The organism is Paraburkholderia sp. Ac-20336, assembly GCF_017105025.1.
Taxonomy (GTDB): Bacteria; Pseudomonadota; Gammaproteobacteria; order Burkholderiales; family Burkholderiaceae; genus Paraburkholderia.
In genome coordinates this window covers 1-45,872 of sequence record NZ_JAAGPS010000053.1, presented here as the reverse complement: position 1 = coordinate 45,872, position 45,872 = coordinate 1, and the positions used below count along the sequence as shown (strand labels likewise).

The following is a 45,872-nucleotide window of genomic DNA, read 5'->3' as shown; positions in this document are numbered from 1 at the left end:
TTCGGTATTCGTCGCGCCTGCGTTGCTACCGGGCGCGGCGGCCGCCGCGGCGCATGCGCCCGACGGCAGTGCCAGCGTCATGCCCGCGCAGCCGAGCAGCCATACCGCGCATCGCGCCGCGCGGCCTGCCTCGACCGGGAAAGCGCGCGCCGCCGCGAAGCGCCGCATGCGTGTGATAAGCGTGACTGTCACGGCCGGGTTCTCCACGGCGCGATGCGCAGCAACAGCAGCATGCCGGGCACGGCCAGCGCGGTGCACACGAGGAAGTAGTCGAACCAGCCGATCTTCGCGACGACGTAGCCGCTCGCCGCCGACGCCAGCGTGCGCGGCACCGAGGCGAGGCTCGTGAACAGCGCGAACTGTGTCGCCGTGTAGCGCGGATCGGTGGTGCTCGCGATGTAGGCGGTGAACGCGGCCATCGTCAGGCCGGTCGCGAAGGTCTCGAAACCGTAGACGAGCGCGAGCGCGACCGAGCGCGGATCGAGCTGCACCGACCAGTCGATGCCGACGAACGCGAGCAGCTTCGTCGTGCCCTGGCTGATTGCGACCGCGATGTCGTAAATCGCGGCGAGACCGGGCGAAGCCGGGCCGAGATGCGCGAGCCATGCGAAGCCGAGCGTCGATACGATCTGCAGCAAACCGAAAATCCACAAGCCGCGGCCAATGCCGATTTTCATCAGCCAGATGCCGCCGACGATACCGCCCGCGAGACTCGCGCCGAATGCCGTGGTCTTCGCGATCACGCCGATCTGCGTGCGCGAAAAACCGATGTCGAGGAAAAACGACGTGGACAGCGTGGTCGCCATCGTATCGCCGAGCTTGTACAGAAAGATGAAACCGAGCACGAAGAGCGCGCCGCGCCAGCCGTCGCGCTGAATGAATTCCCTGAACGGTTCGACGATCGCCTCGCGCAGATTCTTCGGCGGCTTGCCGTGCACCTCGGGCTCGCGCACCAGCAGCGTCATCAGAACGCCCGGCAGCATGAACGCGGCCGTCACGATGAACACGGTGCTCCACGGCAAATGATCGGACAGAATCAGCGCGAGCGAGCCGGGCACGAGCGCCGCGATCTTGTACGCGTTCACGTGCACCGCATTGCCGAGGCCCTGCTGCGTGTCGCTGAGCAATTCACGCCGGTACGCGTCGATCACGATGTCCGAACTCGCGCCGAAGAACGCGACCAGCGCGGTCAGCGCCGCGACGGTCCAGATCGATTCGCGCGGCGACACGAAGCCGAGCGTCGCCATGGCGCCCGCCACGAGCAACTGCGCGACGAGCATCCAGCCGCGCCGCCTGCCCGGACGCCAGCCCGGCAGACGCGGCACGTAGCGGTCCATCAGCGGCGCCCAGACGAACTTCCATGTGTAGGGAAACTGGATCAGCGCAAAGAGGCCGATTTCCTTCAGATTGACGCCTTCGGAGCGCAGCCACGCCTGCACGAGATAGACGAGCGTAAACAGCGGCAGTCCCGACGTGAAGCCGAGAAAGACGCAGATCAGCATGCGCGTATTCAAAAACGCGCGCCAGCCGGGATGTTCTTCGTGAGCGGTAAGTGCGGGCGCCTCGTGCGGCGGGTTCGACATGTGGATAACTAAGCTTAGCTTTTCGTGACGCGATAGACCGCAAGACTACCACGCCAGTTCACGCCCCAACGTACCACCTGCCCGTCGTGCAGCACGACGCGATCGAGAATTTCGATGCCGACCTCGGGCGCGAGCGCTTCGAAGTCCTTGATGGTCAGCACGCGCACGTTCGGCGTGTTGTGCCATTGATAAGGCAGCGACTTCGATACCGGCATGCGCCCGTTCAGCACCGACAGCCGATGCGCCCAGTAGCCGAAATTCGGAAACGAGACGATGCATTCCTTGCCGACGCGCACGGTCTCGCGCAGGATCGCGGCGGTCTGATGAATCGTTTGCAGCGTCTGCGACAGGATCGCGAAATCGAAGCTGCCGTCTTCGAAGAGGCGCAGGCCGTCTTCGAGATTCTGCTGGATCACGTTGATGCCGTTCTGCGTCGCCGCGAGCACGCCCGCGTCGTTGATCTCGATGCCGTAGCCCTGCACGTCGAGTTCCTCGTTCAGCAGCGACAGCAGCGAGCCGTCGCCGCAGCCGAGGTCGAGCACGCTCGCGCGCGGCTCGACCCAGCGGGCGATCGCGCGGAAGTCCGGGCGCGACGCCAGGTAATCAAGGGCTCGCTGGTTCATGCGTTCACCTCGTTGGCAATGCGTTCGTAATAGGCGCGCAGCAGGTTGTGATAGCGCGCGTCGTCGAGCAGGAAGGCGTCGTGACCGTGCGGCGCGTCGATCTCCGCGTAGGTGACCGTGCGCTTGTGGTCGAGCAGCGCCTTCACGAGTTCGCGCGAGCGCGCCGGCGCGAAACGCCAGTCAGTCGAGAAGCTCGCGATCAGATACTTGGCCGTGGTGTGCGCGAGCGCGGCGGTCAGGTCGCCGGCGAAGGCCTTGGCCGGATCGAAGTAGTCGAGCGCGCGCGTGATCAGCAGGTAGGTGTTCGCGTCGAAGTAGTCGGCGAACTTGTCGCCCTGGTAGCGCAGATACGACTCCACTTCGAATTCGACGTCGAAGTTGAAGTTGTAGTCGTCGAGCGCGCCTTCCGCGCGGCGCAGCGAGCGGCCGAATTTCTCGGCCATGTCGTCGTCCGAGAGATACGTGATGTGGCCGATCATGCGCGCGACGCGTAAGCCCCGCTTCGGCTTCACGCCGTGCGCGTAGTAGTCGCCGCCGTGGAAGTCGGGGTCCGACAGGATCGCCGAGCGCGCGACCTCGTTGAACGCGATGTTCTGCGCGGAGAGCTTCGGCGTCGACGCGACCACGATGCAATGCGCGACGCGCTCCGGATACATCATGCTCCACGCGAGCGCCTGCATGCCGCCGAGGCTGCCGCCCATCACGGCGGCAAAGCGCGTGATGCCGAACGTGTCGGCGACGCGCGCCTGGGCGTTGACCCAGTCTTCCACCGTGACGACCGGAAACGTCGCGCCATACGGCTTGCCGGTGGCGGGGTCGAGGCTCATCGGCCCGGTCGAACCGAAGCACGAGCCGAGGTTGTTCACGCCGATCACGAAGAATTTGTCGGTATCGAGCGGCTTGCCGGGGCCGACCATGTTGTCCCACCAGCCGACGTCTTTCGGATTGTCGGCGTAGACGCCCGCCACGTGATGCGATGCGTTGAGCGCGTGGCACACGAGCACCGCATTGCTGCGCGCGGCATTGAGCGTGCCGTAGGTCTCGACCATCAGGTCGTAGCCGGCGAGCGAGCTACCGTTGCGCAATGGCAGCGGCTCGGTGAAATGCATTTTTTGGGGAGCGACGATGCCGATGGATTCCATTCATTCCGCCATTGGGTCAACAGGGCGGCTAAACGGCGTCGGCGATGCACGGAGGAGAAGGCTGTGTGCGCAGCTGACGACCTCTTTAGCCGCATTTATAGTGAACCGCGGGCCGTTGGCCAGTGGTTCGCGCGCCCGCAATCGAGTCAGCAAATCGGCGCGTGGAAAGGTGTGAAGCAAGGGGTAAAGCCGGGTGCAGCGTGTTCGGGATGCCTTGGCGCGGTCCGTTGTGCATCGACGGGCCGCGGCGGCATCAGGCGCAAAGTATAGCGGAAAATTCCGCACGGCAGCGGCGCGGGCAGACCGCGCGGACGACTGAAAGAACTACTGAAGAATCAGCAACAGTTGTGCCTCTGCGTGTTCGGCGGGCGGGCGCGCGAAACCGCTGCGCACATAGCGGTGCCAGCGGCCGATCACGTAGCTCAGGAGCAGGCTCGCGCGGATCGTGGGATCGTAGCCGGCGGGCAGCGTGGCGTGTGTCGTGGCGTCCGGCTCGGCGGGTTGATCCGCGTGAGCGTTCGCACTGGCGAGTTCTTCCGTTTGCGCGAGCCGCAGGCACTGCTTCAGCGAGGCCTCGACGCGTTCGAGCATCTGGTTCACGCGCTCGGTCAGCCGCTCGTGTTCGCCGACCAGCGCCTCGCAGGTCAGCACGCGCGTCATGCCGGGATTCTTCGCGGGGAAATTGAGCAGCATCAGCGCGATCGAACGCGCTTGCAGCACGCCGTTGCTTTCGTGGCTGGTGATCTGATTGATGAGCCCGAAGAGCGTCTGCTCGATGAACTCGATCAGTCCTTCGAACATTTGCGCCTTGCTCGCGAAGTGCCGGTACAGCGCCGCTTCCGACACGCCGATCCGGGCGGCGAGCGCCGCCGTGGTGATCTTCTCGCCCTTCGGCGCTTCGAGCATGCCCGCGAGCGTTTGCAGGATATGCACGCGGCGCTCGCCCGGTTTCGGGCGTGGTGCGCGTGTGGCGGTGGGCGCGGCCGCGGCCGCCGCGGGGGAGCGTTCGGCTAAGGCTTCGTGAGGCTTGTCGATCGGCTGCATGGCTGTCCCCCGGCTGCTGTGGTGGCGGCTTCGTGGCTACTGTCCCGGCTTGCGTCCCTTCCATCGAACCGAGCGGGTGCCCAGTCGTAGCGATTTTAACGAACGAATGCTGCGATCGACATAATGCGGCCGGCCGGTGCCCGGCAGGCGCGTCGGCACGCCGTCCGCGTGCGGGCGGCGCGGCAGGTGGCCGGTGATCCACACCGTGCGGATGCCGAGCCGCCGGTAGTTCTTCAGGTGCGAGCGCGTGTCTTCGACGAGGATCGCGTCTTTCAGCGACACGTGCGCGTCGCGCATTGCGCGGCGCAGCATCGCGTGATCGGGCTTCGCGCGCCACTGGCGGCGGTCGCGCATGTGTTCGATCGCGATCACGCGTTCGAACAGCCGTTCGATGCGCAGTTCGGCCAGCACCGCGCGCGCGTATGCTTCGGGCGCGTTGGTCAGCACGATCTTGCGGCCCGGCAGCGCCGCGACGAGGCGCGCGACGCCGCGTTCGTGGCGGATCATCGAGCCGAGATCGGGGAAAGTGTGCACGACCTTCAGGAAGTCGTGCGCGTCGAGCGGATGGTGGCGTGTGAGGCCGAGCAGCGCGGCGCCGTAGCGCTGCGTGTAGCCGGTGCGCAGACGGTTCGCCTCGTCGATGTCCACGTGCAGCGCGTCGATGATGTACTGCGTCATCCCGTGATTGATCGCCGGGAAAATGGCGTGCGATGCGCGGTGCAGCGTGTTGTCGAGGTCGAACAGCCAGACGGGCTTGCCGCCCGCGATGTCGGGACGGCGGCGCCGTGAAGTGGGGGTGCGCATGGTGGAGACCTTCAGGCGCTGATGGGCGCTTCATGCCGCCAAGGCGGCCGGCCGGTTTGCCGCGGGGAAGCAGGGGAGCCCGGATGCAAGCACGGTGGCGGCACGAGGCGGGCGGTGTTACTCGTGTTGCCGTCCGCCGGTCGTGCCGGCGGGACGAACCGAATGGTTTGCGCGGGCGCCTGTAACGCCGTTGCGGCCACCGCGACCGCTGTTGCGGCATGACCGGCGCGATCCACACAACCGGCCAGCCGCGCCGTCCGGCACACGCGCCGCGTGTGGCCGGTGCTCGGCGCCGGAATCAATGCGAGCGGATCATCGTGCCGAACGGCTGTTCGGTCAGGATTTCCAGCAGCACCGAATGCTCGATGCGGCCGTCGATGATGTGCACCGAGCGCACGCCGCTCTTCGCCGCGTCGAGTGCGGACGAGATTTTCGGCAGCATGCCGCCGGAGATCGTACCGTCTTCGAACAGGCCGTCGATTTCGCGCGCCGACAGATCGGTCAGCAGATTGCCTTCCTTGTCCATCACGCCGGGGATGTTGGTCATCATTACGAGCTTTTCGGCGTTCAGCACGACCGCCAGCTTGCCCGCGACGAGGTCCGCGTTGATGTTGTACGACAGGCCGTCTTCGCCGGTGCCGATTGGCGAGATGACCGGAATGAACGCGTCGTCCTGCAATGCCTTCACCACGGCCGGGTTGATCGACTCGACCTCGCCCACCTGGCCGATGTCCACGTACTGGCCCGGATTGTCGCGATCCGGCATCAGCATCTTGCGCGCGTGGATCAGGCCGCCGTCCTTGCCGGTCAGGCCAACCGCGTGGCCGCCGAAGTGGTTGATCAGCATCACGATGTCCTGCTGCACCTCGCCGCCGAGCACCCATTCGACGACTTCCATCGTCTCTTCGTCGGTGACGCGCATGCCCTGGATGAACGTGCCCTGTTTGCCGATTTTCTTCAGTGCCTGGTCGATTTGCGGACCGCCGCCGTGCACGATGACCGGATTGATGCCGACCAGCTTCAGCAGAATCACGTCGCGCGCGAAGCCCTGCTTCAGGCGTTCCTCGGTCATGGCGTTGCCGCCGTATTTGATGACCACGGTCTTGCCGTGGTACTGGCGGATGTAGGGCAGCGCCTCGGCCAGAATTTCGGCCTTCAGGGTGGGCGCAATCTGCGAGAGGTCGGGAAGCTCGGACATGGCGGCAGGCTCGGGCAGGAAACAGTTAAAACAGCGCGAATTGTACAGGACTGGCGCGCTGCAACAGGGTTTTCCGCAACGGCGCGAGCGACGGGCAGGGCGCGATTGGCGTACCGCACCAGGACCACTTTCGCGGACGAAGCGAGGAGCAAGCTTAACGCGCCTGCATGACGGCTGTGAATCAGCCGGATGGCCGATGCACCGGCGCTGCCGATCGTGGCATCATTTCCCGAGCGATGCCTTTGGCGGCGTCCTTCCGCAATCCTCTTCCGGTCTGCAATGAACGCATCTTCTTCCGTCCGTTCCGGGCACAGCGCGCGCTGTTCGCGCTGCGGTAGCGCATTCGACTGCGGCATGCATGCGCAGCCGTTCGATTGCTGGTGCCGCGAGTTGCAACCGCTGCCGGCCGAACGGCTCGATCCGGCGAGCCGCTGTCTGTGCCCGGAATGTCTGGTCGCGGAGATCGCGCGCGCGAGGCAAGGAGAGTCCGGGACCGAGCAACGCCGATGATGCACCGAATCACCAACACCGGCCGGGTCAATCTCGGTCATCTGTTCTGGCTGCGCAGCCTCGCGATCATCGGTCAGCTGGTGACTATCGCGTTCGTGCAGATCTTCATCGGCGTGAATCTGCCGTTGCCGGCGATGCTGCTCGTCATCACGCTCGAAGTTCTGTTCAACGCGCTCACGTGGTGGCGCGTTGCGCAGCAGCGGCCCGAGTCCAGCATGGAGCTGTTCGGGCAAATATGGGTCGATCTCGGCGCGCTGTCCGCGCTGCTGTTTCTCTCGGGCGGCACGACGAATCCGTTCGTTTCGCTCTATCTCCCTTCGCTCGCGATCGCCGCGGCCGTGCTGCCCTGGCGTCTGATGGCCTGGCTCGCGGCATTCGCGGTCGCCTGCTATGCGGTGCTCGGTTTCGATTCCGTGCCGCTCAATCTCGACAATCCCGCGAACCTGTTCGAGTACTACCGCGCCGGCATGTGGGTCAACTTCATGGTGAGCGTCGGGCTGATCGCATGGTTCGTCGCCCGCATGTCGCGCGCGCTGCGGCTACGTGACGCAGCGCTCGGAGAAGCGCAGCAGCGCTTGCTTCACGACGAACGCGCGGTCGCGCTCGGCGTGCAGGCGGCTACCGTGGCTCACGAAATCGGCACGCCTCTGTCTACAATCGCCATGTTGTCCGAAGAATTGCGCGACGCGGCGCGCACCGACGCGGGACTCGCGCCCTACAGCGCCGATCTTGAACTGCTCGAGCAGCAGATGACGCTCTGCACGTCCGCGCTCGCGCGCCTGCGCAGCCGCGCAACGACCACGACGAACCGCCAGCCGGTCGGCGAATGGCTCGAATCGTTTGCCGAGCAGTGGCGCCTGCGTCATCCGCACGTGAGGTTCGAGCGGATCGGCGCTCCGCCCGCGGACGCGAGCATCGACGATACGGTCGCCGTCGGCCAGATCCTGACGATCCTGCTCGACAACGCCGCGCGCGCGAGCCGCGATCACGTCACGCTGTCCTGCGCGCTCGCGGCGCGCGGCGATCAGATCGAGTTCGACGTGTGCGACGCGGGCCCGGGCATTCCGGCCGCGTTGCGCGGCTCGCTCGGCGCGATGCCGGTGGAGAGCACGCAGGGCGGACACGGCGTGGGGCTGTACCTGGCCTTCTCGGCGGCGGCGCGTCTGCGGGGCTCGATCGAGCTGACCGACGTCAAGGCGGCCAAACCGCGCGGCACGCGCGCGGTGCTACGGCTGCCGCTGGCCGGGCGCAAATTTTCCGGCGCGAGCCCACGAGGCGCCGCGCCATCCAATACGGAGAAACAGGCATGAGCGAAAAGAATTTTCTGGTGATCGACGACGACGAAGTGTTCTCCGGCATCCTTGCGCGCGGTTTGACGCGGCGCGGCTACACCGTGAGCGAAGCGCACAACGCGGACGAAGCGATCAGGCTGGCGAATCAGCAGAAGTTCAGCGAGATCACGGTCGACCTGCATCTCGGCGACGATTCCGGTCTCACGCTCGTGGCGCCCTTGCGCGATCTGCAACCCGATGCGCGCATGCTCGTGCTGACCGGCTATGCAAGCATCGCGACCGCGGTGCAGGCCGTGAAGGACGGCGCGGACAACTACCTCGCGAAGCCCGCCAATGTCGAGACGATTCTGTCGGCGCTGCAAAGCGAGGCGAGCGCGGTGCAGGCCGAAGAAGCGATCGAGAATCCACAGCCGCTGTCGGTTGCGCGGCTCGAATGGGAGCATATCCAGCGCGTGCTCGCGGAAAACGGCGGCAATATTTCGGCTACGGCGCGTGCTTTGAACATGCATCGGCGGACTTTGCAGCGCAAGCTCGCGAAGCGGCCGGTCAGGCAGTAGGCGGTACGGTAGGGCGAGGCGCGTGCGCTCGGCGTGGCGGGCGCGGTTCGGGGCGCTGCCGCCATGTAATGACGGTGAGCGGCATAAAACAAAACGGGCTGCCTCGTTGAAGGCCGCCCGTTTTTTCATGCATCGGCTTCGAGCGCGATTACGCGATCACAGCACGTAGCGCGACAGATCTTCGTCTTCCGCGACTTCGTTCAGCGCGCGATCGACATACGCCGCGTCGATCTGCACCGTGCGGCCCGAATGATTGCCGGCCGAGAACGACACTTCCTCGAGCAGTTTTTCGATGACCGTATAGAGACGCCGCGCGCCGATGTTCTCGGTCTTTTCGTTCACCGAGTACGCGATTTCGGCGAGACGGCGAATGCCGTCGTTGGCGAATTCGAGGTGCACGTCTTCGGTGGCGAGCAGTGCCTGGTATTGCTTGACGAGGCTCGCATCCGTCGAGACGAGAATCGACTCGAAGTCGTTGACCGACAGCGAATCGAGTTCGACGCGGATCGGGAAGCGCCCTTGCAGCTCGGGGATCAGATCGCTCGGTTTGGCGAGATGGAACGCGCCGCTCGCAATGAACAGGATGTGATCGGTCTTCACCATGCCGTACTTGGTGTTGATCGTCGTGCCTTCGACGAGCGGCAGCAGATCGCGCTGCACGCCCTGACGCGACACCTCGCCGCCGCTGCCTTCGTTGCGCGACGCGATCTTGTCGATCTCGTCGAGAAACACGATGCCGTTCTGCTCGACGTTCTGCACCGCCTTGGTCTTCACTTCCTCGTCGTTCAGCATCTTGCCGGCTTCTTCGTCGGTGAGCACCTTCAGCGCTTCCTTGACCTTCATCTTGCGGCGCGTCTTCTTGCCGCCGCCGATGTTGGCGAACATCGAGCGGATCTGCTCGGTCATGTCTTCCATGCCCGGCGGCCCCATGATGTCCATGCCGACTTGCGGCTGCTCGACGTCGAGCTCGATTTCCTTGTCGTCGAGCGTGCCTTCGCGCAGGCGCTTGCGGAACGTCTGACGCGTGGCGCCGCCTTCGTCGGCGGTGTCGGTCGCGCCCGAACCCGAGCCGAAGCCGACCGCGCGCGCGCTCGGCAGCAGGATGTCGAGAATGCGGTCTTCGGCGAGGTCGCCGGCCTTGGTGCGCACCTTGCGCATTTCGGTTTCGCGGGTCTGCTTGACCGAGATTTCGATCAGGTCGCGCACGATGCTGTCGACGTCGCGGCCCACGTAGCCGACTTCGGTGAACTTGGTCGCTTCGATCTTGATGAACGGCGCGTCGGCGAGCTTGGCGAGGCGCCGCGCGATTTCGGTCTTGCCGACGCCGGTCGGTCCGATCATCAGGATGTTCTTCGGCGTGATTTCCTGGCGCAGCGGCTCTTCGACCTGCTGACGGCGCCAGCGGTTGCGCAGCGCGACAGCCACGGCTTTTTTCGCGCGGCCTTGGCCGATGATGTGTTTGTCGAGTTCGGAGACGATCTCGGCAGGGGTCATGGTGCTCATCGTGGGTCCTTACTCGATCGTCTCAATGACGCGGTTGTGGTTCGTGTAGATGCACATGTCGCCGGCGATTTCGAGCGACTTTTCCACGATGTCGCGCGGCGAGAGTTCGGTGTTGTCGGCGAGCGCCTTCGCGGCTGCCTGCGCATACGCGCCGCCCGAGCCGATCGCGCAGATGCCGCCTTCGGGGTCGAGCACGTCGCCATTGCCGGTGATGACGAGCGTGGTGGTGGCGTCCGCGGTAATCAGCATGGCTTCGAGGCGGCGCAGCATGCGGTCGGTGCGCCAGTCTTTGGCCAGCTCGACGGCCGCGCGCGTGAGATTGCCCTGATGCTTTTCCAGCTTCGCTTCGAAGCGATCGAGCAGCGAGAAGGCGTCGGCCGTGCCGCCGGCGAAGCCGACCAGCACCTTGCCGTTGTAGATGCGCCGGACCTTCTTCGCGCCGCCTTTCATGACGATGTTGCCGAGGGTCACCTGGCCGTCGCCGCCGAGCGCGACCTTGTTGCCGCGGCGCACGGAAACGATCGTCGTGCCGTGAAATTGCTCCATATGCGTTCCTCTTTGCAAAACGGGTAGGACGCGATAGCGCGGCGCGCTACCGCATGAATCCTGTCAGCGGACGGCGCGCCGGCCGGCGCGCTCGTGAGCGCATGTCCGGTCTATTTTAGGGCGTGCGCGCCCATATCAAGATCGGCCAAAAGGCATAGGACGAAAAACAGGAAGCGTGGCGCGAGGGGGGCGCGAACGGCGGGCCGGGCACGGCGGCGGCTCGCGGCGGGAAGGTGGTGGCACCGGAAGGACCGCACCGAATGGACGACAAAAAAGACGACACCAAAAGAAAAGGCGCACGGCTTACCGTGCGCCTCTCGACGAAGCAGCGTTGTGGGGCGCGCGGCCGCAGCCCGCGCCGCCGGCGTTCAGTCGCCGAACAGCTTCTGGCGCAGTTCGCGGCGCTCCTGGGCTTCGAGCGACAGCGTGGCCGTGGGCCGCGCGAGCAGACGCGGAATGCCGATCGGCTCGCCGGTTTCTTCGCACCAGCCGTAATCGCCCGCCTCGATGCGCGCGATCGATTGCTGCACCTTCTTCAGCAGCTTGCGCTCGCGGTCGCGCGTGCGCAGTTCGAGCGCATGCTCTTCCTCGATCGTCGCGCGGTCGGCCGGGTCCGGCACGATGACCGTTTCGCGCAGATTTTCGGTCGTCTGGCCGGCATTGCGGAGAATGTCCGCCTGCAACTGTTCGAGCCTGTTCTTGAAGAAGGCGAGCTGATCCTCATTCATGTAATCCTTGTCGCTCATCTTCAGGATTTCGGCTTCGGTCAAGAGTCGTTTCGTCGTCATCTGGCTTACTTCTTCAATGTGGGGCAAAACTCTTACATAGTGCCCGCACTCTCGTATTGCCCGCACAGGCATTGCGCGGACGCACAGCGCCGGGTGGCCACGAACGTTGGGCTGTCGTGACGCCGAAGCGCCTCGCGACCACGCGCCGGGCGTTGCTAGCTACGCCGCTGCGGGGCCGAACTCCTCTGGAAACCGATTCTCACATGCTCCCGAGGCATCGCTTGCCGGCAAGCGCGTGCCCTTTCGGGCCATGCTCGCCGACGTTTTCGGCGTGTCTCCGGACAAGATTTTCCGGCGCCATTTCAGGCCCGCCGCGGGATACGCGCGACCGGGCAATTCGTTGTCATTCTCCAGTGGGCCCGTATTGTAACTGAATCACAATACGGCACCGCAACTGGCGGAAATCTGTCTGCGGCGCATTGATATCCTGAAAATATAACGCGCACAAGGCCAAAAAGCGATGGTCGTGCGCTGTTTGATACAACAGGGTTTTCACGCGCTTTTCATACTATTGGCTTTCGACTGGCTTGGGCACCGCCGAGCCGCGCTTTTAGCAGAGGATTGCGGCCCGGTGCCGCGATGCGCGGCGAGCGCCCCGGCACACCGTGGCCATGACACGCACTGCCTGCCGCACGGCGCGCGCGGCAGGCCATGTACCTTCCCGGGCCCGCCAGGGAGCGGGGCGGCCGCTCAGGCGAGACAGGCGTCGAGCCCGTCGGTGATGAGGTCGCGCGGCAGTTCGATGCCGATGAACACCATCTTGTTGGTCTTCTTCTCGGCGGGCTGCCATTTCGCGGCGAGGTCGCTGCCCATCATCTGGTGCACGCCCTGGAACACGACCTTGCGATCGACGCCCTTCATATACAGCACGCCCTTGTAGCGCAGCAGATGCTCGCCGTAGATCTGCAGGATGCCGCCGAGGAAGTCTTCGAGCTTGTTCGCATCGAACGGGCGGTCGCTGCGGTACACGAACGACTTGATCTTGTCGTCGTGGTGCGCGTGGTGGTGATGCCCGTGATCGTGGCCTTCGTGGTCGCAATGGCCGTGCTCGTGATCGCAGTTCGCGTGGTCGGCGTGCGTGTGGCCGTGCTCGTCGTGCGCATGCGCGTGGCTGTGCGCGTGCTCGTCTTCGGTGAGGAAGTCCGGATCGATTTCGAGCTTCGAATTGAGGTTGAAGCCGCGCAGATCGAAGATTTCCTTGATGTCCGCCTCGCCGAAATTGACGACCTTGATCGCCGCCTTCGGGTTCATGTGCAGCAGACGGTGGCGCAGATCGGCCACGTGCTGTTCGTCGACGAGATCGGCCTTCGTGACGAACAGGCGGTCGGCGAAACCGACCTGGCGCTGCACCACTTCGTGTTCGTCGAGCTGATGGTTCGCGTGCTTCGCGTCGACCAGCGTGATGATCGCGTCGAGCAGGAATTCGCCCGCGATCTGGTCGTCCATGAAGAAGGTTTGCGCGACCGGGCCCGGATTCGCGAGGCCGGTGGTTTCGATCACGACGCGGTCGAAGTCCACTTCGCCGGACTGCTTCTTCGCGGCCAGATCGCCCAGCACGCGCGAGAGGTCGCCGCGAATCGTGCAGCAGATGCAGCCGTTGCTCATCTGGATGATCTGCTCGTTGCTGTCCTGCACGAGGATGTCGTTGTCGATGTTCTCTTCGCCGAACTCGTTCTCGATGACGGCGATCTTCATGCCGTGCTTTTCGTTCAGGATGCGCTTGAGCAGAGTGGTTTTGCCGCTGCCGAGAAAGCCGGTCAGGATGGTGACGGGGATCATGTAGGTCGCCTGTAAGTCGTAAAACGGTGCGTACTCGAACGCTAGCCTGAGCTAGCCGGATGCGTGGGCCGGGCGCGGCGGCCGCATGGCGCGCAGCCCGTCTGGCCGGTTATTGAAACATATTTGCCGGGCGGGCGCAGGTCGGGGCCGTTTGCGCCCACGACGGCCAACCCGCGCCGATGCTGCCGCCGGCGCCTGCAATCCGCCCGTAAATAGGGGCGATCAGGCGATTTGCAACAGCAGACCCTTCAGGTATTCGCCCTCGGGGAAGGCCGTGAGCAGCGGATGGTCGACGCCCGCGCCGAGCCGCTTGAGAATGCGCGCGTCGACGCGGGCGTCGGCGGCCGCGCCGGAGACGATCTTCTGGAACAGCTCGGGGTCGATCGCGCCGGAGCACGAGTAGGTGAACAGCAGGCCGCCCGGGCGCAGCAGCTTCAGGCCGGTCAGGTTGATGTCCTTGTAGGCGCGCGAGGCGCGATCCACGTGCTCGCGCGACGGCGCGAATTTCGGCGGATCGAGCACGATCAGATCGAAGCGCTCGCCTTCGTCGTGGAGGCGACGCAGCGTCTTGAACGCGTCGGCGTCGAGCCATGTGGCGCGTGCGGCGTCGAAGCCGTTGGCGGCGACGTTCTGCTGCGCGAGCGCCAGCGCCTCGCCCGACGAATCGACCGACACCACGCGCTTGGCTCCCCCCTTCAATGCCGCGAGCGAAAAGCCGCCGGTGTAGCAGAAGCAGTTCAGCACGTCGCGGTCCTGCGCGAGCTGCTGCACGAGCAGGCGGTTGTCGCGCTGATCGACGTAGAAGCCGGTCTTATGGCCGTTGCGCACGTCGACGTGATAGCGCACGCCGTTTTCGCTCGCGATCAGCCGGTCCGACGGCGGTTCGCCCGCGAGCACGCCGGTGATCTGTTCGAGCCCTTCCTTCTGGCGGATCGAGACGTCCGAGCGTTCGTAGACGTTCGGGCAGCCGGTCGCGCCGACCAGCGCCGCGACGATCGCCTCTTTCCACGCCTCGACGCCCGCCGCCATGAACTGGCAGACGAGCTGGCTGCGCTGGCCCGCATCCTCGGCGACGTAGTGATCGACGATCAGACCGGGCAGGCCGTCCGCTTCGCCGAAAATCAGCCGTACCGCGCCGGTGTCGCGCACCATCGCGCGACGATGCGCGAGCGCGCGCTGCACGCGGCGCTTGAAGAACGCGTGATCGATCGGCTCGGCTTCGTCGAAGCTCCAGACGCGCGCGCGGATCTGCGAGTGCGGGCTGTACGCGGCGCGTGCGAGAAAGCGGCCGTCGCGCGCGCGCACGAGCACGGTCGCACCCGGCTCGGGGTGGCCGTCGACGTGATCGATCGCGTTGGCATAGACCCACGGGTGGCGGCGCAGCAGCGATTTTTCTTTCGACGGTTTGAGCGTAACGGTATTCATCGGATGTCAGCGGGAACAAGGGGCCGCGGGGCAGGCCCGGCGCGGCGCATGAAGCGGGGGTGAGGGCCGCGTGCCGTGGCGGGCGGCGGCGGTCGTGTTGTCGGTGGCGCGATCCGTTGCGTGATCAGTTACGTTTTCTGGCGCGCGGATGCGCGCTGTCGTAGACGTGGGCGAGATGCTGGAAATCGAGCCCCGTATAAACCTGCGTTGCGGTGATGCTCGCGTGGCCGAGCAGTTCCTGCACCGCGCGCAGATCGCCGCTCGACTGCAATACGTGCGTCGCGAACGAATGCCGCAGCACGTGCGGATGCACGTTGGCGGGAATGCCGGCCGCGAGCGCCGCGCGCTTCACGCGCTCGCGCACGACGTTCGGCGAGAGCCGGTTGCCGCGTGCCGACAGAAAGAGCGGATGCGGATCGTGCTTCACCATCTGCCCGCGCACCGCGAGCCATGCGTTCAGCGCCGCCACCGCCTTGCCGCCGACCGGCACGACGCGGCGCCGGTTGCCCTTGCCGAGCACTTCGACTTCGGCCGAATCGAGCTTGAGCCAGCCGGCGGAGCGGTAGCCTTCGGTGTCGGCGAAACGGACGTCGAGGCCGACCAGTTCGGCGAGCCGCAGGCCGGACGAGTAGAACAGTTCGAGTATCGCGTGATCGCGCAGGCCCTCGGGCGAGTCGGCCGGCGGGTTGTCCATCAGACGCGCGGTGTCGTCGACGGACAGCGCCTTCGGTAGCGTTTTGGCCTGCTTCGGCGCGCGCACGGCCGCGACCGGATTGGCCGGCAGATCGACGCGGCCGGCGAGCCAGCGATAAAACGCGCGCCATGCCGACAGCCGGTGACCGATCGAGCGCGCCGTCAGGCCGCCCGCGTGTGCACGCGCGACGGCGCCGCGAATGTCGACCGCCGTGAGGCTTTCGAGCGGCCGGCCGTTGGCGAGCCGCTTCAGTTCCTCGAGTTCGTGCGTGTAGCCGCGCAGCGTATGCGCCGAGAGCCGCCGCTCGTGCTCGAGATGCGACAGGTAGGCGGCGATCGGGTCGGCGGCGGTCACGGTGGGTTGCGGCGGCGAGTGCGCGAGCGGCGCGGAATCAGCGCGGCAGCAGCCGGCTCAGCGCGGCGCTCGCGAGCGCGCCGATCTGCGTGAGGAAATCGGTCGCCATGCCGTCGTGGAAACGGCGCGCGTCGGCCGAACCCATCACGAGCAGGCCGAACGTGGGGGCAGTCTCGGCGCTTTCGGGGTCGCGTAACGCGAGCAGGGCGACCGATTCGGTCGCGTGGGCCGCTTCATCGGGTATGGCGCCGTTTTCGTCGGCCGCGCCGGTTGCTCCGTTCGCGCCACTCGCGGCGCCGTTCGCCGCCGGCACGAGCCATTGCGCGGCCTCGAAGCCGGTGTTCGCGCCGCAGTACGGCGTCGTCAGGCTGCTCGCGAAAATGCGCACTTCCTCGCTGACGTGGCGCGCGAAGTCGGCTTGCCCGTACGGCTCGGCGATGTCCCACACGCGCAGCGCCGCTTGCGGCACGTCGAAGATGTCGCGCAGACCGTTGGCGATCGTGCGCGGCAGTGCGTACGGATCGCGCTCCGCCATCACGCGGATGGTCCAGCGGTTGAACTTCGACGCGATGCTGTCGTTTTCGTGACCGTAGCGCAGCAGTTCGGCGAGGCGCCGTTCGAGATGCTTGTTCTTGTCGCGCAGCATCTCCATTTGCCGCTCCTGCAGCGAGACCGCGGCTTTGCCATGCGGATTCGCGAGCCGGATGGTCGCGAGCGTTTCCGCGTGTTCGACGAAGAATTCGGGGTTGGCGAGCAGGTATTCGGCGACTTCGCGATCGTTCATGGTTTCGGCTAAAGGACGACGGGACGGCCGCCGTGGGCGGCGCGCCGGTCAATGAGTTCAGGCAGCCGGCGCAACGGTGGTCCGTGTGCCGGATGAATCGTGCTGCGAATCGTTTTGCGACGTGGCGGACGGTGCGGCGGACGGTTCGTGGGCGAGGTCGGCGGCGAACGTATTGGCCAATTCGTCGGCCAGCTCGTCGGCCAATTCGATCTCGCCTTCGAAGACGGTCGCCGCGGGGCCGGCCATCAGCAACGGCGCGCCTTCCTGCGCGCCGTCCCAGGTGATCGTCAGATCGCCGCCGTGCGTATGCACGAGCACCGGCGAGTCGAGCAGCCCGCGCCGGATGCCGGCAGCGACGGCCGCGCACGCGCCCGTGCCGCACGCGAGCGTTTCGCCCGCGCCGCGCTCGTAGACGCGCAGGCGGATCTCGCTGCGGCTGACGATCTGCATGAAACCCGCGTTCACGCGCTGCGGGAAGCGGGCGTGCCGCTCGATCACCGGACCTTCGACGAGCACCGGGAACGCTTCGGCATCGTCAACGATCTGCACCGCGTGCGGATTGCCCATCGAGACGGCCGAAATCCAGCGCGTCGTGCCGTTCACGTCGAGCGGCCAGAGCGTGTCCGCGCCTTCGCGGCGGCCTTGCAGACCCTTGGCTGCGAACGGCACGAGCGCGGGATCGAATACGGGCGCGCCCATGTCGACGATCACCTCGCCGTTGTCCTGCATCGTCAGCGTGAGCGTGCCTTTCTGGACCTGCACGCGCACGCTGCGCTCGTCGGTGAGGCCGCGGTCGCGCACGAACTTGACGAAACAGCGCGCGCCGTTGCCGCAGTGCTCGACCTCGCCGCCGTCGCAATTGAAGATACGGTATCTGAAATCGACGCCTTCGACGGTCGGCTTCTCCACCAGCAGCAACTGGTCGGCGCCGACGCCGAAATGGCGGTTCGCGAGCGCGCGCACCTGCGCCGTGGTGAGGTTGACTGGCTGGGTGTAGCCGTCGAGCACGACGAAGTCGTTGCCCGCGCCATGCATTTTGGTGAATTTAAGCTTCACGTTTTCCGTGTATCCGTTGCTGCAGAGGGCTTCGTGGGTTCGAGCGAAGCCGGAATCCGGGACGGGCTGACGGCCTCGCCGTCGATGCGTTCGAGCCGTGTCAGACCAATAGTGGATGATACACGCAGTGCTCATGGCGCCGGTATCGACATCGCTCGGGGATGCGTCGCCGGGCGGCGATGTTGAACAGGTCGCCAGTGGCGAAAGTACTCCCCGCAACAATCGGGCGCTCGAATTACGCGAGAGATCCTGCTTTGAAAAAACACCTACCAACCAAAGCCGATAGATGTTTTTTCGGCCACGCTAGGTGCGGGGCCGCTTGTTGAATTCGACTCGTTTGAAATAGAGTCGGCTTCGCCCACGGCAGTCGCGGACGCGTGATTGGCAAACGAAAGAAAGCGCGCGTTGCCAGGGACATCAGCTGCTTCGTTCAGAGCAACGCAGAACGGCGCGTGAAGCGCCGTCCGGGAAGAATGTGGGTTTGTGAGCTACCCTCGGCGCTTATGTTTGCCGCGGAGCCGATGCGCTGCCAATACGATCGATATTGCGAATGCGAGGGAAATCAGGAACGTTACATCAAGATAGAGGTCTTCCAGATTCTCGTCGCCATAGACGCGAAAGAATGAACCGAATTGCACCAGCGCATCGGTTGCCCAGTCGGAAAACTGGATATGCCCGAAGCACCACATAAAGCCTGATGTGAGGGCAAGCGTTAAGGCGGTATAGAGACAAACCTTAAAGACAGTTGTCATTGAACGTCAACGGTTCCATAGGCGAAGCCCTTGCCACCGGGTACGGCGATCCGCGATGTTGCCAGCAGCCGCGCGCGAAGTCGCTCGAAGCCGACTGGATCGTCCAGAGTAATGCAGCCTTCGCTCAAATTTTGAGGGCCTCGGGGATGCAGTCGAAAGTTGCCCCTTGCAATGCCGTTTACGAATGTCCTGTCATCGATCTCTCCATCGTCTTTATAGAGTCCGAACCATTTGCTTCGGTCAGTTCCGTATAGATGCTGCAGAAAGAAATCGCGAAGATGTGTGAAGATGCCGCCCGATCCGCGATCAACTATGTAATAGCGGCCGGGCGGCAGCAGCCCGACGTTGGGAACTGCGATATAAGCGGGATTGTCCTTGCCGGCCTTATCGCCCGAAAAGACCGAGAAGTTTCCTACACCCGCGCAAGACAACGTCGACATCGTTTTTCCATTAAGACGGAACGTGCAGTTGATGGGTATATTTTTCTGGTTAGCGAGTTGTTAAATGGCCTATGAAGAGAACCACCCTAGCACTTGAGTGGTCCATTTATTGTCGAAAAATTGTCCGCGCGTCCTCCCGAACCGTGAGTCGTCGAATTTGCTGATGGTGTTCCAGGCAAGGCCAGGCGTGCTGCGGATAGGCGAACTATGCCGGGCGGGATCAACTTGCCGGAGTGTTGCGGATCGTTGCGAACTGCATTGGTGCGTCAAGCCGATTCGGCTGGCGGGCTGCGGCGGGAGCGGGCGGGACGGCACCTGTGCGATGAGTGAGGCAATGCCCGGCCGTGAAACGAAAAGCCGGCCTTTACAAGCCGGCTTTTCGTCTGGATATCTGGGTTCGCTTGCAAATCTGCGATATCACTCGCCCATCCGCCCCCACCCCTCAATACACCCCCGGCACCCCCGGCGGCCGCGTCTTGAACCGCTTGTGCACCCAGTAATACTGCTCGGGGATCAGCGGAATCTGCTCTTCCAGAAATTCGTTCATGCGGCGCGCGTCGATGTCGTCGTCGCCGCTCGGGTAGTTCTCCCAGGGCTTGAACACCTTGAGCCGATAACCCTTGTAGTTCGGCAGCACCTCGCCGATGAACGGCACGACCTGCGCGTGCCCCACCTTCGCGAGACGGCCGACCGCGGTCAGCGTGCAGGTCGGCACGCCGAAGAACGGCACGAACGTCGAATTGCGCGCGCCGTAGTCCATGTCCGCGCCGAGCATGACCGGCTTGCGCTCGCGCAGCCAGCGCAGCACGATGCGCGCGCTGTCGGCGCGGCTCGCCATGTCCGCGCCGAAACGCGCGCGCGCCGCCTTGGCGACCGCCTCGAGTTCCTGGTTCGACATCGGCTGATAGAGCGAGCCGCATTGGCGCCTGAGCGAATAGTTCAGGAAGATCGACCCGGCCTCGATACCGACGAAGTGAAAGCCGAGAAACAGCGTGGGCGGCAGATCCGGGTCCGTCAGATCGATTGCGCTATCGAGCTGGATCAGCTTTTCGAGCTTCTTCGCCGAGCCGAACCACTGCACGCTGCGTTCGAGATAGCTGCGGATCGCATGACGGAAATGCTTCTGCGCGACATCCTCGCGGCGCTCGTCGCTCCAGTCGGGGAAACACAGCTTGAGGTTCGTATGGACGATGCGCTTGCGGCGGCTCGGGAGCTGATAGAGCAGCCAGCCGAGGCCGTCGCCGAGACGGGCGACGAAACCATACGGCAGCAGCGCAAAGAGTTTGAGCAGCCCGATCGCGAGCTTCGCGCCGTAGCGGCTCAGCATGCCGCCTCCAGGCGCGCGGCGGCGCACGTGGCCGGAGGCGACGAATTCGGGACAGCGGAGAAATGGACGTGATGCCGCACTCGTGGACACTCTGTGACAATTATGGGAAGTCGCTATAATAAGGGCTTCGCCGAGTTAATAGACAACTTGCGGGGCGAAGCCGGCAGGTGCGATCCATGGGTTTCCATGCGATATCCGCGCCCAACGGTCAGGTAATCCGCTAAAGCGTCGCCGCTTCAGGCTCCCGAAGCTGGCTACGTGAAACTCAACCGTAACCACACAACAGGAGTCCGCAACGTGGCAAACGACTATCTCTTCACTTCCGAATCCGTTTCCGAAGGCCATCCCGACAAAGTCGCGGACCAGATCTCGGATGCCATCCTCGACGCCATCCTCACGCAAGACAAATACTCGCGCGTCGCAGCCGAAACGCTCTGCAATACGGGTCTCGTCGTGCTGGCCGGTGAAATCACCACGACCGCGAACGTCGACTACATCCAGGTCGCGCGCAACACGATCAAGCGCATCGGCTACGACAACACCGACTACGGCATCGACTACCGCGGTTGCGCGGTGCTCGTCGCGTACGACAAGCAATCGCCGGACATCGCCCAGGGCGTGGACCGCGCGCACGACAACAACCTCGATCAGGGCGCGGGCGACCAGGGCCTGATGTTCGGTTACGCGTGCGAGGAAACGCCGGAACTGATGCCGCTGCCGATCCACCTGTCGCACCGTCTCGTCGAGCGTCAGGCGAATCTGCGCCGCGACGGCCGTCTGCCCTGGCTGCGCCCCGATGCGAAGTCGCAGGTCACGGTGCGCTACGTCGACGGCAAGCCGCATTCGATCGACACGGTCGTGCTGTCCACCCAGCATTCGCCGGACATCAGTCTCGAAACGCTGCGCGAAGCGGTGATCGAGGAAGTCATCAAGCCGACGCTGCCGGCCGAACTCATCAAGGGCGACATCAAGTTCCTCGTGAACCCGACCGGTCGCTTCGTGATCGGCGGTCCGCAGGGCGATTGCGGTCTGACGGGCCGCAAGATCATCGTCGATACGTACGGCGGCGCAGCGCCCCACGGCGGCGGCGCGTTCTCGGGCAAGGACCCGTCGAAGGTCGACCGCTCGGCGGCTTACGCCGGCCGTTATGTCGCGAAGAACATCGTGGCCGCGGGTCTCGCGTCGCGCTGCCTGATCCAGGTGTCGTACGCGATCGGCGTGGCTCAGCCCACTTCGGTGATGGTCAACACGTTCGGCACGGGCCGCGTGTCGGATGCCACGATCACCGAACTCGTGCGTCAGCATTTCGATCTGCGTCCGAAGGGCATCATCCAGATGCTCGATCTGCTGCGCCCGATCTACGAGAAGAGCGCGGCCTACGGTCACTTCGGCCGCGAAGAGCCGGAATTCACGTGGGAAGCGACCGACAAGGCGCTGGCACTCGCCGAAGCTGCCGGCACCGAGCCGGTTGCCGCACTCGCCGAATAAGCGCGAGTCGACCGCATCAAGCTAAAAAACCCCGCCGGCGCGAGCCGGGCGGGGTTTTTCTTTATCGGACGTAGGTGATGTACCGGATGCGCTTGCCGCTGCGTTTGCCGCCGCGTTTTCCGTGTTACCGGCTCGCAAACGCAAACCACCCGCTGCTGCTCGTCGACAGCCGCCGCGGCCGGCGGCTCGTATGAACCTGCACGGCAGCCGGCGCGCGTTTCGCGGCGGTGAGACGCTGCGGCGTCGGCTTGCGCAGCAGCGTGCGCAGCGAGAAACGGCGCGCGCCGCTTTGCTGGCGCAGCGCCGAGAAGAACGTATGGAACCAGGTGCGGATGCCATCGACGGCCCTGGCGTCGCGCCATTGTTCGCCGAGCGCGCGCGTGCGGGCGGCATGGTGACGCAGCGCCCGCATCAGATGGCGGCGCGCAGGACGCGCCGCTTTCAGCGCGGCGCGAGTGAGACGGGTGCTCAGAAGAGTATGCATGGCTTCACAAGTAGGCAAAGTACCGCACGCCGAGACGCGCACCGGGATGTGCACGCGACGCAGCCCCCAACGTGCCGATGACGGGGTTGCGGTGAACGGCGTGAAAGCCGGAAATTTGGTGGGAAAACGCGAAGAAACCGGCGGCATGGGTCGCAATGGCCCGCGCGCGGCGCAGAAGTGCGTAAGCAGCGATCAACATGACACAGTAGGCTACACGCGATTCGTGACGTCAGAAAGTCCGTTTTTACCCTGCGGTTGCGGGTTTGCCCTGGATCGACGCGTCGCCCGAATCGTTGCGCGAGGCGTGCCGTTGTCCGCGAAAAAAGCCTGCTCGAAACGCTTGGCAAAAACGTCCGGCAAAAACGTCCCTCCGAAAGAACGCAGGCCGATCGCGCCCGTTTTACAATCAAAGATCAGTTAGCCGACAGTCATGGAACACCATGTCACTCCATTCGAAAAAAGAGCAGATTCACACGTTGCGGGAGCAGGGTTTTGTCGTGGTGCCGGGCCTGGTGGCGCCCGAGCGTTGTGAGGAACTGAAGCGGATCGCGCAGCAGCAGTTGCACGAAGCCGCGGCGCCGATCGAGTTCGAAGCGGATCTGCAGTATCCGGGCGCGCCGTCGTCGAAAGATGCCCTGGGCGGACATACGGTGCGACGTCTGCTCGACGCGTACGGGCGTCATCCGGCTTTCGCGCAATGGGCCACCGCGCCGGAAATTCGCGGCTGGATGGAGCTGTACTTCGGCGAGGAGCCGCGGCTGTCGCGCGCGCATCACAATTGCATGATGACCAAGCATCCCGCATACGGCAGCCTGACCGGCTGGCATCGCGACGTGCGCTACTGGTCGTTCGAGCGCGACGATCTCGTGTCGGTATGGCTCGCGGTCGGCCCCGAGACCGTCGACAACGGCGCACTGTGGTTCGTGCCGAAATCGCACGGCGCGGCGTTGACGTCGGACCGTTTCGACGAAGCCAGATTTTTCCGCGCCGATCTCGAAGAGAATCAGGCCGCGATTCGCACCGCGGTGTCGCCCGAGCTGAAGGCCGGCGACGTGGTGTTCTTCCACTGCAATACGCTGCATTCGGCCGGCAAGAATCTCAGCGATCAGGTGAAGTTTTCGCTGGTGTACACCTATCACGGCGTGAGCAACGTGCCGCTGCCCGGCACGCGTTCGGCCGCCAAGCCCGAGATCGCGTTCTAGGCTCGTGAACGACGACGGCGCCTGTCGCTCGCGTTCGCATTCGATCATCATGCGAATGCGAGCGACAGGCGCCGCATGTTCGGCAAGGCCTTTCCTTATTGCCTATTGCGCGCCCTGGCCGCACACCTTCGTTGCGACCTCGCGCATGCCCTCAACGCTTGCGCCCCGACAACGCCACGCCCGTCAGTCCCGCCAGCGTCGCCACCACGCCCGCGACGATCAGCACGATCGCCTTGTTGGTCGGCGAACCGGTAAAGAAGCGCGATACGTCGCTGCTCACCGAGTTGAACGCTTGCCCGCCGAAATACAGCAACACGATGCCGCCGACAATCAGCGCGATCGAAATCGCCTTCGTCATCTGCTTCTCCCATCAGCCTGATCCGGCCAGAGTGTAGGTGAGCCGTTCGCGATCGTCCATCCCGCATACTGGGTCCCTGCAAGGATGAAGTCGATTGGCTACCATAGCGGTCTCGCCGTACCACGACGACACCACCACAACAATCCTTCGAGCAGTACGCCTCTCGCATCGCGCGAATCCTCAAGCCCGCAATCGCCGGGCGATCTCATCGACAAGGACACTAGCAATGGCTTACGAAGCAGCTTCAGAACGCTATTCGGACATGCAATACCGCGTCTGCGGCAAATCGGGTCTCAAACTGCCGGCACTGTCGCTCGGCCTGTGGCACAACTTCGGCGACACCACGCCGATCTCCACGCAGCGCGACATCCTGCGCACGGCCTTCGATCTCGGCATCACCCACTTCGACCTCGCGAACAACTACGGCCCGCCGTACGGCAGCGCGGAAACCAACTTCGGCCGCCTCTTCAAGGACGATTTCAAACCGTATCGCGACGAGCTGCTGATTTCGTCGAAGGCCGGCTGGGACATGTGGCCGGGTCCGTACGGCCAGGGCGGCGGCTCGCGTAAGTACGTGCTCGCGAGTCTCGATCAGAGCCTCAAGCGCATGGGCCTCGATTACGTCGACATCTTCTATTCGCACCGCTTCGATGCGAATACGCCGCTCGAGGAAACTGCGGGTGCATTGGCGAGCGCGGTGCAGCAGGGCAAGGCGCTGTATATCGGCATCTCGTCGTACTCGTCCGCGAAGACGCGCGAAATGACGAAGCTGCTCGCCGAATACAAGGTGCCGCTGCTGATCCATCAGCCGTCGTACAACATGCTGAACCGCTGGATCGAGCGCGACCTGCTCGATACGCTCGAAGCGGTCGGCGCGGGCACGATCGTGTTCACGCCGCTCGCGCAAGGTTTGCTGACCAGCAAGTACCTGGACGGCGTGCCGTCCGACGCGCGCGTCAACAAGGCGGGCGGCGGTTCGCTGAAGCAGGAGCATCTGAGCGAGCAGAACCTCGAACACGTGCGCAAGCTCAACGACATCGCGCAACGTCGCGGCCAGAGCCTCGCGCAGATGGCGCTCGCGTGGGCCTTGCGCGATCAGCGCGTGACCTCGGTGCTGATCGGCGCGAGCCGGGCGGAGCAGGTGCGCGAGAACGTCGGCGCGCTGAAGAACCTCGCGTTCTCCGCCGACGAACTCGCCGAGATCGACCGCTACGCGACCGAAGGCGGGATCAACCTGTGGGAAAAGCCGTCGACGGATCAGGCAATCTGATCGCGTAACGGACACGCGACGGACGCGCCGGCGACAAGTGAGTCAGCCGGCCGTCCACCGTGTTAGCAGAGACGAAAAAAACCGCCGACGCTTCACGCGAAGGCGGTTTTTTATATGGCTTGCGCTAGACGAGCGCGGGCAGCCCTTCGACCAGCGCCACCGCGCACACGACGCCGATCAGCGCGCCCAGCACGCGCAGCGCGTTGTGCCGCACTTCGGTCTTGCAGGGCAGCGCACCGACGAACAACGCGCCCGCCAGCGCCATCGGAATGACCAGAATGAAATCGCTGATCGTAAAGTACGTCGTCATATTCGTCTCCTCGCATGCAAGAGTGGCTATGCATTTCCGGCGCGGACTGCGGGCTGAAACTCTGCCGCGTCCGAACTCGTTTCGAGTATAGGAGACCGTTGGACGGCCATCACGGCGCGAGATGGCGTCCAGGGGGCTCAACGGTGCTTATTCGCAAACCGCTGAACCCCGTCCGACAGGGCTTGCGGCGATTGATGCGGCGCAGCAAGCATGGTCGGAAACTATGAAGTGTTCGTTTACGTACGCCTTACGTTCAGGCGCGATTCGATGCGCGCTGGTTCGATACGGCATCGTTCACCGGCTACTCGCGGCGGCGCAGCCGCATCGCGGCAAGCAGTCCGATGACGAGCAGCGTTCCCACCAGCCCGGCCACCCCATTCCAGCCATGACTGGCCCACACGCGGCCGCCGTACGAGCCGACCACGCTCGAACCGATGTAGTACGCGAGCAGGTACAGCGCGGCGGCCTGGCCTTTTGCCTCTTTCGCGAGCCGGCCGACCCAGCCGCTCGCCACCGCGTGGCCGGCGAAGAAGCCGAATGTCAGGCAGGCGATGCCGGTGGCGATCGCCGCGAGCGGATGCAGCATCGTCAGCGCGAGACCGAACGCCATCAGCAGCAGGCTCGCCATCAGCACGCGCGCGCGGCCGAACGTATCGGCCATGCGCCCCGACCACGGCGAGGCGACCACGCCGGTCAGATACACGACGAAAATCGCGCCGATCTCTGTCTGGTTCAGGCGATACGGCGGCGCGAGCAGCCGGTAGCCGATGTAGTTGTACAGCGTGACGAAGCTGCCCATCAGTACGAAGCCGAGCAGGAACAGCAACGGCAGCCCGGGCCGCGTGAACTGCTTGAGCAGCGCGGTGCGGTGATGGGCGAAGCCGAGTCCGCGACGCGGCACGAAGTGGCGCGACGGCGGCAGCAGCGCGCGGAACGCGAGCATCGACAGCAGGCCGAGCACGCCGATCGTACCGATCGCGACGCGCCACGAGAACAGATCGGCGACCACGCCGGTAATCACGCGCCCGGCCATGCCGCCGATCGCCGTGCCGCCGACGTAAAGCCCCATCGCGAGACCGAGGCCGTCGGGATGCACTTCCTCGGCGAGATAGGCCATCGCGACGGCCGGTACGCCGCCGAGCGCGAGCCCTTCGAGAAAGCGCAGCGCGAGCAGCTGATGCCAGTGCGGCGCGATCGACACGCCGATGGTCAGCACCGCCGATACCGTGAGCGATGTCGTCATCAGCTTGTGGCGGCTCCAGCCTTCGGAGACGAAGCCCGCGACGAAGATCGAGAGCGCGAGCGCGGCGGTGGAGAGCGACAGCGACAGGCTGCTCTGCGCGGGCGTCACGCCGAACGCATCGGAAAACGACGGCAGCAGCGGCTGCACGCAGTAGAGCAGCGAGAACGTCGCGTAACCGGCGAACAGCAGTGCGATAGCGGCGCGCCAGTAGGCGCGCGTGCCCCGTTCGAGATAGGGGATGTCCGCCGCCGCCGGGGCGGCGGCCGGGGAGGGAACGGCAGAAGCAGTCCGCTGGGATTCCGGCGGGAGGGTCACGACAAGACTCCTTGGGGCACGCAAAAAAGCACAAAAGCGTTAAGAATACGCGGAAAAGCGGATTCGGGACGTTGGCGTGGGCAAAGCGGCGCCGCGCGCAGCCAGCAGGATGGGCGGTTGGCGGTGCCGCGAAAGCGACTGCCGCGACCCGACTGCGCGGCCCTTGTCGCCAATACCGCTAGCCGCGCTAACCGCTTTTTGCCACCGCGCCGGCCGGCGTTGGCGTCGAGGCCGGCGGATGCACGATCTCGTCCTCGCCCGGCAGCGCCGACACATCCCAGCCACCGCCGAGCGCCTTCACGAGCGCGACGCTCGCGGCCATCCGCCGGCGCGCGATTGCTACCGCGTTGCGTTCGTTGGTGAGCGCGGTCGTCTGCGCGACGACCACATCGAGATAGGTGATCGCGCCGTTCCTGTAGCGGTCCGACACGACCGCGAGCGAGCGCTGCGCGGCGGCCACCGCGTCGTCCTGCGCCGCGGCTTCCTGTTCGAGCACGCGCAGCGCGGCCAGGTTGTCCTCGACCTGGCCGAACGCGTCGAGCACCGTCTGCCGGTATTGCGCGACGCTTTCGTCGTAATGCGCGCGCGCCTGTTCCTTGACGGCCGCGCGTCCGCCGAAGTCGAGCAGCGTGCCCGCGAGCGTCGGCCCGAGCGACCAGAGCCGGCTCGGCGCGAGCAGCCACTGGCTGTAGTTGGTCGCTTCGAGGCCGCCCGTCACGGAGAGGATCAGGTTCGGGAAAAACGCCGCCGTCGCGACGCCGATCTGCGCGTTCATGGCGGCGACGTGCCGCTCCGCCGCCGCGATGTCGGGCCGCCGTTCGAGCAGATCCGACGGCACGCCGCTCGCCGCGACGACCGGCGCGGCCACGAGCGGCGCAACGGACAGCGTGAAGGTCGAGGGCGGTTGGCCGATCAGGATCGCGATCGCGTGTTCGAGTTGCGCGCGCTGCACACCGAGGTCGAGCGCCTGCGCCTGGGTGGTCTTCAACTGCGCTTGCGCCTGCGCGACGTCGGCGTCGGTGGCGATGCCGCCCGCGTAGCGATGCTGCGTCAACTCCAGCGCTTCCTCGTAGGCCTTGATCGTGTCGTCGAGTAGCCGGCGTTCCTGATCGAGTCCGCGCAGCTCGAAGTAGTCGGTGGCGAGTTCGGCCTGCATCGACAGCAGCGCGGCGTCGACGTCGGCGGCACTCGCCTGCGCGGCGGCCTTCGCGCCTTCGACGCTGCGCGAGATGCGGCCCCACAGGTCCGGCTCCCACGAGGCGTCGGCCTGCACGATGTAGTCGTTCAGCGTGAGGCCGGCGGTCGATTTATGCAGCACGTTCTCCGAGGTTCGCGTGCGCGAAAAGCCGGCGCCCGCCGTGACCACCGGGAAAAAATTCGAGCGATATTGCGCGACGGTCGCGCGGGCCGCGCGAAAACGCGCTTCGGCGGCCTGCACGTCCTGGTTCTCGCTCGCGACCCGCTGTTCGAGCGCATCGAGCGACGGGTCCGCGTAGATGTGCCACCACGCGCCGCGCGTGAGCGTGTCGGCCGGTTGCGCGGGCTTCCAGCCGGTGCCTTCGAGTTCGCGCCAGGTCGCGGGCGTGACGGCGGCCGGCTTCACGTAGTCGGGGCCGACGGTGCAGGCGCTCAGTGCACAGACGAGTGTCAGTGCCGATGTCAGTGTGAATGTCAGCGCAAGTACCGGGGCACGGCGCGGAACCGGCCTCTTCATGATTGCGTCCTCGCGGCCCGCTTCGCGCGGCCCTGCACGGCTGGCGCGCTGGCCGCCGCGCCGGTTGTGCCGGCCGTCCCTGCCGTATCGCTTGCACCGTTCGCCCCTTCCGCCGCATTCGCCGCCGGCTTGCGCGACACGATCCGCACCGGCGCGCCATCGACGATCGAATCCTGCGGATTCAGAATCACCAGTTCGTTGCCCTGCAAACCCGAGGCGATCGCGACGCGCGTGCCGAAGTCCGTGCCGAGCGACACCGGCAGCAGCTTTACCTTGTGCTGCGCGTCGACGGTCGCGACCTTCACGCCGTCGGGCCGGAACAGCAGCGCATTGCCCGGCAGCGTGAACGGCGCCGCGCCCGCGCCGAGCGCGAAATGCACCTGCGCATACGCACCCGGCAACAGTTCGCCACCGCGATTGTCGACGTCGACCTCGACGAGCATCGTGCGCTGCTGTGCATCGACCGCGCCCGCCGTGCGCGCGACCGTGCCCGGATAATGCCGCGACGGCGTTTCGGTCAGCGTCAGATAGGCGCTTTGCTGTGCGCGCACCTGCTGCGCGTAGGCCTGCGGCACGTTCACGTAGACACGCAGACGGTCCGCCTGCGCGACATGAAACAGCTCCTTCGCGGGACCGCCCGCGCTGCCCGCGTCGATCAACGCGCCGACGTCGACGTTGCGCGCGGTCACGGTGCCGTCGAACGGCGCATAGACCTTCTGGAACGACTGCGTTTTTTCGAGCCGCGCGACGTTGAAGTGCGCGGCATCGAGCGTGGCTTTTTTCGCGAGCATGTCGCCGACTTTCTCGTCGGTCTCCTGCTTCGAGACCGACTTGTTCTTCAGCATGTCGCTCCAGCGGTCGGCCGTGCTTTTCGCGAGCGCGTAGTTCGCCTGGGCGTTCGCGAGATCGGCACGGGCGGCGCGCAACTGGTCGTCGACTTCGGGGGTGTCGATTTCCGCGAGCAACTGGCCGCTTTTCACATGCGCGCCGATATCGGCGTACCACTTCTTCAGATAGCCGTTGGTGCGCGCGTAGATCGGCGTATCGAGAAAGGCCTGCACGTTGCCGGGCAGCACGAGATCGAGCCCCGCCGACGACTTCTGCGGCAGCACGACTTCGACGCTCGTCTGGCTCGCGTGCTCGGCATCGCGTTCGAGCGCCGCGTGCGCATCGCGGCGCGACCAGATGCCTTGCGCGGCGAGCGCGAGTACCGCGACCGCCGCCCCGATCGCGAGCCAGCGCGTGCGCCGCGCTTTGGCGGGATCGTGCGCCGCGCCGTGCTCTGCACCCGAGCCCGATCCCGAGCCGTTCGGACGTTGTGCTTCCATCAAACTTCCCCTCTGGAAATGCATGGGCAGTCGACGCTGCCTTTCGTATGGCCGCGGCCTGCGCCTGCATCGGTGCCTGCATCTATGCCTGTAAAGCGCAGGCGGCGCAGGTCGCGGCCGGCGTTTGTCGCGGGCGTCGCGCGCTTCGTCTTCATGGCTTCTGCACCACGTGTTCGGCCGCGCGCTGATGCCGCGCCTCGAGCCGCCGATAGATCATCGAGAACACGACCGGCACGAAGATCAGCGTCGCGATCGTGCCGACCGTGAGGCCGCCGATCACCGCGCGCCCGAGCGGCGCATTCTGCTCGCCGCCCTCGCCGAGACCGATCGCCATCGGCACCATGCCGATCACCATCGCGAGCGCGGTCATCAGCACCGGACGGAAGCGCGTGAAGCCCGCTTCGATGGCGGCGCGCGTCGCGTCGCCGTGCAGCAGCAACTGCTCGCGCGCGAAGCTGATGACGAGAATCGAGTTGGCGGTCGCGATGCCGATACACATGATCGCGCCCGTGAGCGCCGGAATCGACAGCGTGGTGTGCGTGAGGAACAGCATCCACACGATGCCCGCGAGCGCGCCCGGCAGGGCGGTGATGATGATGAACGGATCGAGCCACGACTGGAAATTGACGACGATCAGCAGATACACGAGCAGCACCGCGAACAGCAGACCGGCGAGCAGACCCGAGAACGAATCGTTCATCGTCTGCACCTGGCCGCGCAGTTCGATGGTCGAGGTTTTCGGCAGCTCGGCTTTCGATGCGTCGATGATCTTGCGGATGTCGTCGGACACGCCGCCGAGATCGCGGCCGTCGGCGGTGCCGTAGATATCGATCGTGGTCTGCGCGTTGTAGTGCGTGAGCACCGCGTTGCCGGCTTCGCGCCGCATCGTCGCGAGCGAGCCGAGAATGTTGCTGCGGCCGTTCGCGTTCAACGGAATGTTCGCGAGCGCTTGCAGCGAATCGATCGTGTATTGCGGCGCTTCCGTGATGACGTTGTAGCTCACGCCGTTGCGCGGATTGAGCCAGAACGTCGGCGTGGTCTGCTGGCTGCCCGACAGCGTGATGAGCAGATCGCTCGCGATATCGCGCTGCGAGAAGCCTGCCTGCTGCGCGCGCGTGCGATCGACGTCGATGAAGATACGCGGCAGATCGGCGGGCTGCTGGATGCGGGCGTCGGCAAGGCCCGGCACCGTGCGCAGACGGTTCAGCAGCGTCGCGGCGAATACGCGATTCGCGGCCACCTCACGGCCGACGATCTGGATGTCGATCGGCGACGGCATGCCGAAGTTCAGCGTCTGACTGACGATGTCGGCCGGCAGGAACGCGAACTGCACGCCGGGGAATTCGTCGCTGAGCGAGCGCCGCAGCGTGCGCACGTAGCCGGCGCTCGGATGATGCTCGGGATTCAGCGTGATGAGCACGTCCGCATCCGAGGTGCCGATGGTGCCCGTGTTGCTGTACGAGAGGTTGATGCCCGACACCGGCAGGCCGATGTTGTCGATGATCGAATGCAGTTCGCCGGCCGGAATCAGTTGGCGGATGCGCGTGTCGACGCGGTCGGTCAGCACCGCGGTTTCCTCGACGCGCATGCCGGTTTTCGCGCGCATGTGCAGCGCGATCGTGCCGGCATCGACGGCGGGGAAAAAGTCGCGGCCGATAAACGGCAGCAACAACATCGACGCGCCACAGCAGATGAGAAACAGCGTCACGAACCCGCCCGGCCGTGCCACGCGCGCGACGAGAAACACGCGATAACGCTCGCGCAAATGCGCGAAGCCGCGCTCGAACGCATAGTGCACGCGCATGAACGGATTGCGCGTGGACTTCGGCGCGTGATGCAGATCCGCCGGCTTGTGGTGATAGCGCAGCAGATATTTCGCGAGCGTCGGCACGAGCGTACGCGAGAAGAAATACGAGGCGAGCATCGCGAACACGACGGCTTCGGCGAGCGGAATGAACAGATAGTGCGCGACGCCCGTGAGCAGAAACATCGGCACGAACACGATGCAGATCGACAGCGTCGAGACGAGCGTCGGAATCGCGATCTGATGTGCGCCGTCGAGAATCGCCTGTTCGAGCGTCTTGCCCTGTTCGAGCTGATGGCTGATGTTCTCGATCGCCACGGTCGCATCGTCGACGAGAATCCCGACCGCGAGCGCGAGCCCGCCGAGCGTCATGATGTTGATCGTCTGCCCGAGCGCGGAGAGCGCGATGATCGAGGTGATCATCGAGAGCGGAATCGATACGGCGATAATCAGCGTCGCGCGCCAGTTGCCGAGGAACAGCAGGATCATCAGACCCGTCAGGCACGCGGCGATCAGCGCCTCGCGCAGCACGCCCTGCACCGAGGCGCGCACGAACAGCGACTGGTCGGCGACGGGGTCGATATTGAGCGACGGCGGCACGAGATTGCGCAGCGTCGGCATCATCGTCTTGATGCGATCGACGATGTCGAGCGTGGACGTGTTGCCGCTCTTGTTGATCGTGAGCAGCGCGGCGCGCTGGCCGTTCACGCGCACGATGTTGGTTTGCGGCTGGAACCCGTCGCGCACGTGCGCGACGTCGCGGATATACACGGTGCCGTTCGCGGTGCTGCGAATCGGAATGTTGTTCAGGCCCGCGAGCGAATCGGGACTGCCGTTCATTTCCACCGAGTACTCGGTCGAGCCGATCTTCGCGGTGCCCGACGGCAGGATCAGATTCTGCGCGGTGACGGCGGTGACGACGTCCATCGGCGAAAGATTGCGCTCCTGCAGCTTGCGCGAATCGATATCGACCATGATCTGCCGCTGCTTGCCGCCATACGGCAGCGGCGCGGATGCGCCGGGCACGGTGGCGAGCTGCGTCTTCAGGAAGTTGTTGCCGAAGTCGTATAGCTCCTGCTCGGTCAGCGACGCCGACGACAACGCGAGCCGCAGGATCGGCACCGTCGACGCGTTATAGCGCAGGATGTTCGGCGGCGTGATGCCGGGCGGCAGCGAGCGCAGTTGCGTTTGCGAGAGCGCGGTGACCTGGGCGAGCGCTTCGTCGATGTTCGCGCCCGGCTGGAAAAAAATCTTCACGACCGTGATGCCGTTCAGCGAGGTCGATTCCGTGTGCTCGATATCGTTGACCGCGACCGACAGGCCGCGCTCGTAGTTCAGCGCGATGCGCCGCTCCATCTCGTCGGCGGGCAGGCCGTTGTACGACCAGATCACCGAGAGCACCGGAATGTCGATGTTCGGGAAGATGTCGGTGGGCGTGCGCAGGATCGTCAGCGGTCCGACGATCAGCAACAGCAGCGCTAGCACGACGAACGTATAGGGGCGCCGCAGCGCGAGACGAACGATCCACATGACTAGTGCAGACGAATGACGTAGGACATGGCGGGATGGGCCGCGACGGCGCACACGCGGCGCAGCGGCGCACCGCCGCGCGCGCGGAACGTGCCGCGTGTGCAGCGGGTGCCGTGAAAGCGAGCGTTCGCCGGTGCCGCGCTCGTGTCGGCCGGATCATGAAGGCAATGCACGTTTTTGTGGTCTCCGCCCCGCAGGGTTTATGATGATCTTCGTTACGAGGTCTTACGCCGAGATCATCGGCTGTGCGCAGTGTAATTGGAATAGGGCGAAACGACGGGTGAAAAGCCGTCTGATCGCGCTTCCCAAAGCCCCGCAAAACGGGAACAATGACCCGAACCTTTCACGCGTAAAGCGCGCGGCAGATCAGGTGCGCTCGCAACGTCAGCGGCGAAGCGGCGCTTTTTATCATCACCTCGACCGGCGTGCAGCCATCAAGCCGGCATCGGGAAGCGGGGAAATATCATGCAAGTCGGTTCCATCGTCCGATCGGTACATATCGCCGTGCCGCAAGGCGCGCGCGGAATCGTCATGCGCATTCTTGGCGACATGGCGATGGTCGCGTGGTATGCCGGCGAACCCGGCGCATCGCGGCAACTGAACACCGAACCCTTTTTTCTCGAAGACCTCATCGACACCGGAGAACTCGTGCGCCCCGCCGGCGCGCAGATGCATTGAACGCAGTAGCTCGTGGCCGTGCGCGGTCGCTCGCGAGTGGGTCGCAGTTTCGAGTGACATGCGTGTGTCAGCCGTCGTGATGCTGTAAGGCGCGATTGATGCGCGCGCTACATTGTGAGGCCGTGCCCTCGTCTTTACGCGCGGCGCGGCGCACAATGCGGGCATGAACGACATCATTCCCGACATTCCCGAGGCCGGCGCCGATGGCGCCGTGCCGTTCGCCCGTCTCACGCCCGAGACTGTGCTCGACGCGCTCGACGGCGTGCTCGCCACGGCAGGCGTGCGTACCGACGGCCGCCTGCTGCCGCTCAACAGCTACGAAAACCGCGTGTACCAGGTGGGCGTCGAAGACGGGCCGCCCGTGGTCGCGAAGTTTTATCGTCCCGAGCGCTGGAGCGATGCCGCGATCCTCGAAGAACACGCGTTCGTTGCCGAACTCGCCGCGCGCGAGATTCCGGCCGTGACCGCGCGCGTGCTCGACGGCCGCACGCTGCATGCGTTCGACGGCTTCCGCTTCTCGGTCTTCGAGCGGCGCGGCGGCCGCGCGCCCGATCTCGACCGGCGCGATACGCTCGAATGGCTAGGTCGTTTCATCGGCCGCATTCATGCGATCGGGCAGACGCGCAACTACGCCGAGCGTCCCGCGCTCGACATCGAAACCTTCGGCTACGAGCCGCGCGATTTCCTGCTCGCGCATCGTTTCGTGCCCGACGACGTGCGCACCGCGTGGGAAACCGTCGTCAACCTCGCGCTCGAAGGCGTCGCGCGCGCGTTCGAGCGTGCCGGCGAGATTCGTACGCTGCGTCTGCACGGCGACTGTCATCCGAGCAACGTGTTGTGGACCGACGCGGGCCCGCATTTCGTCGATTTCGACGACAGCCGCATGGGTCCCGCGATTCAGGACCTGTGGCTGCTGCTGCCGGGCGAGCGCGTCGAGGCATCACGCGCGCTGGCCGATCTGCTCGCCGGTTACGAGGATTTCTGCGAATTCGAGCCGCGCGAGCTCTATCTGATCGAAGCGTTGCGCACGCTGCGGCTGATTCACTATCAGGCATGGCTCGCGCGTCGCTGGAACGACCCCGCGTTCCCGGCGGCGTTTCCGTGGTTCAACACGCAGCGCTACTGGGAAGATCGCATTCTCGAGATGCGCGAGCAGATCGGCGCGATGCAGGAAGGGCCGCTCTGGCCGGTCTGACGTTTTCGCTTTCGCGCACGCGCAGGGCGTTGGCTATCCGCCGCGTGCTACACGCTGCACGCGGCCCCGCCCGAGGCTGAGATTTCGCGCGCGGCTTTCGCGCCTTCCACTTGCAGCAGTGTCGGCAGCGAGACGCCGTTTTTCGCCGCCGTCACCTCGGCAAGAATCGAGACCGCGATCTCGGGCGGCGTCCTGCTGCCGATATAAATGCCCACCGGCCCATGCAGACGCGCCAGTTCGGTCTCGTTCAGATCGAACTCCCTCAAGCGCTCGCGCCGCGCCTGGTTGTTCCTGCGCGAGCCCAATGCGCCGACGTAAAACGCCGGCGTTTTCAACGCTTCCATCAGCGCGAGATCGTCGAGCTTCGGATCGTGCGTGAGCGCGATCACCGCGCAGCGCTCGTCGAGCTTCATGTCGATCACGGTATCGTCGGGCATCGTGCGCACGATCTTCGTGCCGGGCAGGTCCCATTCCTCGGTGTACTCCTCGCGCGGATCGCACACGGTCACCTGATAATCGAGCCCCACCGCGATATTGCACAGATAGCGCGACAACTGTCCCGCGCCGATCACGAGCATGCGGTAGCGCGGGCCGTGAATCGTCAGCAGACGCTCGCCGTCGAAATGCACGCCGTCGGTGGCGAGGGCGTCGTCGAGCCGCGCGTGTCCGCTCGCCATGTCGACCTCGCGCGCGACGAGCCGCCCGCTTTCCACCGCATGACAAAGTTCGGCGATGCCGCTTTGCCGCGTCAACGGTTCTAGCACGAGCTGGATCGTGCCGCCGCACGGCAGCCCGAAACGATGCGCTTCCTCGGCCGTGATACCGTACTTGACCGCTTCCGGATGCGTCTGCTCGATGCCTCGTTGCCGCACACGATCGATCAGATCGTCTTCGATGCAACCACCCGATACCGAGCCCACCACGAGTCCGTCATCGCGCACCGCGAGCATCGCGCCCTCGGGACGCGGCGACGAGCCCCACGTCTTCACCACCGTCACCAGTAGCGCGCGATGTCCTTCGTCCAGCCAGCGGGCGCTGGACTTCAGAACTTCGAGATCCACGCTGTCCATGATTTCTTTCCTTTCGTTGTTTCGCCGCTGGACTCGCCGTCCGCGGCTTCCTGCGATGGCGTCGATGCGTTGGCGTCGGTATCGGTTGCAGCCGATGCGCTGCCGTCCGCCGCGGCTTCGCTATTTTCGCCCGAAAGCTGGGCACTGAAGCGCTTGAAGAATTCCCCGGCGATCTTGCGCGCCGCGCCGTCGACCAGCCGCGAGCCGATCTGCGCGAGCTTGCCGCCGACCTGTGCGTTCGCGGTGTACGAGAGCTTCGTCGCGGTGTCGCTCTCGGCTTCGAGCGAGACGTGCGCGTTGCCTTTGGCGAAACCGGCTGCGCCGCCCTGGCCTTCGAAGACGATCGTGTAGCTGGTCGGCGCGTCGATCTCGGTCAGTTGCATGCGCCCCTTGAAACGCGCCCTGACCGGACCGACCGACGCGCTCAGCGCCACCAGGTACGCGTTTTCGCCGTCGGGGTCGATGCTTTCGCAGCCCGGGATGCAGGCGCGCAGAATCTCGGTGTCGTTCAGCGCGTCCCAGGTTTGCTGCTGTCCGACCGGCAGCGTGTGAGTTTCGGTCAATTCCATGAGCTTGCTCCTGCGAATGTCGTCGCGGCGAACGTGCGGCGAGGCGCGCGCGTGAGTTGCGCGAGATCGTGGCCGAACGCGGCGAGGCTGTCCAGATTATGAACCGGGCGATGCGCGTCGACATACGGCAGGATCGCCTGTACGCCGCGCGCTTTCGGCGTGAAGCCGCTGAAACGCAGCAGCGGATTGAGCCAGACGATGCGATGCGCGAAACGCGCAAGTCGCGCCATTTCGGTGTCGAGCACGTCGATCGCTTCGTGATCGAGGCCATCGGTGACGAGCAGCACGGTCGCACGGCCTGTCAGCACGCGGCGCGCCCAGCGTCGGTTGAATTCGGCGAGCGCCGCGCCGATGCGCGTGCCGCCCGACCAGTCGAGCACCTGATCGCTGAGCGTCGCGATGGCCACGTCGGGGTCGCGTTCGCGCAAGGCGCGCGTCGCGTTGGTGAGCCGCGTGCCGAACAGAAACACCTGCAAGCGTTCGCGCGATTGCAGCAGCGCATGGCAGAAGTACAGCACCGCGCGCGAATAGCTGCTCATCGAACCGGAGATGTCGAGCAGCAGCACCAGCGGCGGCTTGCGTTCGACGATCGCGCGATATTTCCACACGGTCCAGTCGCCGCCCGCGCGCACCGCCTGCCGCGCGCTCGCGCGCAGGTCCGCATGCGTGCCGTGCGAGGCGGCCTTCAGACGGCGCGTCGGCTCGGTCGCGAGCGGCAGGCGCTGAGCGCGAATCAGATGGCGGAGGCCGCGCCATTCGTCGGCGGTGAGCGTGTCGAAATCGCGATGACGCAGGCGTTCCTCGGCGCTGAACGTGAGATGCGCGCGCAACTCGTGCTGCCCGGTTTCCTGTGGCGCGTTGACGTTCGGAGATGGCGGCATGCGTACCGCGAGCGCATCGGCAAGACGGTTGTTGCGTGTCGGCGGCGGCAGACCGTCGCGAACTGTCGGCAGCAGCAGCGCGCGCAGCTTGCCTTCCCAATCGGGATCGCGCCAGAACAGATCGAAGGCGGCGTTGAAGAGTTCGCGTTCGTCGGGTGCGGTGACGAGCACGGCGGCAAGCGCGGCGCGCACGTCGTCGCGGCGGCCGAGGTCGATCCAGTGCAAGGCCGCGAGCGCATCGACCGCTTGCGCCGGCGACATCGGCAAGCCCGCGCCGCGCAGCACGCGCACGAAATGGACGACGTTGCGCGCGAGCATCGGCGCGCTGTCGGCCGGTGCAAAGCGCGGCTGCGTGTCATCGCGTGAGTCGGGGCCGGTTTGATGCGCCATGCCGACGATCCTCAAGCCGACAGACACTGCGCGATCTGCGCGGCGTCCACGCGCGCGAGATCGTCCTGGTACTTGAGCAGCACGCCGAGCGTGTTCTGTACCGATTGCGGATCGAGTTCCGTCACCGAGAGCGCTTCGAGCGCGCGGCACCAGTCGATCGTTTCGGCGATACTAGGCGCCTTGAACAGGTCCATGCCGCGCAGCCGGTGCACGAAATCGACCGCGCGCCGCTGCAATTCCGCCGACGTTTGCGGCGCGCGCGCGGCGACGATCTCGAGTTCGCGCTCGCGATCGGGATAGCCGATCCATTGATAGAGGCAGCGGCGCTTCAAGGCGTCGTGAACCTCGCGCGTGCGATTCGACGTCATGATGACGAGCGGCGGCTGCGCCGCGCGCACGGTGCCGTATTCGGGAATCGATACCTGGAAGTCCGACAGCAGTTCGAGCAGAAACGCCTCGAACGGCTCGTCGGCGCGGTCGATTTCATCGATCAGCAGCACGCGCCGCGCGTCGGGGTGATGTTCGTCGGGCATCAGCGCCTGCAGGAGCGGCCGCTTGAGCAGGAATTCGCCGCGATACAGCGTGTCGTTGCCGGGGCGCTCGCCGGTGGCTTCGGCGAGCCGCAGCGCCATGATCTGGCGCGGGTAGTCCCATTCGTAGAGTGCGCTCGCGGTGTCGAGCCCTTCATAGCATTGCAGCCGCAAGAGCGTGGTGCCGAGCAGGCCCGCGGCGGCCTTCGCGAGTTCGGTCTTGCCGACGCCGGGCTCGCCCTCGACGAATAGCGGCCGCTCCATGCGCAGCGAGAGATACAGCGCGGTCGCGAGTTCGCGGCTCGCGAAATAGCGTTGGGCGGCGAGTTGGGTGAGGGTGTCGTCGATTGAAGCCGGCTGCATGGTGGTCCTGAATCTGTGCGAACTTGCCTCACGTGCAACGTGAGCGAAGCCGGCTTGCCTGCGCGGTTGAAGTCAACTAGCGCGCGGCAAGCCGGCCACGATTGGTCAAGATCGCTAACTATTCGCCTTCGTGACCGCGCGCGCGGCGAGCACCGGAATCAGATGCGCGCGATAGGCCGCGCTCGCGTGCATGTCCTCGTTCAGCGCGTCGGGCGACACGCTGACCGCGCGCGCGGCATCGGGCGCGAAGTTCGCCGACAGCGCGCTTTCGAGCGCCGGCACCCGAAACACCGACGACGCCGCGCCCGTCACCGCAACGCGCACGCCGCTCGCGAACTTCGCGACGAACACGCCGACGAGCGCGAAGTGCGACGCGGGGTTGTTGAATTTCTCGTAGGCCGCGCGCTCGGGCACCGGAAACTCGACCGCGACGATCAGCTCGTCGGGCGCGAGCGCGGTCTCGTACATGCCGACGAAAAAGTCGCCTGACGCAATGCGCCGCCGGTCGGTGACGAGGGTCGCGTCGAGCGCGAGCGCCGCCGACGGATAGCATGCGGCCGGGTCGTTGTTGGCGAGCGAACCGCCGATCGTGCCGAGCGCGCGCACCTGGCGGTCGCCGATATGTCCCGCGAGATCGGCGAGCGCGGGCAACACGCGCCGCACGTCCGCGTGATCGGCCACGTCCGAGTGGCAGACGGCCGCGCCGATCGTCACCGTTTGCGCGTTGACCGCAATCGTCTTGAGCGCGGGAATGCGCGTCACGTCGATCAGTTGCGACGGCTGCGCGAGCCGCAGGCGCATGGTCGGCAACAGGCTCTGGCCGCCGGCGAGGAATTTCGCGTCGCCGTCGGCGGCGAGGGCTGCGGCGGCCGCTTGCGAATCCGTCGCGCGTTGATACTCGAATGAATACATGTCGAATGCTCCGCTCAGGATCGATGGTCAGGGTTGCTTGGCCGCTTGAATCGCGGACCACACGCGATGCGGCGTGGCCGGCATCTGTATGTCGGTCACGCCGAGCGGCGCCAGCGCATCGATGATTGCGTTGATCACCGCCGGCGGCGAGCCGATCGCCCCCGCTTCGCCGCAGCCTTTGACGCCGAGCGGATTGTGCGTGCACGGCGTGCCCTTCGCGGTTTCGACCGTGAAGTCGGGCAGATCGGACGCATGCGGCATCGCGTAATCCATGTACGAGCCCGACAGCAACTGGCCGCTCTCGTTGTCGTACACGCAGCGTTCGAGCATCGCCTGGCCGATGCCTTGCGCGAGCCCGCCATGCACCTGACCCTCGACGATCATCGGGTTGACCACGTTGCCGAAATCGTCGACGGCGGTGAACTGCTCGATGCGGCTCACGCCCGTATCCGGATCGACTTCGATCTCGCAGATATACGCGCCCGACGGATACGTGAAATTGGTCGGATCGTAGAACGCGCTTTCTTCGAGGCCCGGTTCGAGCACGTCGAGCGGATAGTTGTGCGGCACGTAAGCGGCGAGCGAGATTTCCGCGAACGCCTTGGTGCGGTCGGTGCCGGCGACGCTGAACACGCCGTTTTTGAACTCGATGTCTTCGGCCGACGCTTCGAGCAGATGCGCGGCGATTTTCTTCGCCTTCGCCTCGATCTTATCGAGTGCCTTCGAGATTGCCGAGCCGCCGACCGCGAGCGAGCGCGAGCCGTACGTGCCCATGCCGAACGCGATGCGGCCGGTGTCGCCGTGCACGATCTCGACGCTTTCGAGCGGGATGCCGAGGCGGTCCGCGACCACCTGCGCGAAGGTCGTCTCATGCCCCTGGCCGTGACTATGCGAGCCCGTGAACACGGTGACCGAACCGGTCGGATGCACGCGAATCTGCCCGACTTCGAACAGACCCGCGCGTGCGCCGAGCGCGCCCGCGATGTTCGACGGCGCGAGCCCGCATGCCTCGATGTAGCACGAGTAGCCGAGGCCGCGCCGCTTGCCGTTCTTTTCCGAGGCCTGGCGGCGCGCGGCGAAGCCCTTCACGTCCGCGAGTTCGAGCGCGCGCGAGAGCAGCGTGTCGTAGTCGCCGGTGTCGTAGGTGAGGCCAACCGGCGTCGCGTACGGGAACGCGGTGATGAAATTGCGGCGGCGGATTTCGGCGGGATCGAGCTTCATCTCGCGCGCGGCGGCTTCGACCAGACGCTCGACGACGAACGTCGCTTCCGGGCGGCCCGCGCCGCGATAGGCATCGACGGGGACCGTGTTGGTGAAGACCGCCTTCACTTCGGCGTAGATCGCCGGTGTCGCGTATTGCCCGGCGAGCAGTGTCGCGTAGAGGATCGTCGGCACGCTCGAGGCGAACGTCGACAGATACGCGCCCATGTTCGCGATCGTATGCACGCGCATCGCGAGGAATTTGCCGTCGGCGTCCATCGCGAGTTCGGCGTGGGTCACGTGATCGCGGCCGTGCGCGTCGGAGAGGAAGGCCTCGGAGCGCTCGGCGGTCCATTTGATCGGCCGGTGAATTTTCTTCGACGCCCAGGTGAGCGCGACGTCTTCGGCGTAGAGGAATATCTTCGAGCCGAAGCCGCCGCCGACGTCCGGTGCGATCACGCGTAGCTTCGATTCCGGCAGCGACAGCACGAACGCGGCCATCAGGAGCCGCTCGACGTGCGGATTCTGATTCGCGACATAGAGCGTGTAGCTGTCGTCCTGCGCCGAATAGTTCGCGTTGACCGCGCGCGGTTCGATCGCATTCGGCACGAGCCGGTTGTTGACGATGTCGAGCGTGGTCACGTGCGCGGCTTTCGCGAACGCGGCGTCGGTCGCGGCCTGGTCGCCGTGGCCCCAGTTGTAGCAGACGTTGTCGGGCACTTCGTCGTGTACTGCTGCCTGACCGGGGTCGGCCGCATGCGCGGTATCGACGACGGCCGGCAGCACGTCGTAATCGACGTCGATCAGTTCGGCCGCATCTTTCGCGGCCTTGATCGATTCGGCGATCACGAGCGCGACCTGGTCGCCGACGTGCCGCGCCTTCGTATGCGCGATCACCGGATGCGGCGGCTCATTCATCGGTTTGCCGTCGATGCTGTGGATCAGCCAGCCGCACGGCAGGCCGCCAACGTTTTCAGCGGCGAGGTCCGCGCCGGTGAAGATCGCGACCACGCCCGGCGACTGCTTCGCGGCGCTCGTGTCGACGCGGGTGATCTTCGCGTGCGCATGCGGCGAGCGCAGGAATACCGCGTAGGTCTGCTGCGGCAGCACGATGTCGTCGGTGTACTGGCCTTTGCCGGTCAGGAAGCGATAGTCTTCCTTGCGCTCGACGGCCGCGCCGATCAGGCTGTGAGTATCGGGTGCGTTCATCGTCGGCTCCTCAGGCTGGGGTCGCAGCGGCGGTGCCCGCGCTCGCGCCGGTGTTCGTGGCGGTGGCCGCTGCGGCGGACTTCATGCCCGCGGCGCCTTCGAGCACGGCCTTGACGATGTTGTGATAGCCCGTACAGCGGCACAGATTGCCGTCGAGCTGCGCGCGCACGTCGTCGCCGGTGAGGTCGGGTTGGCGCTCGACCAGCGACACCGCGCTCATCACCATGCCCGGCGTACAGAAGCCGCATTGCAGACCGTGGCAATGCTTGAAGGCGGCCTGCATCGGATGCATGGCGCCGTTTTGCGCGAGCCCTTCGATGGTGGTGATTTGCGCGCCGTCCGCCTGCACGGCGAGGATGTTGCAGGACTTGATCGCGCGGCCGTTCAGGTGCACGGTGCAGGCGCCGCACTGGGCCGTATCGCAGCCGATGTGCGTGCCGGTCAGGCGTAGTTGCTCGCGCAGGAACTGGGCAAGCAGAGTGCCGGGGTCGATTGAGGCGCTAACGGGTGCGCCGTTAACCGTCAGACTGATGCTGATCGCCATGAAGCTGTCTCCTATGTCGATCGGAGTTAGCGCTTTAGCGCTTACTCCGATCCCATGCGTTTACCGCGGTCGATCGGAGTTGGCGCTTGAGCGCTTACTCCGATCCCATGCGTTTACCGCAGTCGATCGGAGTTGGCGCTTTAGCACCTACCCCGATCTCATGCGTTCACCGCACTCGATCGGCGTGAGCACTTCGGCGCTTGCCCCGATCTCGTGGGGATGAGACCGGACCTGTGATTTTTCTTGCCCTGCTTTCCTTCGACTGCGTGCTGGCTGCGATGCGCGAGGTCCGATGAGGGTGCTGCGGGTTTTTATAGGTCTGCCGAAAAGTAAAACACAAATCGCGCGAGCGCGCTATGAGGGGAAGTGTGTTCGGCGCGGCGGCGCATCTGGGCGCGCGGGGAAGAGCGAGGCGCTTGCGCAATCGGCGGCCGAAAAAGAAGCGCCCCGCATGCAGGGCATGGCGGGGCGCATGAATAGGGGCAAGCGGAAGGCGTCGCGAACAACCCAACCCGGCCGCCGCCGCAAGCATTCAGCCCACTCGCGCGGCTCGGCCAAAGCGGAGCGTTACTTCGCCAGTTTCGAATGACGGCGCGAGTAGCCGAAGTAAATCGCCATGCCGATCAGCAGCCAGATCACGAACGCGATCCACGTGACGCCTTGCAGATTGATCATCAGAAACAGGCACGAGGCGACCGCGAGCACCGGCACGACCGGCACGCCTGGGCAACGGAACGCGCGCGGCAGCTCGGGGTGGGTCTTGCGCAGCACGAGCACCGCGATCGACACCATCGAGAAGGCGGCCAGCGTGCCGATATTGATGAGTTCGGCGAGCACGTTGAGCGGCACGAGCGCGCCGATCAGGCCGAAGAAGAGGCCGACGAGCCACGTCGTGAAGAACGGCGTCGCAAAACGCGGATGCAACTTCGAGAGCTTCGCGGGCAGCAGGCCGTCGCGCGACATCGCGAAGATCACGCGCGTCTGTCCGTAGCCCATCACGAGGATCACGGTCAGCATGCCGAGCACGGCGCCGAGATCGATGAAGCCGGCAACCCAGTTCTGCCCCGCCAGTTGCAGCGCATACGAGACCGGGTGCGTGATGCCCATGAATTTCGCCGACGGCACGATGCCGGTGACGACCGCCGCGACCGCGACATACAGCACCGCGCAGACGCCGAGCGACGCAATGATGCCGATCGGCAGATCGCGCTTAGGATTCTTCACTTCCTCGGCCGCCGACGATACCGAGTCGAAGCCGATGAATGCGAAGAACATCACCGCGGCCGCGCCGAACACGCCGCTCCAGCCGTTCGGCATGAACGGATGCCAGTTGGCCGGCGTGACGTGAAACACGCCGACGCCGATCACGAGTAGCACGACGACTACCTTGATCGCGACCATGATGTTGTTGATCCGCGCGGATTCGCGCACGCCGAGCGACAGCAGCGTGGTGATCGCCATCATCACGAGGAATGCGGGCAGGTTGAACAGCGTGTCGTGTCCGGGGACGGCGCCGGGGGCCGCGGTCAGCGCCATCGGCAGCGACACGCCGAAACCGGACAGCAGCGACTGCAGATAACCCGACCAGCCGACCGAGACCGCCGAGGTCGCGAGCCCGTATTCGAGCATCAGGTCCCAGCCGATGATCCACGCGGCGAGTTCGCCGAGCGTCGCGTACGAGTAGGTGTAGATCGAGCCGGCGACCGGAATCGTCGAGGCGAATTCGGCGTAGGCGAGCGCGGCGAAGCCGCAGGCGATCGCTGCGATCACGAACGAGAGCATCAGTGCGGGGCCGGCCTGCACGGCGCCTGTGCCGGTCAGCACGAAGATGCCGGTGCCGATGATGGCGCCGACACCGAGGAACGTGAGGTCGAGTGCGCCGAGCGCCTTCTTCAGGCCGGCGTTTTGAGCGCTCGCCGTGAGCATGTGCTCGACGCTCTTTTTGCGAAACAGGGACATTGGCGTGGGTCTCCAGTAGTGCACGCGTGTTGCGCGCCGAATGTCGGGAAAAACCCGGCATTCTAGCGGATCGGTGCCAGATCCCTGTTCGGATGCGCCGTGACGTGGGGCGGGGGCGGGCGGAAACTCCCGCGAGGGCAGGACTTCGAGGAGAGGTTTGCGCGCGGAGCGCAAGCGGGGATAAAGCTTTTACCGAATCGACGACGAATGGGGCGGGAGTCTCTCCCCAGGCAGGCTACGCGGCGTGCCGCATTTTCGTGGCGGATCGTTGCGCGGTTGCACGCATATGCGCTTACGCGTGCGGCAGGCGTTCAGCCCGCCATCGCCGGATTCAGGTCGACCAGACGGTTGCTCATCACGTAGAACGTCAGTTCGGCGTTGTTGCGCAGCTTCATTTTCTCGAGCAGCCGCGTGCGGTACACGCTGACCGTCTTCACCGACAGCGACAGCGCCGCCGCAATGTCGGTGAGCCGTTTGCCCGATGCGAGCATGCACAGCGTCTGGTATTCGCGGTCGGACAGTTTTTCGTGCGGCAACTGCTCGCCGTCGAACGACACGTAATCGGCGAGCGCCTCGGCCATTGCCGGGCTCACGTATTTGCGGCCCGCGGCGACCTGCTGGATCGCGCCGATCATCTGCGCGACGTCGACCGTTTTCGACAGATAGCCGGACGCGCCGGCCTTCAGCGCGCGCACCGCGTACTGGTCCTCGCGGTACATCGAGAACATCAGGACCGCCACGCGCGGCGCCTTGCGCTTCAGGCGCTTGAGTACTTCGACGCCGTTCATGTCGGGCAGCGAAATGTCGAGCAGCACGACGTCGAAGCTCTGCTGGCCGAGCGCGTCGAGCGCTTCCGCGCCCGTTTTCGCCTCGGCGACTTCGCGCGCGACGCCTCGGTCGAGCAGCAACTGGCGAACACCCTGGCGGACCACGGCGTGATCGTCGGCGAGCAGGATGCGCAGGCTCATGATGGCGCGCTCACGATTGCAGCGCGCGCCGGCCGGCGCGGGATGCGGGGGCGAGCAGCGCGTCCCAGGCGAAGCTCGCCTGCACGAGAGTGCCGCGCGGGGCTTTGCTGCCAGCCTTGCCGGGGCTGAGGGGGCTGACGTCGGCGTGGCCGGCGCT

44 protein-coding genes are annotated in these 45,872 nt (G+C 65.4%); 10 read left to right on the top strand and 34 right to left on the bottom strand.

Features of this window, described 5'->3' with window-relative positions:
• The 7 genes from GXB81_RS16855 to argB form a co-directional block, all read right to left on the bottom strand.
• Nucleotides 1-192 (bottom strand): hypothetical protein (locus GXB81_RS16855; protein ID WP_205989820.1); only part of this gene is annotated, 192 nt, incomplete at its 3' end.
• Nucleotides 189-1,583: an AmpG family muropeptide MFS transporter gene (locus GXB81_RS16850; RefSeq protein WP_205989819.1), complete on the bottom strand. Its 1,395-nt coding sequence runs from the start codon at nt 1,581-1,583 to the stop codon at nt 189-191. The genes GXB81_RS16850 and GXB81_RS16855, both read right to left, overlap by 4 nt.
• 14 nt (nt 1,584-1,597) lie before the next feature.
• Nucleotides 1,598-2,206, bottom strand: coding sequence for a methionine biosynthesis protein MetW (metW, locus tag GXB81_RS16845; protein WP_167042152.1), 609 nt, complete (start codon nt 2,204-2,206; stop codon nt 1,598-1,600).
• Nucleotides 2,203-3,348, bottom strand: coding sequence for a homoserine O-acetyltransferase (locus GXB81_RS16840; protein WP_167042154.1), 1,146 nt, complete (start codon nt 3,346-3,348; stop codon nt 2,203-2,205). The genes metW and GXB81_RS16840 overlap by 4 nt, the downstream gene beginning before the upstream one ends.
• A gap of 324 nt (nt 3,349-3,672) precedes the next feature.
• Nucleotides 3,673-4,392, bottom strand: a complete 720-nt coding sequence (gene slmA, locus GXB81_RS16835) for a nucleoid occlusion factor SlmA (RefSeq protein ID WP_205989818.1) — start codon at nt 4,390-4,392, stop codon at nt 3,673-3,675.
• A gap of 36 nt (nt 4,393-4,428) precedes the next feature.
• Complete coding sequence (locus GXB81_RS16830; protein ID WP_205989817.1) at nt 4,429-5,196, bottom strand: pyrimidine 5'-nucleotidase; 768 nt, start codon at nt 5,194-5,196, stop codon at nt 4,429-4,431.
• Nucleotides 5,197-5,494: 298 nt separating this feature from the next.
• Entirely contained in the window at nt 5,495-6,394 is a 900-nt protein-coding gene (gene argB, locus GXB81_RS16825; RefSeq protein WP_167042160.1) for an acetylglutamate kinase, read from the bottom strand.
• A gap of 167 nt (nt 6,395-6,561) precedes the next feature.
• On the opposite strand from argB, the gene GXB81_RS16820 reads away from it, so the two are divergent.
• The 4 genes from GXB81_RS16820 to GXB81_RS16805 are packed head-to-tail and all read left to right on the top strand — an operon-like array spanning nt 6,562 to nt 8,753.
• Nucleotides 6,562-6,732: a hypothetical protein gene (locus GXB81_RS16820; RefSeq protein ID WP_167282209.1), complete on the top strand. Its 171-nt coding sequence runs from the start codon at nt 6,562-6,564 to the stop codon at nt 6,730-6,732.
• The gene (locus GXB81_RS16815) at nt 6,674-6,904 is read left to right on the top strand and encodes a cysteine-rich CWC family protein (RefSeq protein WP_167282345.1); all 231 of its coding nucleotides are present in this window, start codon (nt 6,674-6,676) and stop codon (nt 6,902-6,904) included. Before GXB81_RS16820 ends, GXB81_RS16815 begins: the two co-directional genes overlap by 59 nt.
• On the top strand, nt 6,904-8,214 hold the full coding sequence (locus tag GXB81_RS16810) for an ATP-binding protein (RefSeq protein WP_205989823.1): 1,311 nt from the start codon (nt 6,904-6,906) through the stop codon (nt 8,212-8,214). Before GXB81_RS16815 ends, GXB81_RS16810 begins: the two co-directional genes overlap by 1 nt.
• Nucleotides 8,211-8,753, top strand: a complete 543-nt coding sequence (locus GXB81_RS16805; RefSeq protein ID WP_167042162.1) for a response regulator transcription factor — start codon at nt 8,211-8,213, stop codon at nt 8,751-8,753. The genes GXB81_RS16810 and GXB81_RS16805 overlap by 4 nt, the downstream gene beginning before the upstream one ends.
• A gap of 156 nt (nt 8,754-8,909) precedes the next feature.
• Here GXB81_RS16805 and hslU read toward each other — a convergent pair whose 3' ends face one another.
• The 11 genes from hslU to GXB81_RS16750 all read right to left on the bottom strand — a co-directional run bounded on the left by hslU (nt 8,910) and on the right by GXB81_RS16750 (nt 20,201).
• Nucleotides 8,910-10,256, bottom strand: a complete 1,347-nt coding sequence (gene hslU / locus GXB81_RS16800; RefSeq protein ID WP_205989816.1) for an ATP-dependent protease ATPase subunit HslU — start codon at nt 10,254-10,256, stop codon at nt 8,910-8,912.
• Nucleotides 10,257-10,265: 9 nt separating this feature from the next.
• On the bottom strand, nt 10,266-10,802 hold the full coding sequence (gene hslV / locus GXB81_RS16795; protein WP_013088078.1) for an ATP-dependent protease subunit HslV: 537 nt from the start codon (nt 10,800-10,802) through the stop codon (nt 10,266-10,268).
• A gap of 368 nt (nt 10,803-11,170) precedes the next feature.
• Nucleotides 11,171-11,590, bottom strand: a complete 420-nt coding sequence (gene dksA, locus GXB81_RS16790) for an RNA polymerase-binding protein DksA (protein ID WP_008923580.1) — start codon at nt 11,588-11,590, stop codon at nt 11,171-11,173.
• Nucleotides 11,591-12,280: 690 nt separating this feature from the next.
• Nucleotides 12,281-13,369 (bottom strand): GTP-binding protein, encoded by a 1,089-nt coding sequence (locus GXB81_RS16785; RefSeq protein ID WP_167282221.1) that lies wholly within the window; start codon nt 13,367-13,369, stop codon nt 12,281-12,283.
• Between the two features lie 222 nt (nt 13,370-13,591).
• Nucleotides 13,592-14,794, bottom strand: coding sequence for a class I SAM-dependent rRNA methyltransferase (locus GXB81_RS16780; protein WP_205989815.1), 1,203 nt, complete (start codon nt 14,792-14,794; stop codon nt 13,592-13,594).
• A 124-nt stretch (nt 14,795-14,918) separates the two neighbouring features.
• Nucleotides 14,919-15,842 (bottom strand): tyrosine recombinase XerC, encoded by a 924-nt coding sequence (xerC, locus tag GXB81_RS16775; RefSeq protein ID WP_167042170.1) that lies wholly within the window; start codon nt 15,840-15,842, stop codon nt 14,919-14,921.
• A 37-nt stretch (nt 15,843-15,879) separates the two neighbouring features.
• Nucleotides 15,880-16,626, bottom strand: a complete 747-nt coding sequence (locus GXB81_RS16770) for a DUF484 family protein (protein WP_167042172.1) — start codon at nt 16,624-16,626, stop codon at nt 15,880-15,882.
• A gap of 57 nt (nt 16,627-16,683) precedes the next feature.
• A complete protein-coding gene (gene dapF, locus GXB81_RS16765; RefSeq protein ID WP_205989814.1) occupies nt 16,684-17,682 on the bottom strand; it encodes a diaminopimelate epimerase in 999 nt (332 codons plus the stop codon).
• 488 nt (nt 17,683-18,170) lie between these two features.
• A complete protein-coding gene (locus GXB81_RS16760; RefSeq protein WP_240158935.1) occupies nt 18,171-18,434 on the bottom strand; it encodes a non-ribosomal peptide synthetase in 264 nt (87 codons plus the stop codon).
• Nucleotides 18,431-18,874 carry a DUF2778 domain-containing protein gene (locus tag GXB81_RS16755; protein ID WP_205192848.1) on the bottom strand — a complete coding sequence of 148 codons (444 nt, stop codon included), beginning with the start codon at nt 18,872-18,874 and terminating at the stop codon, nt 18,431-18,433. The genes GXB81_RS16760 and GXB81_RS16755 overlap by 4 nt, the downstream gene beginning before the upstream one ends.
• A gap of 442 nt (nt 18,875-19,316) precedes the next feature.
• A complete protein-coding gene (locus tag GXB81_RS16750) occupies nt 19,317-20,201 on the bottom strand; it encodes a lipid A biosynthesis lauroyl acyltransferase (RefSeq protein WP_167042176.1) in 885 nt (294 codons plus the stop codon).
• Between the two features lie 297 nt (nt 20,202-20,498).
• On the opposite strand from GXB81_RS16750, the gene metK reads away from it, so the two are divergent.
• Nucleotides 20,499-21,689 (top strand): methionine adenosyltransferase, encoded by a 1,191-nt coding sequence (gene metK, locus GXB81_RS16745; protein WP_167282231.1) that lies wholly within the window; start codon nt 20,499-20,501, stop codon nt 21,687-21,689.
• A gap of 124 nt (nt 21,690-21,813) precedes the next feature.
• On the opposite strand, the gene GXB81_RS16740 is transcribed toward metK, so the two are convergent.
• A complete protein-coding gene (locus GXB81_RS16740) occupies nt 21,814-22,173 on the bottom strand; it encodes a hypothetical protein (protein ID WP_167042180.1) in 360 nt (119 codons plus the stop codon).
• Between GXB81_RS16740 and GXB81_RS16735 the strand changes: the two genes are divergently transcribed.
• Nucleotides 22,172-22,594 carry a hypothetical protein gene (locus GXB81_RS16735; protein ID WP_205989813.1) on the top strand — a complete coding sequence of 141 codons (423 nt, stop codon included), beginning with the start codon at nt 22,172-22,174 and terminating at the stop codon, nt 22,592-22,594. The genes GXB81_RS16740 and GXB81_RS16735 overlap by 2 nt on opposite strands.
• 19 nt (nt 22,595-22,613) lie before the next feature.
• Nucleotides 22,614-23,375 (top strand): phytanoyl-CoA dioxygenase family protein, encoded by a 762-nt coding sequence (locus GXB81_RS16730; RefSeq protein ID WP_205989812.1) that lies wholly within the window; start codon nt 22,614-22,616, stop codon nt 23,373-23,375.
• 151 nt (nt 23,376-23,526) lie between these two features.
• Here the strand turns inward: GXB81_RS16730 and GXB81_RS16725 are convergent, their stop codons facing one another.
• Nucleotides 23,527-23,733, bottom strand: a complete 207-nt coding sequence (locus GXB81_RS16725; RefSeq protein WP_167282239.1) for a DUF3185 family protein — start codon at nt 23,731-23,733, stop codon at nt 23,527-23,529.
• Nucleotides 23,734-23,959: 226 nt separating this feature from the next.
• On the opposite strand from GXB81_RS16725, the gene mgrA reads away from it, so the two are divergent.
• Nucleotides 23,960-25,003, top strand: a complete 1,044-nt coding sequence (mgrA, locus tag GXB81_RS16720; RefSeq protein WP_205989811.1) for an L-glyceraldehyde 3-phosphate reductase — start codon at nt 23,960-23,962, stop codon at nt 25,001-25,003.
• A 124-nt stretch (nt 25,004-25,127) separates the two neighbouring features.
• On the opposite strand, the gene GXB81_RS16715 is transcribed toward mgrA, so the two are convergent.
• The 5 genes from GXB81_RS16715 to GXB81_RS16695 all read right to left on the bottom strand — a co-directional run bounded on the left by GXB81_RS16715 (nt 25,128) and on the right by GXB81_RS16695 (nt 33,247).
• Nucleotides 25,128-25,313 (bottom strand): hypothetical protein, encoded by a 186-nt coding sequence (locus GXB81_RS16715; protein ID WP_167042188.1) that lies wholly within the window; start codon nt 25,311-25,313, stop codon nt 25,128-25,130.
• A 301-nt stretch (nt 25,314-25,614) separates the two neighbouring features.
• Nucleotides 25,615-26,871, bottom strand: coding sequence for an MFS transporter (locus tag GXB81_RS16710; protein WP_167042190.1), 1,257 nt, complete (start codon nt 26,869-26,871; stop codon nt 25,615-25,617).
• 187 nt (nt 26,872-27,058) lie between these two features.
• Nucleotides 27,059-28,585, bottom strand: coding sequence for an efflux transporter outer membrane subunit (locus GXB81_RS16705; RefSeq protein WP_241016405.1), 1,527 nt, complete (start codon nt 28,583-28,585; stop codon nt 27,059-27,061).
• Nucleotides 28,582-29,913 carry an efflux RND transporter periplasmic adaptor subunit gene (locus tag GXB81_RS16700; protein ID WP_205989810.1) on the bottom strand — a complete coding sequence of 444 codons (1,332 nt, stop codon included), beginning with the start codon at nt 29,911-29,913 and terminating at the stop codon, nt 28,582-28,584. Before GXB81_RS16700 ends, GXB81_RS16705 begins: the two co-directional genes overlap by 4 nt.
• 151 nt (nt 29,914-30,064) lie before the next feature.
• Nucleotides 30,065-33,247 carry an efflux RND transporter permease subunit gene (locus GXB81_RS16695; protein WP_205989809.1) on the bottom strand — a complete coding sequence of 1,061 codons (3,183 nt, stop codon included), beginning with the start codon at nt 33,245-33,247 and terminating at the stop codon, nt 30,065-30,067.
• 465 nt (nt 33,248-33,712) lie between these two features.
• Between GXB81_RS16695 and GXB81_RS16690 the strand changes: the two genes are divergently transcribed.
• Both GXB81_RS16690 and GXB81_RS16685 read left to right on the top strand, forming a co-directional pair.
• Nucleotides 33,713-33,925 carry a hypothetical protein gene (locus tag GXB81_RS16690; protein WP_167042197.1) on the top strand — a complete coding sequence of 71 codons (213 nt, stop codon included), beginning with the start codon at nt 33,713-33,715 and terminating at the stop codon, nt 33,923-33,925.
• A gap of 163 nt (nt 33,926-34,088) precedes the next feature.
• Nucleotides 34,089-35,120, top strand: a complete 1,032-nt coding sequence (locus GXB81_RS16685; RefSeq protein WP_205989808.1) for a serine/threonine protein kinase — start codon at nt 34,089-34,091, stop codon at nt 35,118-35,120.
• 47 nt (nt 35,121-35,167) lie between these two features.
• Here the strand turns inward: GXB81_RS16685 and GXB81_RS16680 are convergent, their stop codons facing one another.
• The 9 genes from GXB81_RS16680 to rqpR form a co-directional block, all read right to left on the bottom strand.
• Complete coding sequence (locus GXB81_RS16680) at nt 35,168-36,190, bottom strand: XdhC family protein (RefSeq protein WP_205989807.1); 1,023 nt, start codon at nt 36,188-36,190, stop codon at nt 35,168-35,170.
• Nucleotides 36,163-36,759: a carbon monoxide dehydrogenase subunit G gene (locus GXB81_RS16675; RefSeq protein WP_167282251.1), complete on the bottom strand. Its 597-nt coding sequence runs from the start codon at nt 36,757-36,759 to the stop codon at nt 36,163-36,165. The genes GXB81_RS16680 and GXB81_RS16675 overlap by 28 nt, the downstream gene beginning before the upstream one ends.
• Complete coding sequence (locus GXB81_RS16670) at nt 36,750-37,958, bottom strand: VWA domain-containing protein (protein ID WP_205989821.1); 1,209 nt, start codon at nt 37,956-37,958, stop codon at nt 36,750-36,752. The genes GXB81_RS16675 and GXB81_RS16670 overlap by 10 nt, the downstream gene beginning before the upstream one ends.
• An 83-nt stretch (nt 37,959-38,041) precedes the next feature.
• The gene (locus GXB81_RS16665; protein WP_205989806.1) at nt 38,042-38,923 is read right to left on the bottom strand and encodes a MoxR family ATPase; all 882 of its coding nucleotides are present in this window, start codon (nt 38,921-38,923) and stop codon (nt 38,042-38,044) included.
• Nucleotides 38,924-39,037: 114 nt separating this feature from the next.
• Nucleotides 39,038-39,835: a xanthine dehydrogenase family protein subunit M gene (locus GXB81_RS16660; protein ID WP_167042208.1), complete on the bottom strand. Its 798-nt coding sequence runs from the start codon at nt 39,833-39,835 to the stop codon at nt 39,038-39,040.
• Between the two features lie 27 nt (nt 39,836-39,862).
• Nucleotides 39,863-42,244, bottom strand: coding sequence for a xanthine dehydrogenase family protein molybdopterin-binding subunit (locus GXB81_RS16655; protein WP_205989805.1), 2,382 nt, complete (start codon nt 42,242-42,244; stop codon nt 39,863-39,865).
• A gap of 10 nt (nt 42,245-42,254) precedes the next feature.
• Complete coding sequence (locus GXB81_RS16650) at nt 42,255-42,788, bottom strand: (2Fe-2S)-binding protein (RefSeq protein ID WP_205989804.1); 534 nt, start codon at nt 42,786-42,788, stop codon at nt 42,255-42,257.
• Nucleotides 42,789-43,355: 567 nt separating this feature from the next.
• Nucleotides 43,356-44,747, bottom strand: coding sequence for an amino acid permease (locus GXB81_RS16645; RefSeq protein ID WP_167042214.1), 1,392 nt, complete (start codon nt 44,745-44,747; stop codon nt 43,356-43,358).
• A gap of 311 nt (nt 44,748-45,058) precedes the next feature.
• On the bottom strand, nt 45,059-45,715 hold the full coding sequence (gene rqpR / locus GXB81_RS16640; protein WP_167282258.1) for a response regulator transcription factor RqpR: 657 nt from the start codon (nt 45,713-45,715) through the stop codon (nt 45,059-45,061).
• Nucleotides 45,716-45,872 lie beyond the last annotated feature (157 nt).

What these genes read in the sequence shown, in the direction of transcription:
- GXB81_RS16830 (WP_205989817.1), bottom strand. Translation starts at nt 5,196, where the DNA reads ATGCGCACCCCCACTTCACGGCGCCGCCGTCCCGACATCGCGGGCGGC.
- GXB81_RS16675 (WP_167282251.1), bottom strand. Translation starts at nt 36,759, where the DNA reads ATGGAATTGACCGAAACTCACACGCTGCCGGTCGGACAGCAGCAAACC.
- slmA (WP_205989818.1), bottom strand. Translation starts at nt 4,392, where the DNA reads ATGCAGCCGATCGACAAGCCTCACGAAGCCTTAGCCGAACGCTCCCCC.
- GXB81_RS16665 (WP_205989806.1), bottom strand. Translation starts at nt 38,923, where the DNA reads ATGCAGCCGGCTTCAATCGACGACACCCTCACCCAACTCGCCGCCCAA.
- hslV (WP_013088078.1), bottom strand. Translation starts at nt 10,802, where the DNA reads ATGGAGCAATTTCACGGCACGACGATCGTTTCCGTGCGCCGCGGCAAC.
- GXB81_RS16820 (WP_167282209.1), top strand. Translation starts at nt 6,562, where the DNA reads ATGACGGCTGTGAATCAGCCGGATGGCCGATGCACCGGCGCTGCCGAT.
- rqpR (WP_167282258.1), bottom strand. Translation starts at nt 45,715, where the DNA reads ATGAGCCTGCGCATCCTGCTCGCCGACGATCACGCCGTGGTCCGCCAG.
- GXB81_RS16760 (WP_240158935.1), bottom strand. Translation starts at nt 18,434, where the DNA reads ATGACAACTGTCTTTAAGGTTTGTCTCTATACCGCCTTAACGCTTGCC.
- GXB81_RS16655 (WP_205989805.1), bottom strand. Translation starts at nt 42,244, where the DNA reads ATGAACGCACCCGATACTCACAGCCTGATCGGCGCGGCCGTCGAGCGC.
- GXB81_RS16695 (WP_205989809.1), bottom strand. Translation starts at nt 33,247, where the DNA reads ATGTGGATCGTTCGTCTCGCGCTGCGGCGCCCCTATACGTTCGTCGTG.
- mgrA (WP_205989811.1), top strand. Translation starts at nt 23,960, where the DNA reads ATGGCTTACGAAGCAGCTTCAGAACGCTATTCGGACATGCAATACCGC.
- GXB81_RS16735 (WP_205989813.1), top strand. Translation starts at nt 22,172, where the DNA reads ATGGCTTCACAAGTAGGCAAAGTACCGCACGCCGAGACGCGCACCGGG.
- GXB81_RS16715 (WP_167042188.1), bottom strand. Translation starts at nt 25,313, where the DNA reads ATGACGACGTACTTTACGATCAGCGATTTCATTCTGGTCATTCCGATG.
- GXB81_RS16750 (WP_167042176.1), bottom strand. Translation starts at nt 20,201, where the DNA reads ATGCTGAGCCGCTACGGCGCGAAGCTCGCGATCGGGCTGCTCAAACTC.
- GXB81_RS16650 (WP_205989804.1), bottom strand. Translation starts at nt 42,788, where the DNA reads ATGGCGATCAGCATCAGTCTGACGGTTAACGGCGCACCCGTTAGCGCC.
- GXB81_RS16740 (WP_167042180.1), bottom strand. Translation starts at nt 22,173, where the DNA reads ATGCATACTCTTCTGAGCACCCGTCTCACTCGCGCCGCGCTGAAAGCG.
- GXB81_RS16725 (WP_167282239.1), bottom strand. Translation starts at nt 23,733, where the DNA reads ATGACGAAGGCGATTTCGATCGCGCTGATTGTCGGCGGCATCGTGTTG.
- GXB81_RS16755 (WP_205192848.1), bottom strand. Translation starts at nt 18,874, where the DNA reads ATGTCGACGTTGTCTTGCGCGGGTGTAGGAAACTTCTCGGTCTTTTCG.
- hslU (WP_205989816.1), bottom strand. Translation starts at nt 10,256, where the DNA reads ATGAGCACCATGACCCCTGCCGAGATCGTCTCCGAACTCGACAAACAC.
- GXB81_RS16815 (WP_167282345.1), top strand. Translation starts at nt 6,674, where the DNA reads ATGAACGCATCTTCTTCCGTCCGTTCCGGGCACAGCGCGCGCTGTTCG.
- GXB81_RS16700 (WP_205989810.1), bottom strand. Translation starts at nt 29,913, where the DNA reads ATGGAAGCACAACGTCCGAACGGCTCGGGATCGGGCTCGGGTGCAGAG.
- GXB81_RS16660 (WP_167042208.1), bottom strand. Translation starts at nt 39,835, where the DNA reads ATGTATTCATTCGAGTATCAACGCGCGACGGATTCGCAAGCGGCCGCC.
- dksA (WP_008923580.1), bottom strand. Translation starts at nt 11,590, where the DNA reads ATGACGACGAAACGACTCTTGACCGAAGCCGAAATCCTGAAGATGAGC.
- GXB81_RS16680 (WP_205989807.1), bottom strand. Translation starts at nt 36,190, where the DNA reads ATGGACAGCGTGGATCTCGAAGTTCTGAAGTCCAGCGCCCGCTGGCTG.
- argB (WP_167042160.1), bottom strand. Translation starts at nt 6,394, where the DNA reads ATGTCCGAGCTTCCCGACCTCTCGCAGATTGCGCCCACCCTGAAGGCC.
- GXB81_RS16805 (WP_167042162.1), top strand. Translation starts at nt 8,211, where the DNA reads ATGAGCGAAAAGAATTTTCTGGTGATCGACGACGACGAAGTGTTCTCC.
- metW (WP_167042152.1), bottom strand. Translation starts at nt 2,206, where the DNA reads ATGAACCAGCGAGCCCTTGATTACCTGGCGTCGCGCCCGGACTTCCGC.
- GXB81_RS16780 (WP_205989815.1), bottom strand. Translation starts at nt 14,794, where the DNA reads ATGAATACCGTTACGCTCAAACCGTCGAAAGAAAAATCGCTGCTGCGC.
- GXB81_RS16690 (WP_167042197.1), top strand. Translation starts at nt 33,713, where the DNA reads ATGCAAGTCGGTTCCATCGTCCGATCGGTACATATCGCCGTGCCGCAA.
- GXB81_RS16705 (WP_241016405.1), bottom strand. Translation starts at nt 28,585, where the DNA reads ATGAAGAGGCCGGTTCCGCGCCGTGCCCCGGTACTTGCGCTGACATTC.
- GXB81_RS16685 (WP_205989808.1), top strand. Translation starts at nt 34,089, where the DNA reads ATGAACGACATCATTCCCGACATTCCCGAGGCCGGCGCCGATGGCGCC.
- GXB81_RS16850 (WP_205989819.1), bottom strand. Translation starts at nt 1,583, where the DNA reads ATGTCGAACCCGCCGCACGAGGCGCCCGCACTTACCGCTCACGAAGAA.
- GXB81_RS16645 (WP_167042214.1), bottom strand. Translation starts at nt 44,747, where the DNA reads ATGTCCCTGTTTCGCAAAAAGAGCGTCGAGCACATGCTCACGGCGAGC.
- GXB81_RS16840 (WP_167042154.1), bottom strand. Translation starts at nt 3,348, where the DNA reads ATGGAATCCATCGGCATCGTCGCTCCCCAAAAAATGCATTTCACCGAG.
- GXB81_RS16785 (WP_167282221.1), bottom strand. Translation starts at nt 13,369, where the DNA reads ATGATCCCCGTCACCATCCTGACCGGCTTTCTCGGCAGCGGCAAAACC.
- GXB81_RS16810 (WP_205989823.1), top strand. Translation starts at nt 6,904, where the DNA reads ATGCACCGAATCACCAACACCGGCCGGGTCAATCTCGGTCATCTGTTC.
- GXB81_RS16670 (WP_205989821.1), bottom strand. Translation starts at nt 37,958, where the DNA reads ATGCTCGCGCGCAACGTCGTCCATTTCGTGCGCGTGCTGCGCGGCGCG.
- GXB81_RS16770 (WP_167042172.1), bottom strand. Translation starts at nt 16,626, where the DNA reads ATGAACGATCGCGAAGTCGCCGAATACCTGCTCGCCAACCCCGAATTC.
- GXB81_RS16730 (WP_205989812.1), top strand. Translation starts at nt 22,614, where the DNA reads ATGTCACTCCATTCGAAAAAAGAGCAGATTCACACGTTGCGGGAGCAG.